47 protein-coding genes (2 of these 47 running past the window's edge) are annotated in these 57,671 nt (G+C 69.0%); 33 read left to right on the top strand and 14 right to left on the bottom strand.

Annotated features, from left to right (window positions below):
* The 11 genes from rplD to NOCYR_RS03955 all read left to right on the top strand — a co-directional run.
* Positions 1-354, top strand: the 3' portion of a protein-coding gene (gene rplD / locus NOCYR_RS03905; protein WP_014349054.1) for a 50S ribosomal protein L4. Its footprint begins 327 nt before the window's first position; only the last 354 of its 681 coding nucleotides appear in the window; the start codon falls outside the window, past its left edge; it ends in the stop codon at positions 352-354.
* Entirely contained in the window at positions 351-656 is a 306-nt protein-coding gene (gene rplW, locus NOCYR_RS03910; protein ID WP_011207266.1) for a 50S ribosomal protein L23, read from the top strand. The genes rplD and rplW overlap by 4 nt, the downstream gene beginning before the upstream one ends.
* 33 nt (positions 657-689) lie before the next feature.
* The gene (gene rplB / locus NOCYR_RS03915; protein WP_014349055.1) at positions 690-1,526 is read left to right on the top strand and encodes a 50S ribosomal protein L2; all 837 of its coding nucleotides are present in this window, start codon (positions 690-692) and stop codon (positions 1,524-1,526) included.
* A gap of 15 nt (positions 1,527-1,541) precedes the next feature.
* On the top strand, positions 1,542-1,823 hold the full coding sequence (gene rpsS, locus NOCYR_RS03920; protein ID WP_014349056.1) for a 30S ribosomal protein S19: 282 nt from the start codon (positions 1,542-1,544) through the stop codon (positions 1,821-1,823).
* Positions 1,820-2,218 (top strand): 50S ribosomal protein L22, encoded by a 399-nt coding sequence (rplV, locus tag NOCYR_RS03925; protein ID WP_014349057.1) that lies wholly within the window; start codon positions 1,820-1,822, stop codon positions 2,216-2,218. Before rpsS ends, rplV begins: the two co-directional genes overlap by 4 nt.
* On the top strand, positions 2,219-3,016 hold the full coding sequence (rpsC, locus tag NOCYR_RS03930; RefSeq protein ID WP_014349058.1) for a 30S ribosomal protein S3: 798 nt from the start codon (positions 2,219-2,221) through the stop codon (positions 3,014-3,016).
* 3 nt (positions 3,017-3,019) lie between these two features.
* Positions 3,020-3,436 (top strand): 50S ribosomal protein L16, encoded by a 417-nt coding sequence (rplP, locus tag NOCYR_RS03935; protein ID WP_014349059.1) that lies wholly within the window; start codon positions 3,020-3,022, stop codon positions 3,434-3,436.
* Positions 3,436-3,675, top strand: coding sequence for a 50S ribosomal protein L29 (gene rpmC / locus NOCYR_RS03940; RefSeq protein WP_014349060.1), 240 nt, complete (start codon positions 3,436-3,438; stop codon positions 3,673-3,675). The genes rplP and rpmC overlap by 1 nt, the downstream gene beginning before the upstream one ends.
* The gene (gene rpsQ, locus NOCYR_RS03945) at positions 3,672-3,944 is read left to right on the top strand and encodes a 30S ribosomal protein S17 (protein WP_014349061.1); all 273 of its coding nucleotides are present in this window, start codon (positions 3,672-3,674) and stop codon (positions 3,942-3,944) included. Before rpmC ends, rpsQ begins: the two co-directional genes overlap by 4 nt.
* Positions 3,945-4,098: 154 nt before the next feature.
* Complete coding sequence (locus tag NOCYR_RS03950) at positions 4,099-4,695, top strand: hypothetical protein (RefSeq protein WP_228781134.1); 597 nt, start codon at positions 4,099-4,101, stop codon at positions 4,693-4,695.
* Positions 4,696-4,789: 94 nt separating this feature from the next.
* On the top strand, positions 4,790-5,779 hold the full coding sequence (locus NOCYR_RS03955) for an LLM class F420-dependent oxidoreductase (protein ID WP_014349063.1): 990 nt from the start codon (positions 4,790-4,792) through the stop codon (positions 5,777-5,779).
* On the opposite strand, the gene NOCYR_RS03960 is transcribed toward NOCYR_RS03955, so the two are convergent.
* Genes NOCYR_RS03960 through NOCYR_RS03970 form a run of 3 tightly spaced genes read right to left on the bottom strand, consistent with a single transcriptional unit; the run spans position 5,776 to position 7,979 of the window.
* Positions 5,776-6,522 (bottom strand): CPBP family intramembrane glutamic endopeptidase, encoded by a 747-nt coding sequence (locus NOCYR_RS03960; RefSeq protein WP_014349064.1) that lies wholly within the window; start codon positions 6,520-6,522, stop codon positions 5,776-5,778. The two genes, NOCYR_RS03955 and NOCYR_RS03960, sit on opposite strands and share 4 nt — an antisense overlap.
* Before the next feature lie 52 nt (positions 6,523-6,574).
* Positions 6,575-7,510 carry an RluA family pseudouridine synthase gene (locus tag NOCYR_RS03965; protein ID WP_048832760.1) on the bottom strand — a complete coding sequence of 312 codons (936 nt, stop codon included), beginning with the start codon at positions 7,508-7,510 and terminating at the stop codon, positions 6,575-6,577.
* Positions 7,511-7,538: 28 nt separating this feature from the next.
* Positions 7,539-7,979 carry a TIGR03667 family PPOX class F420-dependent oxidoreductase gene (locus NOCYR_RS03970; protein ID WP_014349066.1) on the bottom strand — a complete coding sequence of 147 codons (441 nt, stop codon included), beginning with the start codon at positions 7,977-7,979 and terminating at the stop codon, positions 7,539-7,541.
* Between the two features lie 229 nt (positions 7,980-8,208).
* Here NOCYR_RS03970 and NOCYR_RS03975 point away from each other — a divergent pair, with 229 nt between their 5' ends.
* Both NOCYR_RS03975 and NOCYR_RS03980 read left to right on the top strand, forming a co-directional pair.
* Positions 8,209-10,053 (top strand): ABC transporter ATP-binding protein, encoded by a 1,845-nt coding sequence (locus NOCYR_RS03975; protein WP_014349067.1) that lies wholly within the window; start codon positions 8,209-8,211, stop codon positions 10,051-10,053.
* Positions 10,050-11,786 carry an ABC transporter ATP-binding protein gene (locus NOCYR_RS03980; RefSeq protein WP_014349068.1) on the top strand — a complete coding sequence of 579 codons (1,737 nt, stop codon included), beginning with the start codon at positions 10,050-10,052 and terminating at the stop codon, positions 11,784-11,786. Before NOCYR_RS03975 ends, NOCYR_RS03980 begins: the two co-directional genes overlap by 4 nt.
* Positions 11,787-11,885: 99 nt before the next feature.
* Here NOCYR_RS03980 and NOCYR_RS03985 read toward each other — a convergent pair whose 3' ends face one another.
* Positions 11,886-12,212 carry a helix-turn-helix domain-containing protein gene (locus tag NOCYR_RS03985; RefSeq protein WP_014349069.1) on the bottom strand — a complete coding sequence of 109 codons (327 nt, stop codon included), beginning with the start codon at positions 12,210-12,212 and terminating at the stop codon, positions 11,886-11,888.
* On the bottom strand, positions 12,209-12,574 hold the full coding sequence (locus NOCYR_RS03990; RefSeq protein ID WP_231856027.1) for a type II toxin-antitoxin system RelE/ParE family toxin: 366 nt from the start codon (positions 12,572-12,574) through the stop codon (positions 12,209-12,211). The genes NOCYR_RS03985 and NOCYR_RS03990 overlap by 4 nt, the downstream gene beginning before the upstream one ends.
* A 53-nt stretch (positions 12,575-12,627) precedes the next feature.
* Here NOCYR_RS03990 and NOCYR_RS03995 point away from each other — a divergent pair, with 53 nt between their 5' ends.
* Entirely contained in the window at positions 12,628-13,653 is a 1,026-nt protein-coding gene (locus tag NOCYR_RS03995) for an FAD-dependent monooxygenase (RefSeq protein WP_197538405.1), read from the top strand.
* Between the two features lie 3 nt (positions 13,654-13,656).
* Here the strand turns inward: NOCYR_RS03995 and NOCYR_RS04000 are convergent, their stop codons facing one another.
* The 3 genes from NOCYR_RS04000 to NOCYR_RS04010 form a co-directional block, all read right to left on the bottom strand.
* Positions 13,657-15,051 (bottom strand): alpha/beta hydrolase family protein, encoded by a 1,395-nt coding sequence (locus NOCYR_RS04000; protein ID WP_014349072.1) that lies wholly within the window; start codon positions 15,049-15,051, stop codon positions 13,657-13,659.
* A 115-nt stretch (positions 15,052-15,166) separates the two neighbouring features.
* The gene (locus NOCYR_RS04005; protein WP_014349073.1) at positions 15,167-15,874 is read right to left on the bottom strand and encodes a siderophore-interacting protein; all 708 of its coding nucleotides are present in this window, start codon (positions 15,872-15,874) and stop codon (positions 15,167-15,169) included.
* A 116-nt stretch (positions 15,875-15,990) separates the two neighbouring features.
* Positions 15,991-16,452 (bottom strand): hypothetical protein, encoded by a 462-nt coding sequence (locus tag NOCYR_RS04010; protein WP_014349074.1) that lies wholly within the window; start codon positions 16,450-16,452, stop codon positions 15,991-15,993.
* Positions 16,453-16,667: 215 nt separating this feature from the next.
* Between NOCYR_RS04010 and NOCYR_RS04015 the strand changes: the two genes are divergently transcribed.
* From NOCYR_RS04015 to NOCYR_RS04040, 6 genes are all read left to right on the top strand, one after another.
* The gene (locus NOCYR_RS04015) at positions 16,668-17,954 is read left to right on the top strand and encodes a SidA/IucD/PvdA family monooxygenase (RefSeq protein WP_048832764.1); all 1,287 of its coding nucleotides are present in this window, start codon (positions 16,668-16,670) and stop codon (positions 17,952-17,954) included.
* Positions 17,955-18,019: 65 nt separating this feature from the next.
* Positions 18,020-18,961 (top strand): methionyl-tRNA formyltransferase, encoded by a 942-nt coding sequence (locus NOCYR_RS04020; RefSeq protein WP_014349076.1) that lies wholly within the window; start codon positions 18,020-18,022, stop codon positions 18,959-18,961.
* A gap of 54 nt (positions 18,962-19,015) precedes the next feature.
* Positions 19,016-24,610, top strand: coding sequence for a non-ribosomal peptide synthetase (locus NOCYR_RS04025; protein ID WP_014349077.1), 5,595 nt, complete (start codon positions 19,016-19,018; stop codon positions 24,608-24,610).
* 50 nt (positions 24,611-24,660) lie between these two features.
* Positions 24,661-25,650 carry an ABC transporter substrate-binding protein gene (locus NOCYR_RS04030; RefSeq protein ID WP_014349078.1) on the top strand — a complete coding sequence of 330 codons (990 nt, stop codon included), beginning with the start codon at positions 24,661-24,663 and terminating at the stop codon, positions 25,648-25,650.
* Positions 25,651-25,904: 254 nt separating this feature from the next.
* The gene (locus NOCYR_RS04035) at positions 25,905-27,629 is read left to right on the top strand and encodes a condensation domain-containing protein (protein WP_014349079.1); all 1,725 of its coding nucleotides are present in this window, start codon (positions 25,905-25,907) and stop codon (positions 27,627-27,629) included.
* The gene (locus tag NOCYR_RS04040) at positions 27,626-32,134 is read left to right on the top strand and encodes a non-ribosomal peptide synthetase (RefSeq protein WP_014349080.1); all 4,509 of its coding nucleotides are present in this window, start codon (positions 27,626-27,628) and stop codon (positions 32,132-32,134) included. The genes NOCYR_RS04035 and NOCYR_RS04040 overlap by 4 nt, the downstream gene beginning before the upstream one ends.
* A 121-nt stretch (positions 32,135-32,255) precedes the next feature.
* Here the strand turns inward: NOCYR_RS04040 and NOCYR_RS04045 are convergent, their stop codons facing one another.
* The gene (locus NOCYR_RS04045) at positions 32,256-32,834 is read right to left on the bottom strand and encodes a DUF3558 family protein (protein ID WP_014349081.1); all 579 of its coding nucleotides are present in this window, start codon (positions 32,832-32,834) and stop codon (positions 32,256-32,258) included.
* 48 nt (positions 32,835-32,882) lie between these two features.
* The gene (locus NOCYR_RS30695) at positions 32,883-33,017 is read right to left on the bottom strand and encodes a hypothetical protein (RefSeq protein WP_256666646.1); all 135 of its coding nucleotides are present in this window, start codon (positions 33,015-33,017) and stop codon (positions 32,883-32,885) included.
* Between the two features lie 188 nt (positions 33,018-33,205).
* Here NOCYR_RS30695 and NOCYR_RS04050 point away from each other — a divergent pair, with 188 nt between their 5' ends.
* The 8 genes from NOCYR_RS04050 (at position 33,206) to NOCYR_RS04085 (ending at position 50,584) form a co-directional block, all read left to right on the top strand.
* Positions 33,206-36,637, top strand: a complete 3,432-nt coding sequence (locus NOCYR_RS04050) for a non-ribosomal peptide synthetase (RefSeq protein WP_014349082.1) — start codon at positions 33,206-33,208, stop codon at positions 36,635-36,637.
* Positions 36,638-36,683: 46 nt separating this feature from the next.
* A complete protein-coding gene (locus NOCYR_RS04055; protein WP_014349083.1) occupies positions 36,684-42,785 on the top strand; it encodes a non-ribosomal peptide synthetase in 6,102 nt (2,033 codons plus the stop codon).
* A 14-nt stretch (positions 42,786-42,799) separates the two neighbouring features.
* Positions 42,800-43,558, top strand: coding sequence for a thioesterase II family protein (locus NOCYR_RS04060; protein ID WP_014349084.1), 759 nt, complete (start codon positions 42,800-42,802; stop codon positions 43,556-43,558).
* Complete coding sequence (locus NOCYR_RS04065; RefSeq protein ID WP_014349085.1) at positions 43,555-44,871, top strand: polyketide synthase; 1,317 nt, start codon at positions 43,555-43,557, stop codon at positions 44,869-44,871. Before NOCYR_RS04060 ends, NOCYR_RS04065 begins: the two co-directional genes overlap by 4 nt.
* On the top strand, positions 44,864-47,920 hold the full coding sequence (gene nbtC, locus NOCYR_RS04070) for a nocobactin polyketide synthase NbtC (protein ID WP_014349086.1): 3,057 nt from the start codon (positions 44,864-44,866) through the stop codon (positions 47,918-47,920). Before NOCYR_RS04065 ends, nbtC begins: the two co-directional genes overlap by 8 nt.
* Positions 47,921-47,998: 78 nt before the next feature.
* On the top strand, positions 47,999-48,958 hold the full coding sequence (locus NOCYR_RS04075) for a daunorubicin/doxorubicin resistance ABC transporter ATP-binding protein DrrA (protein ID WP_014349087.1): 960 nt from the start codon (positions 47,999-48,001) through the stop codon (positions 48,956-48,958).
* 40 nt (positions 48,959-48,998) lie between these two features.
* Positions 48,999-49,823 (top strand): ABC transporter permease, encoded by an 825-nt coding sequence (locus tag NOCYR_RS04080; RefSeq protein ID WP_014349088.1) that lies wholly within the window; start codon positions 48,999-49,001, stop codon positions 49,821-49,823.
* Positions 49,820-50,584 carry an ABC transporter permease gene (locus NOCYR_RS04085; protein WP_014349089.1) on the top strand — a complete coding sequence of 255 codons (765 nt, stop codon included), beginning with the start codon at positions 49,820-49,822 and terminating at the stop codon, positions 50,582-50,584. The genes NOCYR_RS04080 and NOCYR_RS04085 overlap by 4 nt, the downstream gene beginning before the upstream one ends.
* Before the next feature lie 42 nt (positions 50,585-50,626).
* On the opposite strand, the gene NOCYR_RS04090 is transcribed toward NOCYR_RS04085, so the two are convergent.
* Positions 50,627-51,013, bottom strand: coding sequence for a cupin domain-containing protein (locus NOCYR_RS04090; protein ID WP_048832769.1), 387 nt, complete (start codon positions 51,011-51,013; stop codon positions 50,627-50,629).
* 11 nt (positions 51,014-51,024) lie between these two features.
* The gene (locus tag NOCYR_RS04095; RefSeq protein WP_197538406.1) at positions 51,025-52,458 is read right to left on the bottom strand and encodes an MFS transporter; all 1,434 of its coding nucleotides are present in this window, start codon (positions 52,456-52,458) and stop codon (positions 51,025-51,027) included.
* Between the two features lie 69 nt (positions 52,459-52,527).
* Between NOCYR_RS04095 and NOCYR_RS04100 the strand changes: the two genes are divergently transcribed.
* The 3 genes from NOCYR_RS04100 (at position 52,528) to NOCYR_RS04110 (ending at position 54,293) form a co-directional block, all read left to right on the top strand.
* Positions 52,528-53,214 (top strand): TetR/AcrR family transcriptional regulator, encoded by a 687-nt coding sequence (locus NOCYR_RS04100; protein WP_014349092.1) that lies wholly within the window; start codon positions 52,528-52,530, stop codon positions 53,212-53,214.
* 9 nt (positions 53,215-53,223) lie between these two features.
* Positions 53,224-53,805, top strand: a complete 582-nt coding sequence (locus tag NOCYR_RS04105) for a Uma2 family endonuclease (RefSeq protein WP_014349093.1) — start codon at positions 53,224-53,226, stop codon at positions 53,803-53,805.
* Positions 53,806-53,981: 176 nt separating this feature from the next.
* Complete coding sequence (locus tag NOCYR_RS04110; RefSeq protein ID WP_014349094.1) at positions 53,982-54,293, top strand: putative quinol monooxygenase; 312 nt, start codon at positions 53,982-53,984, stop codon at positions 54,291-54,293.
* A gap of 2 nt (positions 54,294-54,295) precedes the next feature.
* Here the strand turns inward: NOCYR_RS04110 and NOCYR_RS04115 are convergent, their stop codons facing one another.
* Complete coding sequence (locus NOCYR_RS04115; protein ID WP_081505303.1) at positions 54,296-55,531, bottom strand: helix-turn-helix domain-containing protein; 1,236 nt, start codon at positions 55,529-55,531, stop codon at positions 54,296-54,298.
* A 145-nt stretch (positions 55,532-55,676) separates the two neighbouring features.
* Here NOCYR_RS04115 and NOCYR_RS04120 point away from each other — a divergent pair, with 145 nt between their 5' ends.
* Both NOCYR_RS04120 and NOCYR_RS29605 read left to right on the top strand, forming a co-directional pair.
* Positions 55,677-55,949: a hypothetical protein gene (locus tag NOCYR_RS04120; protein ID WP_048832773.1), complete on the top strand. Its 273-nt coding sequence runs from the start codon at positions 55,677-55,679 to the stop codon at positions 55,947-55,949.
* Positions 55,946-56,101: a hypothetical protein gene (locus NOCYR_RS29605; protein WP_158430115.1), complete on the top strand. Its 156-nt coding sequence runs from the start codon at positions 55,946-55,948 to the stop codon at positions 56,099-56,101. Before NOCYR_RS04120 ends, NOCYR_RS29605 begins: the two co-directional genes overlap by 4 nt.
* A gap of 124 nt (positions 56,102-56,225) precedes the next feature.
* On the opposite strand, the gene NOCYR_RS04125 is transcribed toward NOCYR_RS29605, so the two are convergent.
* On the bottom strand, positions 56,226-57,671 hold the 3' portion of the coding sequence (locus tag NOCYR_RS04125) for a M13 family metallopeptidase (protein WP_014349096.1). The gene runs 576 nt beyond the window's last position; only the last 1,446 of its 2,022 coding nucleotides appear in the window; its start codon lies beyond the right edge, outside the window — the gene reads right to left on this strand; its stop codon occupies positions 56,226-56,228.

Consider the following 57,671-nt stretch of genomic DNA (forward strand, 5'->3'; position numbering starts at 1 on the left):
CGGACCCCGAAGAAGATGATCCGCGCCGCGCTGCGCGGAGCGCTGTCGGACCGCGCGCGCAACGAGCGGATCCACGTGATCAGCGAACTGGTCGCGGGCCAGACCCCGTCGACCAAGACCGCGAAGACCTTCCTGTCCGAGCTGTCGGACCGGAAGAAGTTCCTGGTCGTGCTCGGCCGTGAGGACATCGCGGCCTGGAAGAGCGTGCAGAACCTCGAGTTCGTGCACCCGATCGCGCCGGATCAGCTCAACACCTACGACGTGCTGGAAAGCGACGAAGTCGTGTTCAGCGTCGAGGCCCTCAACGCCTTCGTGCACGGGCCGGCTGAGGCGGCACAGGAGGAGAGCAAGTGACCACCATCGCCGACCCCCGCGACATCCTGCTTGCGCCGGTCATCTCGGAGAAGTCCTACGGGCTGATCGAGGAAGGTACCTACACCTTCCTGGTGCACCCGGACTCGAACAAGACGCAGATCAAGATCGCCGTCGAGAAGGTCTTCGGCGTCAAGGTCACCAGCGTCAACACCGCCAACCGTCAGGGCAAGCGCAAGCGGACCCGCTTCGGTTACGGCAAGCGCAAGAACACCAAGCGCGCGCTCGTGACCATCTCGGCCGACAGCAAGCCCATCGAGATCTTCGGAGGCCCGGTCGCGTAAGCGCCTGGGAATCCAGAAAGCAGAGAAGAACTCATGGCAATCCGTAAGTACAAGCCGACAACCCCGGGCCGCCGCGGGTCGTCTGTCTCGGACTTCGCCGAGATCACCCGGTCGACCCCCGAGAAGTCGCTGATCCGTCCGCTCACCAAGAGCGGTGGTCGTAACGCCCACGGTCGCATCACCACCCGGCATCGCGGTGGCGGTCACAAGCGGGCCTACCGCGTGATCGACTTCCGTCGCCTGGACAAGGACGGCATCCCGGCCAAGGTCGCGCACATCGAGTACGACCCCAACCGGACCGCGAACATCGCGCTGCTGCACTACCGCGACGGCGAGAAGCGCTACATCATCGCCCCCAAGGGCGTGACGCAGGGCACCCCGATCGAGTCCGGCCCCACCGCCGACATCAAGCCGGGTAACAACCTGCCGCTGCGCAACATCCCCACCGGTACCACCATCCACGCGGTGGAGCTGCGTCCCGGCGGCGGTGCCAAGCTGGCCCGTTCGGCCGGTATGAGCATCCAGCTGCTGGGTAAGGAAGGCCCCTACGCCACGCTGCGTATGCCCTCCGGTGAGATCCGCCGCGTCGACGTGCGCTGCCGCGCCACCGTCGGCGAGGTCGGCAACGCCGAGCAGTCGAACATCAACTGGGGCAAGGCCGGCCGCATGCGCTGGAAGGGACGCCGTCCCACCGTCCGTGGTGTCGTCATGAACCCGGTCGACCACCCGCACGGTGGTGGTGAGGGCAAGACCTCCGGTGGTCGCCACCCGGTCTCGCCGTGGGGTCAGCCGGAAGGCCGCACCCGCAAGCCCAACCGTCCGAGCGACAAGCTCATCGTCCGCCGCCGTAAGACCGGCAAGAAGCGCTGAAGGAGGAGGTAAGAAATGCCACGCAGCCTCAAGAAGGGCCCGTTCGTCGACGACCACCTCCAAGCGAAGGTGGACGTGCAGAACGACAAGGGCACCAAGCAGGTCATCAAGACCTGGTCGCGTCGTTCGACCATCACCCCGGATTTCATCGGTCACACCTTCGCCGTCCACGACGGCCGCAAGCACGTGCCGGTGTTCGTCTCGGAGAACATGGTCGGGCACAAGCTCGGTGAGTTCGCGCCGACCAGGACGTTCAAGAGCCACGTCAAGGAAGACCGGAAGAGCAAGCGGCGATGACGACTGAGACTCAGAACCCCACTGCCCGGGCGACCGCCAAGCACGTGCGCGTCACCCCGATGAAGGCTCGTCGCGTCGTGGACCTGGTCCGCGGCAAGCGGGTCGAAGACGCTCTGGCGATCCTGAAGTTCGCGCCGCAGGCCGCGAGCGAGCCGGTCGCCAAGGTCGTGGCGAGTGCCGCGGCGAACGCCGAGAACAACCTCGGCCTCAACCCCGACACGCTGGTCATCTCGACGGCCTACGTCGACGAGGGCGCCACCATGAAGCGTTTCCAGCCGCGGGCCCAGGGCCGCGCGTTCCGGATCCGCAAGCGCACCAGCCACATCACCATCGAGGTCGAGAGCGTGCCCACTGCCGGCGCCACTCGTAGCCGCCGGAAGGGAGGGGCAAAGTAAATGGGACAGAAGATCAACCCCCATGGCTTCCGCCTCGGTATCACCACCGATTGGAAGTCCCGTTGGTACGCCGACAAGCAGTACGCGGACTACGTCAAGGAAGACGTCGCCATCCGCAAGCTGCTGTCCACCGGCATGGAGCGGGCGGGCATCTCGAAGGTGGAGATCGAGCGCACCCGTGACCGGGTTCGCGTCGACATCCACACCGCGCGGCCGGGCATCGTCATCGGCCGCCGCGGCGCCGAGGCCGACCGCATCCGCGCCGAGCTGGAGAAGCTCACCGGCAAGCAGGTTCAGCTGAACATCCTCGAGGTCAAGAACCCCGAGTCCGATGCCCAGCTGGTTGCCCAGGGTGTGGCCGAGCAGCTGTCCAACCGTGTGGCGTTCCGTCGCGCGATGCGTAAGGCCATCCAGTCGGCCATGCGTTCGCCGAACGTCAAGGGCATCCGTGTGCAGTGCTCGGGCCGCCTCGGTGGCGCCGAGATGTCGCGCTCGGAGTTCTACCGCGAGGGTCGGGTGCCGCTGCACACGCTGCGTGCCGACATCGACTACGGCCTCTACGAGGCCAAGACCACCTTCGGTCGTATCGGTGTGAAGGTCTGGATCTACAAGGGCGACATCGTCGGTGGCAAGCGTGAGCTGGCCGCCCCGAGCGCTCCGGCCGGCGATCGCCCGCGCCGCGAGCGTCCGAGCCGTCCGCGTCGTTCCGGTTCCGCTGGCACCACTGCGACCAGCACCGAGGCCGGCCGCGCCGCCACCGCCGTGGCGGAGGCACCGGCAGAGACACAGGAGGGCTGACGCATGCTGATGCCTCGCAAGGTCAAGCACCGCAAGCAGCATCACCCGAGCCGGTCCGGTATGGCCAAGGGCGGCACCTCGGTGGCGTTCGGTGAGTTCGGCATCCAGGCTCTCGAGCCTGCCTACGTCACCAACCGGCAGATCGAGTCGGCGCGTATCGCGATGACCCGCCACATCAAGCGTGGCGGCAAGATCTGGATCAACATCTACCCGGATCGCCCGCTGACCAAGAAGCCGGCCGAAACCCGCATGGGTTCCGGTAAGGGTTCGCCGGAGTGGTGGGTCGCGAACGTCAAGCCCGGCCGCGTGATGTTCGAAATGTCTTACCCCAACGAGGAGATTGCTCGTGAGGCCCTGCGCCGCGCGATGCACAAGCTCCCCATGAAGTGCAGGATCGTGACCAGGGAGGAGCAGTTCTGATGGCTACCGGAACACCGGCCGCAGAGCTCCGTGAGCTCACCGAAGACGAGCTCGTCGCCCGCCTGCGTGAGTCGAAGGAAGAGCTGTTCAACCTGCGCTTCCAGATGGCGACGGGACAGTTGGACAACAACCGTCGTCTGCGTGTGGTGCGTCACGAGATCGCGCGTATCTACACGGTCATGCGTGAGCGTGAGCTCGGTCTGGCCACCGGACCCGCTGGTAAGGGAGATGCGGCATGAGCGACAAAGTGGAAGTCCAGCGCAACAGCCGCAAGGTTCGCACCGGCTACGTTGTCTCGGACAAGATGAACAAGACGATCGTCGTCGAGCTGGAAGACCGTACGCGGCACCCGCTCTACGGCAAGATCATTCGCACCACCTCCAAGGTGAAGGCGCATGACGAGAACGAGATCGCCGGCATCGGCGACCGCGTTCAGCTGATGGAGACCCGTCCGCTGTCGGCCACCAAGCGCTGGCGTCTGGTCGAGGTCCTGGAGAAGGCCAAGTAAGCCTTTCTCCTCGGCTCGAAAGTCACCAAGGCCCGCTTCCTTTCCGGAAGCGGGCCTTCGGCTTTTCCCGGCACGAATGTGATGAAGCCGAAACATGATTCGCCCGCGACCGGTTTGGCGTGTCGCGGGTATCGGGGGCTAACGTGGACGGGCTATGAGGGATGCTGCGACGACGACATCGGGAGCCTGGCGGATCGACGACGGCACGGGGGTGATGTTCCGGGACGCAACCGTGGCGTGGGCTCTGGCCGCGCACGAGGTGCTCGCCGAAACCGCCACCGGCTATGGGCATTTCGTGACGGTCAAGGAGTTGGCCGAGCGGGTGCAGACCATGGCGGGGGTGCGCACCGACGCACCGACGCGCACCTGGATCGACGCGATCCTGCGTAAGGTCGCGCGCCGCTGCCACAACGCCGGCGAGCCCCCGCTGACCGCCCTGTGCGTCAAGCAGAACCTCAAGGTCAGCGACAGCTACAAGTACGTCCTCGAACTCGCCGACCTCCCCATCCCCGCCGACATCGAATCGCACGCCGCCTACGCCCGCTGGGCCTGCTACGCGGCCTACGGCGCCGACGTCCCCGCCGACGGCGGCGTCCCCCCACTCATCCCGCGCGGCGGCTCCCCCCGCCGCAGCGGCAGCAGCACCCCCACCCGCACCACCGCCGCCAAGTCCGACCCGGACACCCGCGCGGTGGTCTGCTCCAGCTGCTTCATCCAGCTCCCCGCCACAGGCATCTGCGAGCACTGCTGAACCTGCCGGCCTCGGGCAGGATGGAACGCGGTCGCCACCGGCGGCCGCGTCCGCGTTTCGCGCGTGCGTCACCACGACACGGATGGGTGTGATCATGCGATTCGGAATGTTCGTTCCGCAGGGCTGGCGGCTGGATCTCGTGGGGATCGAACCGCGCCGCCAGTGGCCGCTCATCCGGGAATTCGCCCGGCGCGCCGACGCGGGCACGGAGTGGGAATCGCTGTGGGTGTACGACCATTTCCACACCGTGCCCGTGCCCACCGAGGAGGCCACTCACGAGGCGTGGTCGCTGGTCTCGGCGCTCGGCGCGGTGACCGACCGGATCCGGCTCGGTCAGATGTGCACCGCGATGAGCTACCGCAATCCGGCCTATCTGGCCAAGGTGGCCGCGACCGCCGACGTGATTTCGGGTGGCCGGATCGAGATGGGGATCGGCGGCGGCTGGTACGAGCACGAATGGCGGGCATACGGATACGGGTTTCCGTCGGCCGGGGAGCGGCTGGGACGGTTGCGGGAGGGTGTGCAGATCTTCCGCCAGGCGTGGACCCAGGGCCGCGCCACCTTGGACGGCAAGTATTACCAGGTCGATGATGCCATCGTCGCCCCGCGACCGCTCCAGGAGGGCGGCATCCCGATCTGGATCGCGGGCGGCGGTGAGAAGGTCACCCTCGCGATCGCCGCGCGATACGCCGACTACACCAACTTCGACGGGACACCCGAAGGCTTCGCGCACAAATCCGAGGTGCTGCGCAAGCATTGCGCCGAGGCGGGAACCGATTTCGAGGCCATCACCCGGACCGCCGACTTCAACATCGCCATCGGCCGCACCGAAGCCGAGGTGCAGCAGCGATTGGACAAGCTGCGCGATCATCTGGCCGAGTTCGCTCCGCCCGAGCAGGTGGAGGCCTCGATGAGCGCATTCGTCGGCATGCCCGGGGTCGGCACGGTCGACCAGGTGATCGCGAACCTGTCCGAGCTGCGCGATCTCGGCATGGAGTACGCGATCTGCTACTTCCCCGAAGCCGCGTTCGACCTGTCCGGGATCGAATTGTTCGAGCGCGAGGTGATACCGGCGCTGCGCTAGGCGATCGTGGTCTGCCAGACGATGGCCGCGGCCAGGGCGCCGGCGCCGTTGACCGACCAGTGCAGGGCGATGGGGGCGAGCAGGCTGCCGCTGCGGTGGCGTAGCCAGGTGAAGACCACGCCGGCGACCGCGGTCGCGGCTACCGCGAGGGCGATGCCGGCGATCTGGCCGGCCAGGCCGCCGCCGACTATCTCGGACAGGCCACGGTTGCCCGAGGTCAGGCCGAGCGATGAGGCGATATGCCAGAGGCCGAACAGCAGCGATCCGGCCGCGAACACCCCGCGCGCGCCGTAGACGCGGCCGAGGGTGCCGTGCAGGACGCCGCGGAAGGCCAGTTCCTCGGGGATCACGGTCTGCAGCGGAATGATGATCATCGACGCGATCAGCGCACCGGAGATGGTGGCGTAGCGGTCGGCCATGAAGAACGGGCGGGTGATCGGTAGCGCCGCACCGATGGCGACCACGGTCAGTACCACGCCGACCGCGGCGAGTGCGTAGAGCGCGCCGGTCTTCCAGTGTCGTCGCGACAACCCCAGCTCGGACCAGCCGAGGCCACGCCGGCGCATCATGGTCAGCAGCACGAGCGCCGCCACCGGAACGGTGACGATATTGGCCCAGGCGGTGGTGAAATGCGCGATCAGATTGGTACCCGCCAGCACCGCGACCACGACGGCTACATCGAGGTAAGCGTGGATCTTGTGGCGGCGGACCGGTGCCGCGGGATCGAGGTCGGTGGAGAGCATCGCCGATAGTGTACGGAGCGTTCCTGAGCGCTGCCTGGGACGGAGATACTGATCACCCTCCGGTGCGCCAGCCCTCGAGATCGGTCCAGGCCTGCAGTGTGCGGCGGGTCTCGAACCGGCGTGGTTCGCCGCTGATCGGGTCGGTGAACTCGATGGCCGAGGCCAGCAATTGCAGCGGGCGGGTGAAATCGTGCACCGGTTTGTCGGTGATCACGGGGTAGAAGTCGTCGCCGAGGATCGGGATGCCGAGCGAGTTCAGGTGCAGCCGCAGCTGATGGGTGCGCCCGGTGCGCGGGTAGAGCCGGTAGCGGCCCAGTCCGTCGCGGTGTTCGAGCAGTTCGATGAGGGTCTCGGCGTTGGGTTCGCCGGGCACCTCCTGCGCGGCGAGCACCTGCTTTTCCTTGACGATCCGGCTGCGCACGGTGCGCGGCAGTTCCAGCGCCGGATCGTACGGCGCGATCGCCTCGTATTCCTTGCGCACGGTGCGCTTGTGGAACATCGTCTGGTAGGCGCCGCGCCGGGTGGGATCGATCACGAACAGGACCAGACCGGCCGTGGCCCGGTCCAGGCGGTGTGCCGGGATCAGGTCGGGCAGATCCAGCTCGCGCCGCAACCGCACCAGCGCGGTCTGGAGAATGTGCTGACCGCGTGGAATGGTCGCCAGGAAGTGCGGTTTGTCCACCACCAGCAGGTGCTCGTCGCGGTAGACGACGGGAATGTCGAAGGGCACCTCGGTTTCGGCCGGCAGGTCCCGGTGGAACCACACCGCACCGCCCGGCACGTACGGCGCGTCGGGTGCGATCGGACCGTCGAGGTCGACGATGCCGCCCTCGCGCAGCAGCTCATCGATGCGGGCGGCGGGCACCCTGGGCAGGCGGTGCACCAGATGGTCGCGGATCGTCGCCCACTCGCCGTCCTCCGGCAACCGAAGCCGGGCCGGATCCAAGCCGTACCGCTTCGGCAGCGGCGGCTGCTGCCTTCTTCTCATCGGTAACGAGATTAGTAGACGTTCCTGGTCAGAAGCCGCGCAGCCGGTCGGGGGTGATGCGGACCGGCACCGAGTACTCCTCGAAGAACTGCTCGCGCGTCATCGAAATGCTCTTCAGGCCCTCCGTGTACTTCTCGACGTAGGCCTCGATTTCCTCCGGCCCCGGCGTGCTGTCGTCGATGCGGGCCGTTCCGGTGAGCACCACCACCTCACCGCCGCTCTCGGTGCTGTTGAGGTTGAGCGAGACCCGCGGGTTGCGCGCGATATTGCGCAGCTTCGGCCGGTCCGGCTGGCTGAAGAGCAGGATTTCGCCCGCGCGCCACAGGAACCACACCGGGTTCGGCTGCGGGGTACCGCTGGGGCCGACCGTCGTCAGCCAGACGACCTGTTCGCCGTCCAGGCGCCCGGCGACCTTGGCGCCGAATTCTGTTGTGGTGTCGATGAGTTGCGCGGATCCGGCTGCGGTCATCGTGCTCTCCTCGCTCGTAGCGGTGACTTGTCGAGCGACAACGCGGTGACCGCCGCCACCATTCCCTAGCACGTCGCGGCTCGGCGCGGGCGGGAGAAACCGCATCTGTGGACTACCGGAGAAACGCCGGTCACGCCTGTGGATAACTTAGGCTTGCCTTTCCTTGCGTTCCGGCGGTGTGTGAAGATGGGGCGATCTTCGGCGAACACCACGACAAAAGCGAGGACTCATGACGGTGGAGGTCGCGCCGCTGCCCGCGGCGGAGACGGGGAACCGGCCGCCCCGCGCGGTGCAGAAGCAGCGCAAACAAGCCGAGACGAAGGCTCGCCGGGAAATCCTGGCGCCGGTGCGCGCGACGCTCACCATCGCGAGCCTGCTCGTCGCGATCGCCTCGGTGTGCGTGGTGGTGCCGTTCATTCTCATCGTCGAGGTGTGCCGCGAACTGTTGCGCGACCCGGTCGATACCGACCGGGTCTGGCGGCTGCTGGCCATCGCGGTGATCGTGCTGGCGGTCCAGGCGGGTCTGCAGGCCGTCGCGATGACGTGGTCGCATCTGACCGACGCCGGATACCAGCTCACGGTGCGCAGGCTGCTGGCCGGGAAACTCACCCGGGTCCCGCTGGGCTGGTTCGGCGAACGCAGCTCCGGCGAGGTGAAGAAATACCTCCAGGACGACGTCGAAGCCCTGCACTATCTGGTGGCGCACGCGCGGCTGGAGTTCGTCGGTGCGCTGGTGGTCCCGCTGGTCACCCTCGGCTATCTGTTCACCGTCGACTGGCGGCTGACGCTGGTGCTGTTGTTGCCGCTGATCGCCTACTTCATCGCGCTGAGCCGGATGATGGATCAGGACCGCCGCGACAAGCTCGCCATCTACAACCGCTGGGAACGGCGGGTGCAGGAGGCGACCATCGAGTTCGTCGACGGCATCCAGGTGGTGCGGGCCTTCGGCCAGGCCGGTAAGGCGCACGGCGCGTTCCAGGAGGCGGTCGACGGGCAGACCCGCAGCCTGGACCGGTGGAAGACGCCGATGATCCGGTTGCAAGCCGTCTCCGATATCACCGTCGCGCCGGTGTTCGTGATGCTGGTGATCGTGCTGGCCGGGCTGGCCGGTGTCGGCCTCGACTGGCTCGAGCCGCTGGATCTGCTGCCGTTCCTGCTGGTGGGTCTCGGTCTCGGCAGCGCCCTGATGGGCCTCGGCTACAGCGGGCAGACGCTGCGCGCCGCCGGTGCCGCCGCCTTGCGCCTGCACGAACTCCAGCAGACTCCCGAACTGAGCACCGGTACCGGCGGCGCCGTCGACAAGGCCGAGCCCGGGTTGGTGCGCTACGAGTCGGTGAGCTTCGGCTACCGCGACGACCACCAGGTGCTGCGCGATATCAGCGTGGAGCTGGCCCCGGGCACCATCACCGCGCTGGTCGGGCCGAGCGGCTCCGGTAAGTCCACCTTCGCCAAACTGCTGCCACGCTTCTACGACGTGGGCGCCGGGCGGATCACCATCGGCGGCCGCGATATCCGCGATTTCGGTACCGAAGAGCTGTACCGCACCGTCGGATTCGTCTTCCAGGATGTGCGACTGATCCGCGGCACCGTCCGCGACAACCTGCTGCTGGCCCGGCCCGATGCCGATGCGGCGGCGGTGGAGCAGGCCGCACGCGCCGCGCAGATCCACGACCGGATCATGGCGCTGCCGCGCGGCTACGACTCCGAGATCGGCGTCGACGCCACACTGTCCGGCGGTGAGGCGCAACGGCTGTCGATCGCGCGAGCGTTGCTGGCCGATACACCCGTGCTGGTGCTCGATGAGGCCACCGCCTTCGCCGACCCGGAATCGGAAGCCGCGGTGCAGGACGCGCTCGCGGTGCTGGTGGCCGGCCGCACGGTGCTGGTGATCGCGCACCGGCTGCACACCATCACCGGCGTCGACCGGATCCTGGTGCTCGAAGACGGTGTGCTCGTCGAACAGGGTGATCACGCGAGCCTGCGCGAAGCCGGCGGCACCTACCAGCGGCTGTGGGAAATAAACGAGGCCGCACTCGGCGCGGTGGCCCTGATCGATGCGGAGGAGTCCCGGTGATCGGCAAGGTTTTCGGGCTGGTACCCGAGGAGTACGCCCGGCTCACGCCGCGGCTGATCGCGGTCATCATCGCGCAGGCGCTGTCCCAGGCGGCGGCTTATCTGCTGCTGGTCCCGGTGCTGGAGGCGGTGTTCGACAACGATCTTGGCCGCGCCTGGTTCTGGGCGGCGCTCATGGTGGTCGCCGTCGCGGCCATGGCGGGGCTGCATTACGTCCAGGCGACCATCGGCCTGCGGATCGCGGTCGGTATGCAGGGCGGTTTGCAGACCCGGCTCGGTGATCAGCTCAACGCCCTGCCGCTGGGCTGGTTCGAAACCCACAGCGCCGCGCCGTTGTCGCGGATCGTGGTGGAGAACGTGCGCGAGATCCAGGGCGCGGTCGCTTACCTGACCGCCAAGGTGCTCACCAGCATCGTGGTGCCGCTGGGTGTCGGTCTCGGCATGCTGTTCATCGACTGGCGGATCTCGCTGACGATGCTGCTGGCCGCGCCGGTGCTGTTCGCGGTCAACCGGCTCGCCAACCGCGCCTACCTGCGCTCGGACGCCCGGATGCATGCCGCGGCGGCCGAAGCCGATGCCCGGGTGGTCGAGTTCGCGCAGGCCCAGCCGGTGCTGCGGGCCTTCGGGGCGGTCGGTTCCGGTAACAAGGCGCTGGATTCGGCGCTGCGTCAGCAGAAGACGGCCACCACCCGCGCGGTGTTCTCGGCGGTTCCCGGGCTGATCCTGTTCGCCCTGTTCGTCCAGGCCGTGTTCCTGGTGCTGGCCTATGTGGTGATCAGTCAGGTCACCGATGGCGCGATCTCCGCGGCCGCCGCGATCGCGTTGATCGCGGTGAGCGCCCGGTTCATCGAACCGCTGAACCAGGCCGCGCAGCTCGGCAACGCGCTGCGCTCGGCCGCCGCCGCGGTGGATCGGGCCAGCGAACTGCTGGCCGAACCCGTGCTGCCGGAAGCGGACAAGCCGGTGACTCCCGGCGCGCCGTCCGTGGTGTTCGACAATGTTGAATTCGGTTACCGCCCGGGTGAACCGGTGATCTCCGGGGTGAGTTTCACCGTGCCCGCCGGCACCACCACCGCGATCGTCGGCCCGAGCGGTGCGGGTAAGACGACGCTGCTGCGGCTGGCGGCCCGGTTCTACGACGTGGATTCCGGCCGGGTGAGCGTCGGCGAACACGATGTGCGCGAGCAGCCGTCGGAAACGCTGCTCGGTCAGTTGTCGCTGGTGTTCCAGAACGTCTACCTGTTCAACCGCTCGGTGGCCGCCAACATCCGCATCGGCAAGCCCGACGCCACCGACGACGAGGTGCGCCGCGCGGCCGTCGCCGCCCGCGTCGACGAGATCGCCGACCGCCTGCCCGACGGTTTCGACACCTCCGTCGGTGAAGGCGGCGCCACCCTGTCCGGCGGTGAGCGCCAACGGGTCTCGATCGCCCGCGCCCTGCTCAAGGACGCGCCCATCGTCCTGCTGGACGAGGCCACCAGCGCCCTCGACCCGCACAGCGAAGCGGTGGTGGTGCGCGGCATCCACGAACTCACCCGCGACAAAACCGTCATCGTGGTGGCCCACCGCCTGGCCACCATCGCCCACGCCGACCAGATCCTGTTCGTCGACGGCGGCCGCATCATCGAACGCGGCACCCACGACGAACTCCTGGCGCTGGGCGGCCGCTACGCCGACTTCTGGAACGAGCGTTCGCGGGCGAGCGGGTGGAGGTTGGAGCCGGTCTCCGTGTAAACGGACGAGCGGGTTGTCGCAGTACGCGACAACCCGCCCGGTCGTGGTGCGATAACCATCAGGGGATCACGCGGATTGATGGCCAGGGCACCGGCTCGGTCAGCCAACGATGATCCGTTCGCCTCCGAAATCCGCGACGATTTCCATTCGCCCACCCAGAGCCTTGATGTAGGCCGCGAGTGTCCGCAGTTCGGCGGCACCTAAGGCCGCCCGCTCGATTGCGGAGATCCGCTCCTGGCGCACATGCATCCGCTCGGCGATCTCGGCCTGTGTGAATCCGAGGCGTTTGCGCATCTCGGCCAGCCGGGTGGCACGGCTCAGTTCGACCATGTGGCGAGCGCCGTTCTCGACCTCGGTGCGTTCGGAGTCCTCTGGAAAGAACTCGGACAAGAAGCTGTCACGATCGTATCCATGAGTGCTGCTCATGAGCGCTCCTTCTCCTTCAAATACATCTCGTACCGGTACTCCGCGGTCGGGATCGCCGCCCGGTACCAGGACTTCCAGTTCCCCGCTTTGTCGCCGGAAACCAAGAGCACCGCATTGCGCTCCGGGTCGAAGACGAACAGGATTCTGATCTCGCTTGTTCCAGTAGACCCTGGTCGCAGCTCCTTCAGGTTGTGCACAGTCGAACCTTTGATTCGATCCACCAACGGTCGACCCAGTGCCGGCCCCTCGTCGAGCAAGGCAGTAATCGCCTGACCGACGAGGATCGCGCTTGCACGATCGTCTCGGCGAAGCTGGTGGAGCCAATCGCGGACTTCGTTGACCATCTCCAGTCGATAGCTCACCGCGGCTATCGTAGTCGTTATAGTACCTCTGCATACTGAAAGCGGCCAGGTTCTTGCGACCCGCACATTTGACCCACGGTCACCACGGACCGGTCACTGGTCTCGCGGCCGGTCACGCATGGCCGCAATACTCGATCCATCGCGGTGAACTGCACGCGATCCTGTTGCGGGCGGTACGCGAACGGCTCGGCGCCGACGCGGTCCGCGAGGGAATGCGGTTGACGGCGGTCTTCGAGGACGCCGAGCGGGTCCGGTGCCGGGTCCGGAATGTCGCGATCGACGCCGTGCTCGACCAGGACGCCGACGTGTTGATCGGCGCCGACGGCCTGCATTCGGTGGTCCGGGCGCACCTGCATCCCACCGAGCCCGGCCCGCGGTGGAATGGGATCCGAATGTGGCGCGGCACGGCCGAATCCGAGCCCTTCCTCGATGGGCAGACGATGATCCTGGCGGGTTCCAACTCCGCGGCTCGCTTCGTGGCCTATCCGATCTCGCGGACTGCGCAGCAGCGGGGGCGCTCGCTGATCAACTGGGTTGCCGAAGTGCGGGTGCACGACGAGACGGCGCAGGACCCGGACTGGGACCGCATCGGCCGCACCGAGGATGTGCTGCCGCACTACGCGGGCTGGCGGATCGCCGGCCTGGATATCGCGGAGCTGATCTCGGCGAGCGGTGCGATTCTCGAGTACCCGATGGTGGACCGAGACCCGTTGCCGCACTGGGGTATTGGCCGCATCACCCTCGTCGGCGACGCCGCCCACCCCATGTACCCGATCGGCTCCAACGGCGGCTCCCAAGCGATTCTCGGCGCGCGCGCCCTGGCAGCCGAACTCGCCGCCACCACCGACCCGATCGCCGCCCTGGCCCGCTACCAGACGGCGCGCCGCGAACACGCCAACGCCATCGTGCTCGCCAACCGCGACATGCCGATGGACCGCATCATCCGCCTGGTCACCGAACGCGCCCCGAACGGTTTCGCCCGCATCGAGGACGTACTCACCCCCACCGAACTCGCCGAGATCACCACGTCCTACCGCCGCACCAGCAGCGCCGTGTCGCCGCCGACTCCCACGAGCTAGCTGCTAGTCGCGCACCAGCCCGCCCTCGACGCCCTGGTGGTGCCGGGCGGCAGCGGTGACGTCGGCGCGTGGGCCCCCCAATGGCTCGCTCAGGAATGCGGCGAGAATGTCGTTGACGGCGTGCTGGGTGGCAGCAGGCCGACGGGAACCGCCGATGAACTGCGCAGCCACGAAACGAGCTGGGCCGGAAAGGAACAGGGGTACGTCGGTGAAGCTGTAGTGGTTGGCTTCGCTGAGTTCGAAGCGGTAGCCGGGGGCGCGGAGGTTGGCCAGCAGTGTGGCGTTGCCGTCGATGTACCGCTGCGAGTGGCCGGTTTCGGCGCGGTCGCTTTCCACCAGCAGGAACGGCCGGGTCAGCGAGCGGGTGGGGAGGTCGCCGTAGAGGGTGCCGTCGATATTGGCCGCGGCCCGGACGCGGGGGTCGTGGGCCAGGGTGGCGGCCGCGGTGGCGCCGCCGAACGAATGGCCGATGGCGGCAATGTGTTCGGTGTCGAGGCAGGCAGCGAAGTCGGGGTCCATGGCCTCGGGGCGGGTGAGCTGATCGATGACGAATCGCAGGTCTGCCGTGCGGAGGTCGAGCTGGGCGCTCATGTAGTCGCTCGCCGCGGGTTCGTCGGCCGGCGCCTCCCGCACGGTCGTGGCGATGGTGCCGTCGGCGAGTTCGGTCACCGCCGATTCATACGGATGGTCGACGGCCAGGACGACGAAGCCGCGGCTGGCCAGATCCACCACCAGTGAGCTGTAGAACGCCCGCGGCGCACCGTATCCGGGTGAGAACAGCACCACCGGCCAGCGCTCGCGCTGCGTACTGATGGGCACATCGGCGTAGGCGTGGGTGTCGATCAGGTGGTAGCCGCGCATGATCGGCGCCGGTATCAGCGATACCCGGTCCGGGAGCCGGTCGTAGCCGTCGAGATACAGGTATTGCCGGCCACCGCCCCATTCCGCCGGATACCACGCCTGCACCACCACATTCCGGTGATCATCGACCGCGGCGGTCGCGGCTTCCGGCCGGCTCGGGTCGACCCAGCGAAAGATCGTGCTGCCCACCGTGTACGGCCCGGTCGGCTCGGGCAATGTGGGCACCGGCGGCAGCGCGGTAGCGCACACTGCCGAGACGGCCAGCACCCCCGCACCCACGCGGCCCGCGATCAACGCCACCCGGCGCCGGCCTTCGAGCCGATTCGCCGGCAGCACCAGCGCCAACGACAGCGGGATCAGCAGATAGACCGGCACGAACTGCCAGTAGAAGCCTTCCAGCAGCAGCTGCGCGCAGGCGCCGAGGAACAGCGGCGGCCACACGAACGGCGCGATGGTGCGCCCCCATCGGTGCGCCACCACCGCCAGTACCGCGAAAAGGACGGCGATTGCCGCCACCGCCATATCGATGCTGGACACATCCGCTCGCTCTCCACCCCGTCGGCACTCGCCGGCGCCGAATTCGCTGCCATCGTGCCCCGGCACGGCGGTGCCGCGCGTCAGCCGCAGGTCGCGAGCGTCTCCTCCTCGAGGACTACTTCCAGTAGGCGCGGTACTTCAGCTGCGTCTTGGGCAGGTTGTGGCTGGTCTTGAACGTCTTCACGATCGAGCGGGTGGTGTGGCCGTCGCAGGCCACCCAGGCGTAGGCGTCGCCCGGGCAGGTGAGCTCCTGGGCGGTCTCGCGCATCAGCCGTCCGTCGTCGATGCGCTGCAACCAGGTGACGTGGTGGTGCGGCTTGTTGCGCACGGGCAGCGTGACATCGGATTCGAACTGCCATTCCAGCCACACTCGAGCCGGGGTGTCGCCGATGGATTCCAGCAGCGTGTTGATAGCGGGCAGCGAGGCCGTGTCTCCGAAGATCAGGTACTCGCTCGGGGTGACCTCGGGCAGTTCGAAATCCGAGCCGAGGACCGTGGACTCGATCTCGTCGCCCACCGCGGCGCGCTCGGCCCACTGGCTGGCGGGCCCGCCGTGCAGGGCGAACTCGATGTAGAAGTGGTCGGCGGCCGGGTCCTGGTCGATCAGCGTGTAGCCGCGATGGTGCAGCTTGTCGGTGGTCGCGTCGGGAATCCACAGCCGGATCCACTGGGTGGGATGCACCGGGTGGTCGGCGAGCAGGCCATTGGCGGCGAACCCGATCCGCACGTACTTATCGGTGACGGTTTCGGTGGAGGTGACGCGCAGACGGTAGTCGTCGGCCCGCCAGATCTTCATCAGTACGCCGTTGGTGCCTTTGCCCATGATGCTGAGGTTAGCCTAAGTTGACCGGAAAGTCGTCACTCGAGCGGGCGCAAAATACGCCGACGGCGGCCGGCCCCCGACACCTCGGGGACCGGCCGCCGTATCGGAGAACCGGTTCAGAGGCTGCAGGGCACCGAGCCGTAGTAGGCCAGGCCGCACAGCGAATCGTTGGTGAGCTTCCAGGTGCCGTCGATCTGGCGCCAGGCGACCTCGACGGCCGGGAAGTCCTCGTAGCCGTCCAGGGCCAGCTTCAGCTGGGCGGTGGTCAGGTCGCCCTGGGTGCTGACCGGGCCGATGACGCTGTAGCGGAAGCTCGGGATGGCCGCCATGCGGTTGGACAGCTCGTCGACGACGGGCAGACCGGCCTCGCCCGCCTCCAGCTCGGCGGCGCGGTCACCGCGCGGGGCGCCGGTGTTCAGCGCCAGCTGCAGCTTCGACTGGAGCTCGCCCACGCCGGGGGCGTTGGTGCGGACGACGGACGGGGCCGCGGTGGCCGGGGCGACGGTGGCCACGGAACCGAAGGCGGCGGCGGTGAGGGCGAGCGCCGCGGCGGCGGCACGGGTCTTGCGGTTGAACATGTGCGTTCCAATCTTGTTCGGCTGCGTGCCAGGGTCGGGGGACTGGCACTCACCAGCAATATAAGGTAAGCCTATGCAAACACGGGAGCGGTAGTTCATCCTGTGGAGGTGGCTTACGCGTCCCGCGCCCACGTCGCCGCAGCTGGTCGCCGGTATCGGTAGCTGAACGGTGGCTGGAATCACAGTGCTGCCATGTGGAGAGAGTTGGAGAACCAGTGGACAGACTTCTCGTTGTCGGAGCCGGACCGAAGGCGATGGCCGTCGCGGCCAAAGCGCATGTGCTGCGTTCGCTCGGTCTGCCCGCGCCACAGGTCACCGTGGTGGAACCGCATGCGGTGGGCGGCAATTGGCTGGCAACGGGCGGCTGGACCGACGGTCAGCACCGGCTCGGCACCAGCCCGGAGAAGGATCTCGGCTTCCCGTACCACTCCACCTGGGCGCGCGGGCACAACCAGGCGATCAACGAGGCCATGATGGCCTTCAGCTGGACCGCCTTCCTGGTCGAGCGCGGCACCTACGCCGAATGGGTCGACCGTGGCCGGCCCAGCCCGCAGCACAACGTCTGGGCCAAGTACCTGCAATGGGTGGCCCGCAAGATCGATCTCGACCTGGTCACCGGCCGGGTCCGCAAGATCTCGGCCGCGGCCGACGGCTGGCTGGTCACCGTGGCCGACTCCGACGGCGTGACCAGCGAGATCGACGCCGACCGGCTGATGATCACCGGCCCGGGCAACAGCTCCCGCGCGCTGGCCGACCACCCCAAGGTGCTCAGCATCGCCGAGTTCTGGGATCTGGCCGGTAAGCGCAAGCTGCCGGTGTCCTCGCGCGCTGCCGTCATCGGTGGCGGTGAGACCGCGGGCTCGGCCATGGACGAGCTGGTCCGCCACGACGTGCTCACCGTCTCGGTGATCTCGCCCGGCGCCACCATCTACACCCGCGGCGAAAGCTATTTCGAGAACTCCCTGTTCAGCGATCCCGCCAAATGGCGTGCGCTCAGCATCGAGGAGCGTCGCGACGTGATGCGCCGCTGCGATCGCGGCGTGTTCTCGGTGCGGGTGCAGGAATCGCTGCTGGCCGACAATCGGGTGCACCACCTGCAGGGCCGGGTGGTCCGGGTCGCCGAGCAGGGTGACGGCGTCGCGCTCACCCTGCGCAACGAGATGCGCCCCGATCAGCAGCACAGCTTCGACCTGGTGGTCGACGCCACCGGCGGGCAGGCGCTGTGGTTCCTGGACCTGTTCGACGCCGACGCCGCCGACCTGGTGGAGCTGGCCATCGGTGGCCCGATCACCCAGGCCCGGCTGGAGGCCGCGATCGGGCACGATCTGGCCGTCGACGGACTCGACGCCAAGCTCTACCTGCCGAACCTGGCCGGCCTGGCGCAGGGCCCCGGTTTTCCGAATCTCAGCTGCCTGGGCCAGCTTTCGGATCGGGTGCTGGCGACGGCCGCGACCTGCGCGGTCCCGGCGAAGGCGGAATCGGCGCGGTCGGCTCGCCCCTGAACAGGCGGCCGACGCCGGTAGGCTAGGCTTGCCTTACTTGGCATCGAGGATGAAGGTTTCTGTTTATGCGCATCGTGTCGTTCGGCTTCCAGACCTGGGGCCGCAAGACCCTGCAGGCTCTGATCGATTCCGAGCACGAGGTGGTGCTCGCGGTCACGCATCCGGCCAGCGCCGACTCCTACAAGGGCATCTGGTCGGATTCGGTGGAGGAGCTGGCGCGTGAGCACGGCATCCCGGTACACCTGACCGAGCGCGCCGACGCCGAGACCATCGACCTGGTCAAGCGGGCCGAACCGGACGTCATCGTGGTGAACAGCTGGTACACCTGGATGCCCGCCGAGCTCTACGACATGCCCACCTACGGCACCCTGAACCTGCACGATTCGCTGCTGCCCAAGTTCACCGGTTTCTCGCCGGTGCTGTGGGCGCTGATCAGCGGGGAGAGCGAGTTCGGCCTGACCGTGCACCGGATGGACGAGCAGCTCGACACCGGCGACATCCTGGTCCAGCATTCGCTGCCGATCGGCCCCGACGCCACCGGCACCGAGCTGGTGCTGGCCGGCATGGAGCTGATTCCGGGCGCGGTGAAGGAGGCCCTGGACGCGCTGGCCAACGGCACCGCCGAATGGAAGCCGCAGAACAAGGCCGAGCGCACCTACTTCCACAAGCGCTCCGAGCGCGACAGCCGCATCGACTGGCAGTGGCCCGCGGTGGATCTGGAGCGTTTCGTGCGCGCGCTGTCGGCGCCGTACCCGCGCGCGTTCAGCCACTACCGCGGCGAGAAGGTCGAGATCCTGGCTGCGCGCGTCTCGCAGGCCCGTTACGGCGGCACGCCCGGTCGCGTCATCGTGCAGGAAGAGGGCGGCGCGGTGGTGTGCGGCCCGGACGCCTACCGCGGCGGCAACCACGCCCTGGTGATCACCCGGGTGCGCACCGCCGACGGCACTGAGCACGACGGCGCCGAATTCTTCCGCCGCGGCGGTTATCTCACCGATACGCCGGAATAGTCCGGCGGCCGTCGGGCAGCGAGCGAAGATCCAGTGCGGGGGCCGGAGGGAACCATGTCGACCATTGCCAACGACGCCGCGAGCGTGCGGGCACACCGCACCGAGCTGCTGCGCCGCCGACAGCCGGCCGCTCCGGGCCCACGACGTCCGCTGACGCCGGGGCAGTCACGGGCCTGGTTCCTGCAGATCCGCGAACCCGCCGACGCTTCGCTCAATATCGGTGTCGCCTACCGGCTTTCCGGTGCGCTCGACGTGGCGCGGTTGCGGGCCGCGGTCGCCGCGGTCACCGCCGAACACGACATCTTGCGCACCAGTTACGCGCGCGGCATCGACGGTGAGCCGTATCAGGTGGTGCGCCCGGATTTGGCGCCCGCTTGGCTCGACCACGATCTGTCCGGGCGTTCCGAGGCGGGGCTGACCCGCCGGGTGGAGGTGCTGGTCCGGCGCGAGCTGGCCCGTCCGTTCGATCTGTCCGCGGACGCACCGCTGCGGTTGACGCTGATCCGAACCGGCACCGACGAGTACGTGCTGGTGCTGGTCGCACACACCATCGCCTGGGACGACGAGTCGCTCGGCGTGTTCACCGCCGACCTGCAGGCCGCCTACAACGGTTCGGCTCCGGCGCGCCGCACAGGTAAGCGGTTCGCCGATCGTCGCGGTGACGACGCCGCCGGCCTCGCCTACTGGCGCGAGACCCTCACCCCGCTGCCCGAACCGCTGGAACTGCCCGGCGGTCCGGTGTCCGGTGGTACCCAGCAGGCCGCTCGCCGCAGCCGGACGCTGCCCGAAGCCCTGGTCCGGCGGGTGCACGATTACGCCGAAGCACGCGAATCGACTCCGACGGCCGTGCTGCTCGCCGCGTACTCGACGCTCATCCACCGATACACTGCCGCCACCGATTTCCTTGTCGCGATGCCGGTTTCACTGCGCGAACCCGAGGCGCGCGACCGCATCGGCTACTTCGGCAATACGGTCCTGCTGCGCACCACGCCGGACGCGCAGGCCACCTTCGCCGAATTCACCACCGCCATCGATGCCGTGGTCACCGCGGCCTCGGCACACAAGCACATCGGCATCGACCGGGTGGTGCACGCGATCAATCCCGACCGCACCGCTACGCGGGACGGTCTCGAACAGCTCGCCCGCATCGGTTTCGGGGTGCGCAGCGCCGGAGCGGATTTCGCTCTCGACGGCGTCAGCGCGACCATGCTCGAGCTGGGCGGGCCGCAGCTGCCGGTGCCGCTGCGATTCACCGTCACCCTGGATCCGTCGGCCCCGCGTGTCGACGCCGAATACTGGGCCGAGGCCTTCGATCCGCGCCTGGTCGACCAACTGCTCGACCACTACCTGCAACTGCTCGACACTGCCCTCACCGGCCCGCAGGTCCGCCTCGGCGAGCTGGACCTGTTCGGTGCCGAGGCCAGGCAGCTGTTGCTCGCGCAGTCGCGTGGTGAGCAGGTCGACACCGAGCCGACCACGCTGGTGGCGCTGTTCGAGCGCCGGGTTGCTGCCGCGCCGGAGTCCGTCGCGATCATCGCGCCGGGCGACCAGCCGGGTACGGACCTGGAACTGACTTACGGCGCCCTCGACCGCAGGGCGAATCGGTTGGCGCACTGGCTGATCGCGCAGGGAATCGGTGCCGAAGACCTGGTCGCGCTGCGGATGTCGAACTCGCCGGAGTTCGTCGTCGCGGTGCTGGCCGTGCTCAAGGCCGGTGCCGCCTACCTGCCGATCGACCCGGCCTACCCGGACGAGCGGATCGATTTCCTGGTCGGCGATGCGGCGCCGCGGCTGGTGCTCGGCCGGGTCGAGCTGGATGCGGCCGAGGAAGCCGCTGTCGACCGGCCCGAGCATGCCCCGACCGACGCCGATCGGGTCCGGCCGCTGCGTCCGGACAATCTGGCCTACGTCATCTACACCTCCGGCTCCACCGGCACCCCCAAGGGCGTGCCGGTCGCCCATGCCGCGATCGCCGATCATCTGATCGGGTTCTGCGCGCAGTGGGGGATGACCGCCGAGGACCGGCTGCTGCAATCGTCGTCGGTGAGTTTCGACGCGTCGCTGCTCGACATCTTCGTCACGCTGACCCTCGGTGCGCGCCTGGTGATCCCGAAGCCCGACGCCTTCCGCGATATCGGCTACGTCGCCGATCTGATCAGCCGCTACGGCGTCACCGTGCTGCACATGGTGCCGTCGCTGCTGAGCGCGCTGCTGCTGTTGCCGGAGGTCAGCGAGTGGCGGGCGCTGCGGCATGTGCCGGTGGGCGGCGAGGCGCTGCTCGGTGAGGTGGCCGACCGGTTCGCCGGGATGTTCGACGCCGAACTGCGCAACCACTACGGCCCCACCGAGGCCGTGGTCTCGGCCACGCATATGCCGGTGGAGGGGCCGCAGGGCCCGCGCATCGTGCCGGTCGGCGTGCCCAACCGCAATGTGAGCGCCTACCTGTTCGACGACCGGTTGCAGCTGGTGCCCGCCGGTGCCGTGGGTGAGATCTATCTCGGTGGTGATCAACTGGCCCGCGGCTATCTCGACCGCGCCGGGCTCACCGCCGAGCGGTTCGTCCCCGACCCCTTCCGCCCCGGCAAGCGCCTGTACCGGACCGGTGATCTGGCGCGCCGCAATGTGTCCGGTGAACTCGAATTCGTCGGCCGTGCCGATGAACAGGTGAAGGTGCGCGGCTACCGCATCGAGCTGGGTGAGGTGCAGGCCGTGATCGCCGGGCACCCGAGCGTGGCGCAGTGCGTGGTGGTCGCGAACGCCGATCCCGCGCTCGGGACCACGCTCGCCGCCTACGTCGTACCCGCCGACGGGGAGGTCGACGTCGAGCAGGTCCGCGACTACCTCGCGAAATCCCTGCCGGAGTTCATGATTCCGTCCGCCTTCGCCGTGGTCGACCGGATTCCGCTGACCGAGCACGGCAAGCTCGACAAACGCGCCCTGCCCGAGCCCCGCCGCGTCGGCACGCGCACCCGCCGGGAACCGGCCACCGCCACCGAGATCCGGCTGGCGGCGCTGTTCGGCGAGATCTTCGGCCAGACCGAGGTCGGTGCCGACGATTCGTTCTTCGAACTGGGCGGCCATTCACTGCTGGCCAACCGGCTGGTGGTACGCATCCGCGCGGAGTTCGGCGTGCAGATCGACGTGCGCGCGCCCTTCGACACGCCCACCGTCGCCGGGTTGGCGGCGCTGATCGAGGCCACGCCGGTGAGCGCTGGCGTCAACGGTCTGCCGCCGTTGACGAAACAGCCGCGCCCGGAGCTGGTTCCGCTGTCCTACCAGCAGCGCGCCGAATGGGACGCCGGGGCCACCGGTGCGGTGCAGACTGCGGTCCGGATCACCGGTCCGATCGACGAGGAAGCGCTGACGGCGGCGCTGAACGATGTGATCGCCCGGCACGCCGCGCTGCGCACCGTGTTCTCCGGCGGCAGCGAACCGCCTCGAACGGTGTTGCCCTCGGCCGGAGGCGCTATCGCCGCTGCCGAGCGCCCCGACGGCGAACCGCACCAGGTGGTCCTGCACTCAGTCGAGACAACCATCGCCTTCACCGAAATCGCCGAAGGCGAACTGCCGGTAGCGCTCGTTTCAGCCGCGGCCCACCGGTTCGATCTCACCGCCGGCCCCCTGCTGTCGGCTCGAATCTTCCTGCTGGACCAGAACACCCGCGTCCTTTCGCTCGTCGCGCATCGCCTCGTCGCCGATGAGCCGTCGCTGCGCACGGTCGTCTCCGATCTCGCCATCGCCTACCGCTGCCGTGTCGGGACCGGCGCGCCGCCGCAGTGGGGTCCGCCGGCCATCGATCACGTCGACTACACCCTGTGGCAGCACGCGGCCGCGGAGTCGGCCGGCGCCGGATTGCAGGAGCGGCAGCGGGCGCAGACGGACCTGCCCGCTCCGGTCGACCTCGCCGCCGACCGCGCGAACGCCGACGCCGACGGTGCCCACACTGTCGGTTTCGGCATTCCCACGGGCTTGCGGCATCAGCTCGAGGCGCGCGCCGAAGCCTGCGGCGCCACCGAATTCATGCTGTACCAGGCGGCCGTCGCCACCCTGCTGCACAAGCTCGGCGCGGGCCGTGAGATCGCGCTGGCCACGCCCGCCACCGGCCGCACCGATACCGTGGCTGCCGACCTGGTCGGGCCGCTGTCGAGCAGGCTGATGCTGCGCACCGATCTGTCCGGTGAGCCGACTCTCGCGCAGGTGCTCGACCGCGCCCGCGACGCCGCCCTGGATGCCTTCCGCGATCAAGACCTGCCGGTCAGCGCTACACGAAAGGCCGTGCCGCAGGCGGAGGTCCGCTGCGAGGACGACCACCGATCCGCCGGAACCTGGCTATCCGACGACCTGCACCTGGCGCCCGAACCAATCGCAGTCAGCACCCCGCGCGAGCTGACCTTCGTGTTCACCACCACGGCCGAGGGCGAGGTCGACGCGCAGGTGATCGCCGACGCCGGCCGCTACGAGGCCGCCACCGTCGCGCTGTTCGCCCGCCACCTGCTGACGGTGCTGGAAGCCTTCGCCGACGCACCCGACCGCACCGTGCCCGACCTGCGGCTCATGACCACCGGCGAGCAGGAGCGAGTGCTGGGGGAGTGGTCCACCGGCGTCGAACCCTCCGATCTGCGCAGCCTGGGCGCGCTGTTCCGGCACGGTCGAGCCGTCCCCGGTATCCGGGTCGCATTGCGCTGCGGCAGTGAGCAACTCACCTACGGCGAGCTGTATCAGCGGCTGGACCAGCTGATCGCGGGCGACGCCACGGGCGAACCCGGCGGTGAACTCGGCGTGGACGCGCTGGCCAACCTGCTCGCCGCGCTGGCCCGGCTGTTGCCGCCGGCCGCACCCGTCAACAAGTACAGCGCGCCGCCGGCTGCCACGGCCGAGGGCGAGCGCACCGATGCGGCGACAGCCGCGACACACCGTTCAGCAGAGGTCGGATCGCTCGCGCTGCCGCTCACCGCTCTCACCGCCGCCGTCGCGGACCGCCGCTGTGTCGCCGCCGATCGCCGTCGCGCCGACGCCGATCCCGCGCGCAAACCCGCCGACGTGCGGTTGTTCGCCATGGCTGCCGACGATCCCCAACTCGCAGCCGATCTGCTGGCGGCGCTGACCGACGGCGCGACCTTCGTCCTCGCGACGGACGGCCAGCGCACCGACCCGGCCGCGCTGGCCGAGGTGATCGCCCGGCACGGCGTGACTCAGGTGATCGCCACACCGTCGCTGCTCGCGGGCCTCGCGTCGGCGGGCGTCGACGCGCTGCCGACGGTGCATCGCTGGGATGTGAACGGAATCGATTGGTCCCCAGAGCTTCCCGCGCTCCTGCGGGAACTCGCACCGGATTCGGTCGCCACCTTCGCCTACCGTGCCCGCGCCTATCTGGGGGCGGCCGCACGCGGGTCGATGGGCGGCGCGGGCCGGGCGCGTCCGGTGCCCGGCGCGCGGATTCTGGTGCTCGACGAGCGGCTGCGGGCGGTGGCGCCGGGTGTGCTCGGTGCGGTGTACGTCGGCGGGATCGCGCTGGCCTCCCAGTTCACCGGGGGCGACGGGACCGACGGCTTCGTCGCCGACCCGTTCGAGCCGGGCGGGCGTTTGTTCCGCACCGGCGACACGGCCAGATGGACCACCGACGGACGACTCGCCTTCGCGCAAGCTTAGGCTTACCTACGATCATCCGAGTTCGGTCGGGGTCGAAGCAAGGAGTACGAATGAAACTGGCTCGAAGGACCGCGCGGCGAGGTGTGCTCGCGCGGCTGGGAATGGCCGCGGTGGCGACGGTGCTGGCCGTCTCGGTGGCGGCCTGTGGCGCCGACTCCGAGGGCGGCGACGGCGCGGGCGTGACCGTCAAGCACAAGCTCGGCGAGACGACGGTCGAGGGCACGCCCGAGCGCGTCGTCACCATCGGCAACCAGTGGCTCGACGCCTCGCTCGCCCTGGGCGTGACGCCGGTCGGTTACGCCGACAACGTCTCCATCCTGGCCGGCGGGCAGAAGGTGCCGTGGGCGCCCGATTCGCTCGGCGACGCCAAGGTGCTGAAGCAGGGGTCGGATATGGCCGAGCAGATCGCGGCGCTCGAGCCGGATCTGATCCTGGTGCCCGGCTTCCTGGTCGATCAGGCGATGTACGACAAGCTGTCCAAGCTCGCCCCGACCATCGGCCCGGTCTCCCTCGGCGCCGAGGTCGACCTGTGGACCGATCAGGTGACCCAGCTCGGCCGGGTGCTGCACAAGGAAGACGAAGCGACCAAGGTGATCGCCGATGTCGACACCAAGATCAAGGACGTCTCGGCGAAGTACCCGAACCTCGCCGGCAAGACCTTCCTTACGTGCATGCTGACCGGCCCGTCCCAGCTCATGGTGATGGCCGACCCCGAGGACGGTTCGGCGCAGATGTTCTACGAGCTCGGCCTGACCATCCCGCAGAACATCGCCGCGGAATCGCCCGCGGGCGGGCGGCTCGCGCTCTCCCCGGAGCGCCTGGGCGACCTGACCTCCGACATCCTCATGTGCGGTGCCATGCCGGCCTATGAGCAGAAGTTCAAGGAGCTGCCGGGCTACAACGACCTGCCCGCGGTGAAGTCGGGTGGCATGACCTTCCTCGACACCCTCACCATCAGCGCGATCAACACCCCGACCGCGCTGTCGGTGCCGTACGTGCTGGAGAAGCTCGACCCGACGTTCGCCGCCGTCGGCAAGTAGGAGTGATCGGGCTGGGCATATCCGAACGGGATATGCCCAGCCTGCCTCGGGGCCGACTCAGATTGAGGCCCGATGGCGTGGGTACCGTCCGGCCAGGCGGGCAACAGGTTTCGCCAGGCCTCACGGGAGTGCGTGATCCGGGCCGCTCGACTCGCGTCGGACAGTAAGGATAGGCTAACTTATTACCCGGGTGCGGTGGTTTCGCGACCGCCCGCGCACCCTGTTCGTTCTCGATCGGTAAGTAAAGGATCGCAATGCCGGATTCCCTTGTGCAGAACCTGACCGCGCCCAAGACTGCCGGTGGATCCGGGGCCGATCGGGGCGTCCCGCTGGCGCCCGCGCAGCAGGCGGTCCTGCTGCCCGAGCGGCTGCATCGCAAGCCCGCGGCGAATCTGTTCATCGCGCTGGAGCTCACCGGCGACGTCGATCCGAGCGCACTGGACCGGGCCGTCGTCGCGGTGCTGACCGAGCACGCGATCCTGCGCACCGTCTTCCCCGACGATCGCCGCATCCCGTATCAGCGGGCCGTCGAGGCGCCCGAATCGGTCGTCGAGATCGGCCGCAGCGTCGATGACGACTCCGCACTCGAACTCGCGCTCGCCCAGGATGCCGAGCACCGCTTCGATCTGGTGCGGGAACTGCCGATCCGGGCCCGGCTGTACCGACTGCCCAGTCGCGATGTGCTCTCCCTCGTGGTGCATTCCGTCGCCGCCGACGACCGCTCGATCGAACTGCTGGTCGCGGCCATCTTCGCCACTTACGCCGGCACCGAGCCCGCGGCGGCAGGCCAGTTCGCCGATTTCGTGCCCGCGCAGTTGAAGGCGCTCGCCGCCACCGCGGCCAACGATCCGGCGCTGGCGTACTGGACCGAGCGGCTGGCCGATCTGCCCGCCCGCGTTCCGGTGACGTTCTCGACCCCCGGCATCGGGATCGCCCGCCGCGTCGTCAGCGTGTCCGCGGAAACTCTTGCCGCGCTGCGCGCGCACACCGCCGACGATGCCGCGATCTTCGCCGCGCTGGCCGCTGTGGCCCTGCGCGATGCCGGCCTCGGCGACGACGTCCTGGTCGGGCTCACCGATCCCGCCCGCACGGCCGCCGACGCCGACACGGTGATCGGGCCGTTCGCCAATCATCTGGTGCTGCGCGTCGATCCGAGCGAGCGCACACCGGCCGCCCTGATCAGCGAGACCGCCGCGACCGTGGCCCAAGCGCGGGAGCAGGCCGGACCGCGAGTCGAGCGCATCACCCACTTGCTGCGCGGCACCGCGGCATTGGCCGATGGAGCGCTGTTCCAGGCGCTGCTGACGGTCCGCGACGGCGCGCCCATCGCGTTGTCCAGCGGGGGTATCGAGGTCCGCGAGGTGGCCCGCCGGGCCGCGCGCCCGCACGGTGTGGACCTCGTCATCGACGCGGCGGTCACCGACGACGGCGCCGAGTTGACCATCGATTTCCCGATCGAACTGGCCGGGCGGCCCGAGATCGGCGCCTTCGCCGTACGGTTCGGCCAGCGTGCGACCGCGTGGGCCGGCGCGGCCGACACGGTCATCGCCGCCGCACCCGATGAGCGTCCGCTGTTCACCCCGGCTTCCGGCGACGATCTGCTCGAGATCCCCACCGCGGGCCTCGGCGGTGAACCGCAGACCGAGGCCGAACGCGTGATCGCCGCCGCCATCCGCAAGGTGCTCGACCTCGACTCCGACGACGACCTGGGCCGCGAAGACACCTTCTTCTCCCTCGGCGGCGACAGCATCGCCGCGCTGCGCCTGGTCACCGACCTGGCCGAACAGGGCCATGTACTCGACGTGCAGACCGTGTTCGCCTACCCGGCCGTCTACGAGCTGGCCGAACAGCTGGAAAACGGTGGTGACAAGGCGGATTCGCCGGCGCAGGCCGCACCGGCGGAGGTGGCGCCGATGAGCGCGTCCGGCCTGGATGCCGCCGCGCTGAGCGCGCTCGGGCGGAAGTTCGGCGCCAAGTGAGCATCGAGATCCTCGACGTCATCGCGCTGTCGCCGCTGCAACGCGGACTGTATTCGGTCAGTGCGATGGGATCGGGTGTCGACCCGTACCTGGTGACCTTCACCGTGCGGATCGAGAACCTGACCGATCTGGGCGGGCTGCGCACCGCGTTCGACGAACTGCTGCAACGGTATCCGCATCTGGCGGGTGCCGTGCTCACCGAGGGACTGCCGCATCCGGTGCTGGTCGTCACCTCGGCCGGGCGGATCGCCTGGCACGAGATCGACCTGCGCGGCACCGCCGATCCGGATGCCGAGGCGGAGAAGATCTACTGGGCCGAGGGACGTCGCCGCCTCGATCTGGACAACGGCCCGCTGTTCCGCGTCACTGCCGCCCGCCTTGACACCACGACCTACCAGCTGATCTGCACCGCGCATCACATCGTGGTCGACGGCTGGTCGATTCCGCTGCTGTTCTCGGATCTGATCGCGCTGCATCGCGGGGAAGGCGCCGCCCTGCCGCCCGCGCCGCCGCTGCGCGACCACGCCGCCTGGATCGCGCAGAAGGACACCGAGGCGTCCATCAAAGCCTGGACCACCGCGCTCGCCGATCTCGCGCCGATGCCGATGGTCGGCCCGCCCGCACCCGCCGAACCCGATCTCGCGGTGCTCGGTGAGGCGCGGTTCAGCGTCGAGGAGACCGAGTTCGTCACCGGCTGGGCCCGCGCCAACGGGCTCACCCTCAACACGGTGCTCGAACTCGCTTGGGCTCGCATCCTTTCCGGTCTCACCGGCCGCGACGACGTGGTGTTCGGCCAGACCACCTCCGGCCGCGACGCGACCCTGCCCGGCGCCGATCGCATCGTCGGCGCGCTGATCACCACCATCCCGGTGCGCGTCCGGGTGGACGAGCGTGCACCGGCGGAACTGGCTGCTCCGCTGCAAAAGCAGGTCGCGGAACTACGCACCCACGAATACCTCGGCATCTCCGAGATCACCCGCCACGCCGGCGTCGGCCAGCTCTTCGACACCCTGCTGGTCTTCGAGAACTCCCCGATGGGCGCCGTCACCGCCGCCATGCCGATGGGCGGCGGCGCCAGCATGATTCCGCGCCGCGTCGACTCACTCAGCCACTACCCGATCACGGTGGTGCCGCTGGTGGAGCACGGTCAGCTGATCTGCCGCGTGGAGATCCGCCCGGATCTGGTGGACCGCTTCGAGCCGGAACGGATGGCTCGGCGGGTGCTCGCGGTGGTGCGCCGGTTGGTGGACGCACCGCGAGCCTGCGACGTGTCCGTGCTGCTCGAGGACGAACCGGGAGCGTTGGTCGCGCCGGAGATCGCCGGTGATGGGCGGATCGTGGCGCGGCGGGATGCGGAAAAGCTGTCCGAGGACGACCGGAGAACATCCGCCGACGTTGTCGCCCAACGCTTGTCCGAAGTGCGTACCGTGCCTGACCTGCTGCTCGGCACCTGTGCGACAGCGTCGGACACCACGGCCGTCATCGACGATGCGGGCGAGCAGTCCTTCACCGAATTCGGCGCGGCAGTAGAGACTTTGGCCCGGGCGCTGCGCGCATCCGGCGTGGCCCCCGGCGATGCCGTCGCGGTGATGCTCCCGCGCGATCGCCGGGTGCTGCACGCGCCGTTCGCCGTCGGCCTTGCCGGCGCGCTCTGCGTGCACGTCGATCCGGCGACGCCCGCCGATCGGCTCGCCTACATCCTCGAGGTGTCGGGTGCGCGGGTCGTGCTCGCCGACGACGACCTCGCGGGCGTTCTCGCCGAGGTCCGGGCTCAGGGTGTGGAGTGTGCGCACGCGGTTCCCGACCGGAACGGTGATCTGCGCGCCGGGTCTCTAGTGACCGGCGCTCCCGCCTCGCCGGACCTCGCGGCCGGTGCGGAAATCCCCGCGATGCAGACGGATCCGGAGTCCCCCTTCTACGTCGTCTTCACCTCCGGCACCACCGGCCGCCCCAAGGGCGTCGCGGTCCCGCACCGCGCCCTGCTCAACCACTGGTCCACGCACGAGCGGCGCATCTTCGCCCCGACGGCCGCCGAGGCCGGGCGGCAGCTGCGTATCGGTCACGGCTGGTCCACCGGTTTCGACGCCGCCTGGCAGCCGACGATCGCCCTGCTCAGCGGGCACACCGTGGTGCTGCTCGGCGACAAGGTGCGCACCGATGCCGAGCAGATCGTCGCGGCCATCGATACCCATCGCATCGACATCTTCGACACGTCCCCGTCCATGCTGAACCGCCTCATCGATGCGGGCCTGTTCCGCCCGGCCGAATCGGCTTCGGCAGAGTCCGAGCGCTACATGACCGAGGACCCTTCTCGGCGTTTGCCTCAGCCATGTAGCACTCGCGAGGGTGCACCAGCATCGGCGGGTGAGTATTGCCCGCTGAAGGTACTGGCGCTGGGCGGTGAGGCGATCAGCCTCGATACGTGGCGGCGGTTGCAGGGGCTGCCGACGACGCGCGTCATCAACTTCTACGGCCCGACCGAGACGACGGTCGAGGCGTTGATGGCCGATGTGCACGATCATGCCGCGCCGACGATCGGCCACACCTTCGACAATATGGCCGCCGAGGTGCTCGATCATCGGCTGCGTCCGGTGCCGCCGGGTGGGCAGGGTGAGCTGTACCTGTCGGGTCCGCAGCTGGCCATCGGCTACCTCGGCCGTCCCGCGACCACGGCGGCGGCCTTCGTCGCCGGTCCACGCGGAAGGCGTTATCGCACCGGCGATCTGGTGCGTCGGGTCGGGGACGGCACGGTCGTGTACGAGGGCCGCATCGACAGCCAGGTGAAGATCAACGGCTATCGCGTCGAGCCCGATGAAGCGACCGTCGTGATGCGCGAACTCGACGGTGTGGCTCATGCGGCCGCGCTGGCGTTCGTGGACAACGGCCGGACCCGGCTCGGCGCGCTGGTGGTCGCCGACCTGTCCGCCGCCGAGATCCGGACCGCACTGGCCCGGCGTCTGCCGCAGTTCCTGGTGCCCACCCGCATCGTGCACGTCGATCAGATTCCGTTGAACCGCAACGACAAACTCGACGTCCACGCCGCCACCGCCCTGCTCACCGCGCCGGTCGCCGGTGGGGCAGGAGCCGAACCGGCCACCGACACCGAGCGCGCGCTGCTCGAGGTGATCGCGGCGATGGGCGAGGGCGCGAGCCGGGTCGGGATCACCGACAGCCTGGTCGATCTGGGTATCGACAGCATCGGCGTCATCGACCTGGTGTCGCGACTGCGTGGTGCAGGCTATCGGGTGGCTGCGAAAGATGTTCTCGGCGCGGCCGATCTGCGTGATCTGGCGCGCGTGCTGGACGAACGCGGCTCCGGCGCGGACGAGCCCGAAGCCGACGTGGTCGCGCCGGGCACGGTCCTGCCGCTGACCCCGCTGGCCCACGAGATCATCGCCAACGGCAACTACCGTTATCTGGCGCAGAGCCAGGTGATTTCGCTGCCGGATGACGTCTCCGCCGACGAGATCATCGAACGCCTCGGCGCCCTCGCCCTCGCGCACCCGACACTGCGATCCCGGCTGACAACCGTCGACGGCGGATACGCCCTGGTGGTGGAGGAGTCCTCGAGCGCAGCCGAGCTGCTCAGCATCGTCTCCGACACCGACAGCGCCGCTCAGCTGGCCGACACCGTCGCCCGCCTCGACCCCGACGCCGGGCGCATGATCGCCGCCACCGTGCTCGACGGCCCGAATCGCCGGCTGCTGTTGTCGATTCACCACCTAGCCGTCGACGTCGTGTCGTGGTTGATCCTGGTCGACGACCTGCGCCGGATGGAGCAGGGCCAGCGCCCGCTCAACGAGACCGACTCCACCGTCCCCACCAGCAGCGCACCGCTCACCACACCGGAAATCCTGGGTGCGCCGCTGGCCGGACGGTTGACCGATCCACTCACCGACCGCGCCGTCGACGCCGTCCAGCGCGTGATCGAACTCGGCCCCGACCGCACCGAGGCCCTGCTGGCCCGCTGCACCGAATCCGGCGTCCCCGTCGACGACGCGCTGATCCTGGCCTGCGCCCTGACCTTCCCCGACACCGCCGACCCCACCGGCCGCATCGCGCTGACCCGCGAAACCCACGGCCGCCCGACCGACGACGACACCCGCCGCGTCGGCTGGTTCACCGTCGAGGAAACCGTCTCGGTCCCGCACCACAAATACCGTGACTGGACCCCCACCCAGGGCCGCCCCGACCTCGCCGACCGCACCCTCGAAGCCCGAGCCCAACTACGCCTGAACCACCTCGGCCGCTTCGACGTCCTCCAATTCGGCACCGGCCCTTGGACCCCGGCTCCTTTGTCGGATTTCACCTCCGAATTCGGCATCGCCGGTCACCCGGACCTGCCGCTGCGCTTCACCGTCGACATCACCACCGCGGTCGTCACCCGCAACGAACGCCCTTCCCTGGTAGCCCAATTCGACGTGAACTCCCGAGTCCTCGACGACTCCGAGATCGAAGCCCGCACAACGGCCTGGCTCCAAACCCTAGCCACCTTCGCTCCCTAGCAAGCCCACGAGTGGCACATGGTGCGAGCGCCTTCGGCGTGTCGCCTGCGCCATGTGCCACTCGTCGGGCGAATTAGCAGGGGGGAATGTGATGGCGATGGGCGGCGTGAGTGGCCGAACGCTACGCCCAGGGCACCGCGCCGAAGATCGAGCCGAGGGCGTCGGCGTTGCGGGAGCACGGATTATCGGTCGGGGTGACCGGAGCGGGTCCGGGTGCGGGGTTGCGGAGGATGACGGTCACCTCGCGGTCGCCGCTGTAAGGGGCGGTGATGCTGCAGTATTCGGCGTGTTCGCCGGGGTGGGGGAGGAAGACCTGGAAGGGGCGGCCGAACTGTTGCATGAGGCGGCGGGCGGTGGGGTCGTCGGGGTGCGGGAACTCCTCGACGCGCTGGCGGACCCAGAACATCACGCCGATGCGTTCCACGTCGCCGGCGAGCCAGCTGCATCCGTCCGAATTGTCCAGGTGTTCGCCGGGGGCGAGACCGGGCTGGCGGATGGGCTGGATACCGGGGACGCCGGTGATCTGGTCGGCCACCCCCTGGGGTACCAGCGAGCAGGGATCAAGGCCCTCGAACGCGGGCGGCGCGGGGACCTGGGTGCGCGCGGGCAGGGGTGCGGTGGTCGCCGGACCTGCGGTGCCGCCCAGGGCGATCGCCGCGGTGAGCGCGGCGGCAGCGGCAATGAACGCCTTGCGAAGCAACGGTATCCCTTCATCTGCGGCGCGAGTCGCCGCCCGAACGCGCCCAGACTACTGCGCAACCACTGCCGGTGATACCGAGTCGGCGGGATCGATGTCCAGGAAGTAGGCCTCCGTCCACCGCGCGATGGCGTGCCCGGCGACGCCGCCGGGCCGGGACGACGCGGGCGGTGCGACATCGAGCATCCCGAACGGCTTGGGGCGTCCCGCACCTGGAGGCCCGCGCTCTGCGGAGCGGCCTGGTCAACCACATAATTAGGTTAGCCAAACCAACTGGCTAGGGTCTCCGGGAACCCATGCGTTACGATACCTCGGTAGGTTAGGCAAGGCTTGCCTACGGCTTGGTGAGGCTGATCTTGCTGGTGAGGAGTCCGATGCTCGACAAGGCGGAAGTTCGCGAGATTGTGGCGGCGGCGATCGGCGTCCCACCGGAGTCGGTGGGTTACGACGACGACCTCGTGAGTCTCGGCATGCATTCGATGATGCTCATGCAGCTGTCGGCCAAGTGGCGCAAGCGCGGCTACGAGGTGCGCAGCTCCGAACTCGCGCTGGAACCGACCATCGAGGCGTGGACCCGCATGCTCGGCGGGGGCACCGCGCCGGCGCCCGAACCGGCCCCGCAGCCCGCCGCAACCCCCGTTGACGCCTCCGCCGAATTCGGCCTGGCCACCATGCAGCACGCCTATTGGATGGGCCGCCGCCAAGATCAGCGCCTCGGCGGTGTGGCCGCGCACCTGTACGTCGAGTTCGACGGCGCGGGTGTGCAGGCCGATCGGCTCGAGCGGGCCGTCGCCCGGTTGGTGCGCCGCCACGATCAGCTGCGGGCGCAGTTCCTCGACAGCGGCACCCAGCGGGTGCTGCCGGAACCGCCGCAGATCTTCCGCGTGGTGGATCTGAGCGCGCACGCCGATGCCGAGGTCGAGCTCGAGCGCCTGCGCCAGGACAAGAGCCATCAGCGCATGGACGTCGAACGCGGCCAGGTCATCGACATCACCGTCACCCTGCTGCCCGGCGGCAAGCACCGCCTGCACCTCGACGTCGACATGCTGGCCGCCGACGCACAGAGCTACCGCCGCATCCTCGACGATCTGGCCGCCCTCTACGAATCCGACGCCGACGATCTCGCGCCGATCGGCTTCACCTTCCGCGAATACCTCGCCGAAAAGCAACGCTCCGCGCCGGACAACTCCGAGGACGAGAAGTGGTGGGAGAACCGCATTCTCGACTTCCCGGACATCCCCTCGCTGCCGGTGGTCCCGGAAAGCGAGCGCGCCGATCCCTCGCGCAGCATCCGCCTGCACCACTGGTTCGACGCCGACGCCAAGGCCCGCCTGCATCGCAACGCCCACGGCAACGGCGTCACCCCGGCGGTCGCGCTGGCCACGGTGTTCGCCGAGGCCATCGCCCGCTGGTCGGCGCAGCAGCGGTTCCTGCTGAACGTCCCGCTGTTCGCGCGTGAGCAGCTGCACGACGACATCGACAATGTGGTCGGCGATTTCACCAACTCCGTGCTGGTCGACGTCGACGCCCGCGAACCCGAATCCATGCTGGCCCGCGCCAAGCGGCTGCAGAAGGAACTGCACACCTGCGCCGCGCACGCCGATTACGAGGGCCTGGATGTGCTGCGCGATCTGGGCCGGATGCGCGGCGGCCCGGTCACCCCGTCGGTGGTGTTCACCTCCGGCCTCGACCTGGGTGAGCTGTTCGCCGAGCGGGTCACCCGCGTCTTCGGTGAACCGGTGTGGATTCTGTCGCAGGGCCCGCAGGTGGATCTGGACGCGCAGGTGGCCGAGCTCAATGGCGGTCTGCTGGTGAACTGGGACATCCGCCGCGACGCGCTGCCCGAGGGTGTCGCCGAGGCGATGTTCGAGCGCTTCCGCAACACGCTGGACGCGCTGGTCGAGCCGGACGCCGACTGGAACGCCGAGCTGGCGATCGAGCTGCCGGAAAGCCAGCGCGCGGTACGCGATTCGGTCAACAACACCACCGCCGACCTGGGCAAACGCAATCTGCACGACGCCTTCTTCGCCCACGCCGAGCGCGCCCCGCGCCGGGAAGCGCTGCGCTGGCGCGACGGTTCGGCCACCTATGGCGAGCTGGCGGCGCAGGCGCTGTCGGTGGCGGCGGCGCTCACCGAGGCGGGTGTGCGGCCCGGCGATACCGTGGCCGTCATCGTGCCGAAGGGGCACCGGCAGATTCCGGCCGTGCTCGGTGTGCTGGCGGCGGGCGCCACGTATCTGCCGATCGGTACCGGTCAGCCGAAGGCGCGCCGGGAGCGGATCGTGGAGCGCGGCGGGGTGCGTGTCGCACTGATCGACGACGTCATCGAGCTGCCCGCCGACGTCACCGGCGTCGACCTGGGCTCGGCCCTCGCCGCCGAACCCCTCGCGGCCCCGCACAGCGCCGCCCCGGATTCGGTGGCCTACGTGCTGTTCACCTCCGGCTCCACCGGCGAACCGAAGGGTGTGGAGGTCGGCCATCGCGCGGCCACCAACACCATCGACGCCATCGCCGCCCACTTCGACCTGGGCAGCGACGATGCCACCATCGGCCTGTCGTCGCTGGAGTTCGACCTGTCGGTGTTCGACATCTTCAGCCCGCTGTCGCTGGGCGGCGCGCTGGTCTGTGTGGACACCGAAACCGAACGCGACGCCGAAGCCTGGGCGCGGCTGATCGCCGATCGTGGCGTCACCGTGCTGAACTGCGCGCCCGGCCTGATCACCATGCTGCTCGACACCGCGACCGCCGAACAGCTGCGGTCGCTGCGTGTGGTGATCACCGGCGGCGACCGGGTGAAGGCCGAACTGGGCCACCGGCTGCGCAAGCAGGTTCCCGGCCTGCGTTTCGCCGGCCTCGGCGGCACCACCGAAACCGCCATCCACTCCACCGTCTGCGAAGTAACAGACGCCTTCCCGGCCGATTGGGCGAACGTCCCGTACGGCACTCCGCTGGCGAATGTGCAGTTGCGCGTGGTCAATCAGCGTGGCGAGGACTGCCCGGACTGGGTGGTCGGTGAGCTGTGGATCGGCGGCGTCAGCGTGGCCGACGGCTACCGCGGCGACCCGGACCGCACCGCGCAGCGTTTCGTCGAACACGACGGTGTGCGCTGGTACCGCACCGGCGACCTGGCCCGCTACCTGCCCGACGGCACCGTCGACTTCCTCGGCCGCGCCGACCATCAGGTGAAGATCCGCGGCTACCGCGTCGAACTCGGTGAGGTGGAATCGGCGCTGGCCGCGCTGCCCGGTGTGCGCGAAGCGGTGGCGCTGGCTACGGATTCGGGCCGGTTGGTCGCGGCGGTGCACGCCGAGGGTGTGAGTGCCGAGTCGATCGAGCAGCAGCTGCGGGACCTGTTGCCCGCGCACATGATTCCCGAGGTCATCCGGGTGCTCGAGGACATCCCGCTCACCGCCAACGGCAAGCTCGACCGGGCCGCGATCCGGCGCCTGCTCAGCAGCGACGATCCAGGTGCCCGCGACACCTACGTGCCGCCGGCCACCGAACTGGAAGCGGCGGTGGAGTACATCACCGCGCAGGTGCTCGGTATTGAACGCATCGGCGTGGACACCGACTTCTTCGACGTCGGCGGCAATTCGATCCTGGCCACCACCCTGACCGCCAAGATCCGCGGCCTGCTCGGCGTCGAGGGCTTCGGCGTGACCGGCGTGCTCGAGGGCCGCACGGTGCGCGGCATCACCGAACACCTTCAGGCCACCGAGACCACCCCCGGCCGACTGGATCAGGTCGCGCGGATCCTGCTGGAACTGGCACAGGTGAGCGTCCCGGAACCCGCTCCGGCGCGCTGACCCGTCCCGGCCGGACTCCCCACGTACGAGAAATGGTTTGACGTAGATGCGATCGCTGGACGACCTTCAGGAAGCGATGCGGGCCCGGCTCGCGCAGGAGGGCCTGGCCGCCACCCCGGCGGTGCCCGCGCGCCGGGATCCCGAGCGGGCACCGCTGTCGTTCGGGCAGCGCTATGTGTTCGCCCATCAGCAGATCTCGCCCGACAGCACCGCCTACAACCTGTGCCTGGCGCTGACGTTCCAGGGCGAGGTGCACTACGCCGCGCTGCGCCGCGCATTCCTGGCCTTGCCGCAGCGGCATGAGGTCCTGCGCACCACGTATCACACCGATGAGCAGGGCGATCCGTACCAGCGCATCCACGCCGAACTCCCGCCGCGCGTGGCCGAATTCGACCTGAGCGAGCTCGGCCCGGAAGAGACGACGCGCCGCATCGACGAGCTGGTCGCCGCCGCCGCGCACGAGACCTTCGACCTGTCGGCGGAATCCTCACTGCGGCTGACGTTCCTGCGCGCCGACGCGCACACCGTCGTCGTCATCCTGGTCATCCAGCACATCGCCTGGGACGGCATGACGCTGCCCGCCCTGTCGCGCGATGTCGAACGCTTCTACCAGCAGGCCCTCACCGGCGAACCCCGCCCCGAACCGCTGGAGCGCCAGGTCGCCGACTTCGCCGAATGGGAACAGGACCGCTTCTCCGACGCCGACCACACCGCCGAAGCCGACTTCTGGGCCGCGCAGTTCGACGGCGAGGTGCCCGAACTCCAGTTGCCCTACGACCGCAGGCCCGCCGTCGTCACCGAGCGCGGCGACCGCATGGACCGGCTGCTGTCCGGCACGGCCGACGCCAATCTGCGCGCACTGAGCACCCAGCTGCGCGCCACCCCGTTCCAGGTGTTCCTGGCCGCCTACTACCTCGCGCTGCGCCAGATCACCGGCCAGTCCGAGGTGGTCGTGGGCACTACGGTGGCCAACCGGGAGGAGTCGGGCAGCGATCTGCTGATCGGCAACCTCAGCAATATGCTGCCGCTGCGCTTCACCGGAGCGGGCACTCGGACCTTCGCCGATCTGGTCGATCACGTGCGCGGAGTGACCACGGAAGCGTTCCGACACAAGACCTTCCCGCAGGAGGCGATCGTCCGGGCGGTCAACCGCGCCACCGGCAATGTCGGCTCCAAGCTGTTCGACACCATGGTGCTGTTCTTGCAGCAGAAGATCGACGGCCCGCAGTTGCCCGGCACCACCACCAGCTGGCATCTGGCCGATCACGGCGCCTCGCTGCTGCCGGTGGCGGTGGAGGCGTTCATGCACGCCGACCGCGTCGACGTGCAGATCACCTACCGCACCGACCTGTTCGATCCGGCTACCATCGAGCGGCTGCACGAGTACATCGATCAGATGCTCGCGCAGGCCGGCGCCGAGGTGGAGCTGAATCGCCTGCTGGTGCTCTCGGAATCCGACCGCGCCAAGCTGGCGTCCTGGACGCCGGGCCCGCGGGTGCCGATCGTCCCGGAAACCGCCGACGCGATGATCCGCGACTCCGCGCGCACCTATCCGGAACGGGTGGCGGTCGTCTTCGAGGACATCAGCCTCACCTACGCCGAATTCGATTCCCGCGTCAACCGGCTGGCCCGGCTGCTGCGCGCGCAGGGCGTCGGGGCGGGGGACCGGGTCGGTGTTTTCGCCGAACGGTCCGAACAGCTGCCCGTCGCCTTCGCCGCGATCCTGCGCACCGGCGCGGTCTATGTCCCGTTCGATCCGAGTTATCCGGCCGACCGCATCGAGTACATGCTCGGCGACGCCGATCCGGCGCTGATGATCCGCTCGGTGCCCGGTGAGCGCGTGCTGCCGGTCGACAACACTGTTCCGGTGGTCGATCTGCGCGACCCGGCCGTGCAGGCCCGGCTCGCCGAACTCGACGACGCCCCGCTCGAGCCCGCCGAACTGGATCGCCCGATCCACCCGCTCGACGCCGCCTACCTGCTCTACACCTCCGGCACCACCGGCCGCCCCAAGGGCGTGATCATCCATCACCGCGGTGTGGCCAACCATGTGCAGTGGATGCGCGACGCCCTCGGTTTCGGCGAAGAGCGCATCTTGCAGAAGGCGCCGATCGGCTTCGACGTCTCGGTGTTCGAACTGGTCAACGCCCTGTGCACGGGTTCGGCGACGGTTCTGCCGCATCCGGACTGGTGGCAGGCCGATGTGGAGGCCCTGGCCGGCATTATCGACCGGCACAAGATCACCCAGATCTCGCTGGTGCCCAGCGTGGTCCGCGCCTTCCTGGACGCCGGCCCTGATCCGGCGCGGTTGCAGTCGATGCGGTTCGTCTACCTCGGCGGCGAGGCGGTGCCGCCCGCGCTGGTGGAGGAATCGAGCAAGGTGTTCGGCGGCAGGGTGCTCGGCCTGTACGGGCCCACCGAGGCGTCGATGGACATCACGCACGAGGACTTCGAGGGCGCGCCTGAGCAGGGTCCGGCGCTCATCGGTGTGCCGGAATCGAATTCGACGGTGTACGTGCTCGACGAGCAGCTGCGGCAGGTGCCGACCGGCGTCATCGGTGAGCTGTACCTGGGCGGCGTGCAGCTGGCCCGCGGCTATCACCGCAGGCCGGGCCTGAGCGCCGGAACCTTCGTGGCCTGCCCGTTCGCCGGCGAACCCGGCGCCCGCATGTACCGCACCGGCGACATCGTCCGGTGGAACGCGCGCGGCCGGCTGGAATACCTGGGCCGGGTGGACGATCAGGTCAAGATCCGCGGCCACCGCATCGAGCTCGGTGAGGTCGGGGCGGTGCTGCGGCAGGTGCCCGGCATCGTCTCCGCCGCCGCGATCGCCGTCGCCAAGGGCGCAGACGCCGCGCTGGCCGGCTATTACGTGCCCGAACCCGGTTCGACGTTCGAGACCGATTCCGAGGCCGAGAACGCGGGCGTCATCCGCGCCTTCCTCGCCGAACGCCTGCCGGACTACATGATTCCCGCCGCGCTGGTGCGGCTGCCCGCGTTGCCGCTGACCGCCAACGGCAAACTCGACCGCAAGGCGTTGCCGGTGCCGGATCTGGGCGGTTCGACCGGCCGCGGCCGGGCACTGCGCGATGACGCGGAAATCGCTGTCGCCGATGTGGTTCGGCAGGTGCTCGGCATCCCGGAGAGCACCGAGCTGGCCGCCGATGACGATTTCCTCGCCCTCGGCGGCGATTCGATCAGCGCCATCCGGATGGCCTCGGCGTTGAAGAAGCGCGGGCTGGCCATCACCACCAGCGCCCTCTTCGACGCCCGCACCATCGCCGCCATCGCCGCGGCCGCCGAACCGATCGCCGAATCCGGCGCACCCGAGCTGGTGGACGCCGGCGCCGACACCGGCTGGATCCCGCTGGGCCCCATCGCCGCCCTGCTGACCGAGCGCCCGGCCGACACCTACCGCGCCTACAGCCAGGTCACCACCGTCGTCACTCCCGCCGACGCGACCGCCGGCAAGCTGGCGCAGATGCTGCGCGGCCTAGTCGGCCGGCATCCGCTGCTGCGCGCCCGGATCGGCACCGACCCGGCGGGCAACACCGCCTACTACGTGCCCGGCCCGGGTGAACCGTTCGACTACCCGGCGCTCACCGAGGTCGAACTCGATCCGGCCGCTTGGGCACGGACCGCCGCCGACACCCTCGCCGAGCAGCTGCGCACCACCGCCGAGGCCATGGACCCGGCTGCGGGCCGCATGTTCGGCGCCGTCTGGGTCCGCACCCCCGACCGCGCGACGGGCCGGCTGCTGCTGGTCATCCACCACTTGGTGGTCGACGGCGTCTCCTGGCGCATCTTGCACGATGACCTGCGCCAGCTGTGGGCCGGTGAGGAACTCGACGCCACCGGGACCTCGGTGCGCACCTGGAACACCAACCTGGTGCAGCTGGCCGGCAGCGAGACCGTCGCCGGGGAGCTGCCGTACTGGCAGACCGTCGCCGCCGCCGACGACCCGCTGCTGGGCACCAGCGCCTTCGACCCGGCCCGCGACACCGTCGCTACCGTGCGCGAGGTGTCCACCGAACTCGACGCCGACGACACCACCTTCCTGATGACGACCGCCGCCCAGGCCTTCGGCTGCGATTTCCTCGACATCCAGGTGGCGGCGCTGGCCGTGGCCACCCACCGCTTCCGCCGCGCGCACGACCGCGACACCGCGACCGTCGCGCTCACCATGGAACGGCACGGCCGCGCCGAGACGCTGTTCGCCGGAGCCGATCTGGGCAATACCGTCGGCTGGTTCACCAGCGCCTACCCGGTCGCGCTCGAGGTGCTCGGGTCGGGTGAACCGGACATGGTCGCCGCGGTCAAGGCCGTCAAGGAACAGTTGCTCGCGGTGCCGGAGTCCGGTATCGGCTACGGCCTGCTGCGCTGGCTGAACCCGGAGACTAAGGCGGCGTTGGCGCCGCACCCGGCTCCGCAGCTGAGCTTCAACTACATGGGCCGTTTCGCCCTCGCCGAGGACGCCGCAGCCTGGGACGCCGCGCCCGAATTCGGCTATCTCGGCGGCCACGCCGGGGATACTCAGCCCGCCGCCGCATTGCTCGACATCAATACCGTGGCCCTGGTCGAAGGCGACGCCCCCGCTCTGCACGCCTCCTTCCGCTACCCCTCCGGCCCGCTGGCCGAGGAGCAGGTGCGTGAGTTCGCCGAGCTATGGGCGGGTGCGTTGCGGGAGTTGGCGAAGGCGGTGCGTGACGATTCCGCGCGCCGGCTCACGCCCAGCGATGTGCTCGCCGACGACGTCACCCAGCTCGACTTGGACCGCTGGCACAACCTCTACGGCGACTACGCCGACGTCTACCCGCTGGCACCACTGCAGGCCGGTCTCTACTTCACCGCGATCAGCAGTGCCGGCCGCGACGCCTACACGGTGCAGACCACCATCTCGGTCACCGGCGCGCTCGACGTCCCACGGCTGGGCCGGGCCCTGGACACGGTGCTCAACAGGTACCCGAATCTGCGGGTGGCGGTGTCGGTCTCGCATGCAGGCATGCCCTACGCCATCGTCGCCGACCGGATGACGTTCGTGACCAGCGAAGTCGACTACCGCGACCTTCCCGACGCCCAGCAGAAGTTGCAGGAATTCCTCGACACCGACCAGGCCGGCCAATTCGACCTGTCGCGTGGCCCGCTCATGCGCGCCACCGTCGTGCACCTGCCCGAGGACGAACACATGCTGGTGCTCACCTCGCACCACATCCTCACCGACGGCTGGTCCGGGCAGCTGCTGCCGCGCGAGATCTTCGCCGCCTACGCCACCGAGGGCGCCGCCGCGCCGCTGGGCAATCCGGGAACCTTCGCCGAATTCCTGAAGCTGACGCAGGCGCGGGAGGCCGAGACCGAGGCCGTGTGGTCGAAGTACCTCGACCAGGTGCAGCCGTGCATCGTGGCGCCCGGCCGCGAGCCCGGCGGCGACGCGGTGCCCGCCGCGCACAGCTTCATGATCGACACCGAGGTCGGCGACAAGCTGACCGCGCTGGCTTCCGAGACGGGCACCACCTTCAGCGCGATCTGCCAGCTGGCCTGGGCCAATGTGCTGCGCTACGTGACCGGCGAGGACGCGACGGTCTTCGGTGAGGTGGTCTCCGGACGCCCCGCCGAGATCGATGAGATCGACACCGCCATCGGCTGTTTCGTCAACACCGTGCCGGTCGCCATCGCGCTCGACGCCGGCCGCAGCTGGCGCGAGCACCTGGACGAGATGCAGAGCCGCCGCCGTGAGCTCATGGAGTTCCACCAGTACCGGCTCACCTCGGCCAACCGCACCGCCGGCGCCCGCAAGCTCTTCGACAGCATGTTCGTCTACCAGTCCTACCCGTCGGGTCGCGACGAGCTCGAACAGCTGCTCGGCCAAGAGAATCTGGAGCTGGTGTCGTTCTCCGGACGCGGTGCCACCGACAACGCGCTGCTGGTGATGATCTTCCCGCCGGACCTGCTGTTCCCCGGGGACGCGCTGCGCGTGGTCGTCTTCTACGCCGAGGACTCCTTCGAGGCCGGCGACGCCCAGATCATCGAAACCGCATACAGCAACACATTGCGCGCCATCGCCGAACATCCCGACGGCCTGGTGGGCGCGACCGAGGCAATCGACGACGCGGACCAGGGCATGTTGGTCATGCGGCGGATGTGGCAGTGAGGCAGGAGAAAGTTATGGCAAGCACCCCCGGATGGATCCGCAAATTCCACAAGCCCCGCATCGCGGACGCCCCACCGCTGCTCATCTGCCCGCATGCGGGCGGCGGCGCGTCCACCTACCGGCCGTTCTCCAAGGCGTTGAGCGCGAACTTCGACGTGGTGCTGTTCCAGTACCCCGGCCGCCAGGACCGCGCCGCCGAAACCCCCAAGGAGACCCTGCCGGAGACCGCCGCCGCGGCCTTCGACGAGTTCTCCCGCTCCACGCTCAACCGCGGTGAACCCATCACCGTGTTCGGCCACAGCATGGGCTCGGTGGTGGCGTTCGAATTCACCCGGCTGGCCGAGGCCGCGGGCATCCCGGTGCGCATGCTCGGGGTGTCGGGCGCGGTGGCGCCGTGGATGTGCGCCGATATGCCGCCGCATCCCACCGACGACGAACAGCTGCTCGACCACGTTTCCGGGCTCGAGGGCACCGGCGCCGAGGTCATGGGCAACCGGGAACTGATGCGCATGGCGCTGCCCGCGCTCAAGGCCGACTACGCCGCCTTCGACCGCTACACCTGCGACAAGGACGTGGTGCTCGACACCCGCGTCCACGCGATGGGTGGCAGCGACGACGAATACGTCGGCATGGGCGATCTGTACGCCTGGCAGGAGCACACCAGGCAGCCGCTCGAGGTCACCATGTTCGACGGCGGGCACTTCTACCTGCACAACCAGGTCGCGGGCATTGCCGAGGTGCTGTCCGCCGAACCGGTCGCGGTGTCGCGGTGAGTGCCGCCGAGGACCACATCGTCATCGCCGGGATGGCGGTGGAGGCGCCCGGCGGCGTGGACACGTTGTCGCGCTACTGGTCGGCGCTGGCCGATGGCGAGGATCTGATCGGGCCGTTCCCGCGCGATCGCGGCTGGCCGATCGCCGAACTGCTGGCGCTGTCGCAGGCGAACGAGGGCTGGAGCCCGGTTCGCGACGCGGGTGGATTCCTCACCGGCGCCGCTGAATTCGACGCTCCGTTCTTCGGTATCTCGCCGCGCGAGGCCGTCGCGATGGATCCGCAGCAGCGGGTCGGCATGCGCGTGGCGTGGCGGGCGCTGGAGAACGCGGGCATCAACCCGGCGAGCCTGGCGGGGACGGAGGTCGGCGTGTTCATGGGTGCCTCGTTCACCGAATACGGCCCGCACGCCGCCCAGGTCAACGAGCACACCGGATACCGCGCCACCGGCGCCGCGCTCGGTGCGGTCGCGGGCCGGATCTCGCACGGACTCGGCCTGGTCGGTCCGTCGATGACGGTGGACACCGCCTGTGCGTCCTCCCTGTCGGCGCTGCACCTGGCGGCCGCAGCCATCCGCGACGACGACTGCGAATGGGCACTGGCCGGCGGAGTGTGCGTGCTCGGCTCGCCCGCCGGCTTCTTCGAATTCTCCAAGGCCAACGCCTTATCCACCGACGGTCAGTGCAAGCCGTACTCCGCCGACGCCTCCGGCACGCTGTGGGGTGAGGGCGCCGGGGTGGTCGTGGTGGAACGTGAATCGCGGGCCAGGGAACTCGGCCACCGCGTGTACGCCCGCGTGCTCGGCACGGCTGTCAACCACAACGGCAAGGGCGCGCCCATCGCCGTGCCCAGTACCGACGCGCAGGAGCAGTTGATCCGTAAAGCGGTGGCGCGCTCCGGGATTCCCGCCGACGCCGTCGGCCTGGTGGAAGGCCACGGCACCGGGACCGCAGTCGGCGACCCGAAGGAACTCGTTGCGCTGCAACGGGTCTACGGCGCCGGCGATCCGGCCGCGCCCGGCCCGCTGCTCGGCTCGGTGAAATCGAACCTCGGTCACGCCCAGGCCGCGGCAGGCATGCTCGGCCTGATCAAGGTGCTGCTGGCCGGTCTGCACGGGCAGATCCCGCCGTCGCGATTCGCCGACAACCCCACCACCGAGGTGGACTGGGCGGCATCGACGCTGCGGCTGGCCGACAAATTGCAGGACTGGCAGCCGCGCGACGGCGTGCGGTACGGGGCGGTGTCGTCGTTCGGGGTCGCGGGCACCAACGCGCACGCGGTGCTCGCCATGCCGGAACAGGAGAACCATGTCTAGCCATCGTCTTCCGGACGGAACCATCCCGGTCCTGCTGTCCTCGGACACCGACGACTCGCTGCGCCGCGAGGCCGCCGCGATCGGCGACTACGTCGACGCCCGGCCCGCCATCACTCCCGCCGAAGTCGCCGCCCAGCTGCTGCGCACCCGCGTCCCGCGGCGGCGTCGCGCGCTGGCCATGGTGACCGACCGCGGTCAGCTGCTCGCGGCCCTGCGCGCGATCGCCGCCGGCGAACCGCATCCCTTGGTCGTCACCTCGGCCGCATCGGCCAGGCCGCGCAAGATCGCCTACGTCTTCCCCGGGCAGGGCAGTCAGCGCCCGGGCATGGGCCGGATGTTCTACGAGCATTCGCCGGTGTTCCGCGCCGCGGTCGACGAATGCGAGGCGGTGTTCCAGGAGCTGTTCAGCATCTCGCCGCTGGCCTACCTGCTCGACGACGGTGACGCCGTCGACGAGGTGACCATCGTCCAGCCCGCGCTGTTCATGCAGATGATCGGCCTGGCCGCGATCTGGCGGGCCGTCGGTGTGGAGCCGGCGGCGACGGTCGGGCACAGCCAGGGCGAGATCGCGGCCGCGGTGGTGTCGGGGGTCATGTCGCTGGCCGACGGCGTCCGCGTGGTCACCCTGCGCGCCCAGCTGGTCGAGGAACTGTGCCCGGAGGGCGGCACCGACGGGCAGTATTCGATGGCCGTGCTCGGCCTCGACCGCGACGAATGCGAGGCGCTGATCGCGCGCAGTTCCGCGTGGGCGGAGCTGTCGGTGGTGAACTCCGCGCATGTGCTGGCCATCTCCGGTGAGCGCGAGGCCGTGGTGAACATGGTGCAGACGCTCAACGACCAGGGCACCTTCGCCAAGGAGATCCGGGTGGCGTACCCGGCGCACACCTCCTACGTCAGCAAGTTCCGGTCCGAATTCTGTCACGGTATGGCCGGCAAACTGGATCGCCCGGAATTCCTGCCGACCGAGATCGACTGCATCGGCGCCACCCTCGGCGGACCCATCACCCCCGACCTGCCGATCGGCGACTACTGGTTCTGGAACCTGCGCAACCGGGTGCGCTTCGACCTGGCCATCATCGACGCCGCCGAACGTGGGGTCGACACCTTCATCGAGATCGCCGACCATCCCGCGCTGATGATCGCGATCATGGAGAACCTGAGCCAGGTGCCCGGCGACCGGGAGTTCCAGCCCATCGGCACCTCCCGCCGTTCGGCCGAGGACCTCGGCGAATTCACCCGCAACCTCGCCACCATCGCCGTCGGTGATCTCGACTTCGATTGGGACGGTCTGCGGGGCGCGGACACGAACGTGCGTCCGCCGCTGCCGCTGCTGGATTTCCCGAACACCGAGATGAACTCCAAGCCCATGTGGGCGCCGTTCGCCTACCCCGAGCCGGAAGCCGAGCCGGCCGCGGTCCCCGCCCGGCTGGTGGAGCAGTGGGTGCGGCTGGAGAAGCGCACGCTGGTGCCGCCGCGCACGCTCACCCTGATCGACCCCACCGGACGCTGCGGTGAGCTGGCCGACGCGGTGCGCGCGGGCGCGGCCCGGCAGGGCGCCAAGATCGTCGACGCACCAGCCGCTTTCGATACCGCCGTGGTGCTGCTGCCGCAGGCCTCCGATGACACGACCGAATCCGCCGTCGCCGAACTGGCCGCCTTCGCCGACCAGAGCTGGCTGCCCGACCTCGCCGGCGTGGACGATATCTGGCTGGTCACCACCGGAGGCGAAGCCGTCACCGGCGAGGAACAGCCCGACCTGTTCCAGGCCGCGGCACAGGCCGGATTCCGTTGTCTGGCACCCGAACACCTCGGCGTGCGCTTCCGCCACGTCGACCTGGCACCAGGTGCGGACGCCGCGGCCTCGGCCAAGGCGCTGCTCGGCGCGGTGCATACCGCGGGTGAGCCGGAATTGGCCATCCGCGCGGGCGGCACCTACGGTAAACGGCTCACCGTCGACGAAGCCGCGGCCCTCGATCCCGGCACGCCGCGCGAGATCGTGATCGCCGGTGGCACCGGCAAACTCGGCCTCGACATCTGCGAGCGCTTCGCCCGCGCGGGAGCCGGCCGCATCACGTTGATCAGCCGTTCCGGCGGCAATGCCGACGCCCTCGCGCGCATCGCCGAACTGCGCGACCTCGGGAGCACCGAGATCGTGGTGCGCACCGGCGACGTCACCGACGCCGAATCCGTGCGGGCGCTGGCCGCCGATCACGGCGCCGCCCCGGTCGACCTGCTGGTACACGCGACCGTCGACTACGCCGCCGCCGCAGCCGAACTCACCCCCGAGACGGTGCGCGCGGCCGCCGCCGCCAAGCTCGGCGCCCTCGACAACCTGCTGCGCGAGCTGCCGCTGGCCGAAGACGGCCGGGTGCTGCTGTGCTCGTCGCTGTCGGCCACCATCGGCGGGCGCGGGCATCTGCTCTACGCCGCCGTCAACCGGATGCTCGACGCCGCCGCCGCCCGGCTGCGCGCGCAGGGCATCGCCTGCTCGTCGGTGCAGTGGGGCCTGTGGCGCGAGGTCGGCGCCGATCAGGCCGACGCACTGGCCCAGATCAGCGGCACCGGGCTGTACCCGATGGACGTCGACGCGTCGATCGCGGCCGGTTTCACCGGCACCGCCGCGAACGCTCTCGTGGTGGCGGCGGATTGGGGCCGGGTCGCGACGCTGTTCGAGATGTTCGGCTTCGGGCCGCTGTTCGATCAGGTGCGGGAGCTGGAGCCGCCCGCGCTGCCCGAACCTCGGCACACCGCCCGCCCGACGGCTGAACCGGTGGCCGAGACTCCGGCGGCCGCACCCCAACCCGAAGCAGCGGCGCCCTCGCCAGGCGGCGACACCGCCGAACGCGTCCGCTACGCCCTGCGTTCGGTGATGGGCATGGACGCCACCGAAACCATCGACGGCTCGACGCCGTTGGTCGCGCTCGGCCTGGATTCGTTGCAGGCGCTCGACCTGCGCAAACGGATCGAGTCTGATTTGAAACGCGATGTGCCCGTCACCGCGATCCTCGGCGGGGCGTCCTTGGACGAGGTGGTGTCGCTGCTCGGCTGAGCGGCGCGGGATGAGGTTTCGCCGGCCATCAGCACCGGAAAGCAAAGCAGGGGAGTGAACTCCAGGATGGAGCAGCAAGTGTCAGGATCGGATGCGGCGATCGTCGTCGAATCGGTCGAAAAGTCCTTCGGCGAGGTCAAAGCCTTGCGCGGCATCAGCTTCGGCGTGCCCGCGGGCAGTGTGCTCGGCGTACTCGGGCCCAACGGCGCCGGCAAGACCACTACCGTCTCGGTGCTGTCGACTCTGGTCAAGCCCGATGCCGGGCGGGCGACGGTGGCCGGGTTCGACGTGGTCACCCAGGCCGAGCGGGTGCGGGAGTCGATCATGCTCACCGGCCAGTACGCGGCGCTGGACGAAATGCTCACCGGCCGGGAGAACCTGGTGCTGTTCGGGCGGCTGATGGGCCTGCGCCGCAAGGCGGCCCGGCAGCGCGCCGACGAACTCCTGGAACGCTTCACCCTCACCGAGGCCGCCGACCGCCGCGTCGGCCAGTACTCCGGCGGAATGCGCCGCCGCATCGACATCGCCTGCGGACTGGTGCGCTCCCCGCGCGTGGTGTTCCTGGACGAGCCCACCACCGGCCTCGACCCCGTCAGCAGGCAGAACCTGTGGACGCTGGTGCGTGAACTCAAGCAGCAGGGCGTCACCATCCTGCTCACCACCCAGTACCTCGAAGAGGCCGACGCGCTCAGCGACAACATCATCGTCGTCGACAAGGGCACCGTCATCGCCGAAGGCACCGCCGACGAGCTCAAGGCGCGCTCGGGTTCCAGCTACTGCGAGGTCGTCCCGGTCGATGCCGGCGATGTGCCCGCCGTGGTCGCCGCGCTCAGCGAGCTGGGCGCTTGCACCGTCGCCGAATCCGCCGACCGGGTCTCGCTGCCCGCGCCCGACGGTGCCGTCACGCTGTCGGAGGCGCTGAACCGGATCACCGCCGCCGACATCGAACTCATCGATATCGCGCTGCGCCGCCCGTCGCTGGACGAGGTGTTCATCCAGCTCACCAAGCCCGCCGAGGCCGTCGAGGTGTCGGCATGAGCGCGTCCGCAATCGGTTCCGGTGGCCGGCGGGTCGTGGCATGACCAGCACCGACGTCATGACAGACCACGTGAAGTCCGGCGCGGGGGACGCGGCGGCGGAGCCGTCGGCATTGCGAGTCCCGCCTGGCTTGCAGTGGAGCGCGCTGAGCGAGCGCGGCATCCGGGCCGCGATTCGCGAAGGCGATCTCGTCCTCGGATTCGCCTCCCCGCTCGTCTTCTTCGTCTGTTTCTATGTGCCGTTGCGCAAGTCGATGGAGGCCGTCGGCATCGACTACGCGCAGTATCTGCTGCTGCTGATCGTGGTGCAGTCGATGTTCTTCACCTCGATGTTCGCCGGCGACCGGGCCGCGCGTGAGGTCGCGGGCGGAATGGGCACCCGGCTGCGGGCCATGCCGGTGCGGGCGTGGGTGCCGCCGGCCGCGCGGATGGCATCGAACCTGGTCCGGGCGCTGTCGGCGCTGATCGGTGCGCTGGTCATCGGCACGATCTTCGGATTCCGGTTCCACGGCATCGGACCGGCACTGGTATTCGTCGCGGTGGCACTGGCGTTCGGCGCGGCGCTGGTGGTGGCCGCCGACGCACTCGGCACCTACACCGCCAATCCCGAACTCGGCGCCACGGTGCTGTTCGCGCCGCAGCTGCTGCTGGTCATGATGTCCACCGGCTTCGTTCCGGCCGAAGGGTTCCCGGGCTGGATCCAGCCGTTCGTCCGCAACCAGCCGGTCTCCCAGGTGACCGACGCTCTGCGCGGGCTGGCCGACGGCCGGTTCACCGCCGAGCTGACGGTGGCGGGCGTGTGGATCGCGGGGATGCTGGTCTTCGCCGCGGTGGTGTCGGTGTGGGTGGAAAGGAAGCGCCGGTGAACGCGCTGGTCGATCAGAGCCTGGTGGAGACCGGGCGGCTGCTGCGCCGCTGGAGCCGTCAGCAGGAGGTGCTGACCAGCACGCTGGTACTGCCGATCCTGTTGCTGCTCATGTACAAACTCGTGCTCGGCAAAACCCTCGGCGCGGTGGGCGGCGTGGAACCGATTTACGGTTTCGTGCCGATGATCGCCGTCGCCGGCGCCATGTACGGCGCGATGGGCACCGGCATGTCGCTGTTCGGGGAACGCGAAAGCGGTCTGCTGCGCCGCTTCTGGGTGCTGCCGGTGCATCGCGGTGCCGGACTCATCGGCCGCCTGCTCGCCGAATGTGTGCGCGCCTTCGCCGCCACCGTCGTCGTGATCGTGGTGGGCATGCTGCTGGGCCTGCGCTTCCAGAATGGCTGGCTCGGTGTCTTCGGTGTGCTCGCGGTGCCGGTGATCGTGATCGCCGGATTCACCCCGCTGGTCGTCATGGTCGGTGTGAGCCGCATCGGTGGCCAGGTCACCCAGATCTTCGCCATCGTGGTGCTGGTCGGCATGTTCTTCAACTCCGGCTTCGTCGCCGTCGACAACTACCCCGGCTGGCTCCAGCCCATTGTCGCCGGCCAGCCCATGAGCTGCGCCATCGAAGCCATGCGCGGTTTCCTCCTCGGCGGCCCCATCGCCACCCCGCTACTGCAGACCATCGCCTGGTCGGCCGGGCTGATCGTGGTGTTCGGCGGACTGGCGGTGCGCGGCTACCGCAGAGCCGCCGAGAGCTGAGCGATCAGGCGGCGGGGCCTGGACCGCGCCGCCTCGGCCGCACTATTTCGCGACGGGCTCGAGCTCGCTGCCCTCGCGGACGCCGATCGACATGATGTCGCTCGGTTCGTCCAGCGTCAGCCGGTGCCAGCGGCCGCGCGGGACGATGGTCGCGGTGCCCGCGGTGAGGTGGACGGTGGTTTCTGGATCGCCGTCGGGTTCGGCGCGCAGGTACAGGCGCAGCGAGCCGGACAGGCAGCAGACGGCTTCTTCGGAGTCGGGGTGCATTTCCCAGTGGTCGGCGTGCACGTCGGCGTCGGTCTCGACGTGGAAAACGCCGAGATGCCAGCCGTCCGAGCCGCCGGCCATGCGGCGCTCGCCGTCGCTGACCTTGCCGTCGGGCTGGAAGTACAGTGCGCGGGCGAACAAGTCGATGGGTGCGATGGTCATGGGGATTCCTTTCATCGGGTAGCCGGCGCGAGCTCGTCGCCGGAGTCGGTGGGTGGGATCGATTCGGTGCGTTCGGCCGGGAGCACCAGAGCGGCCACCGCGGCGGCCGCGAGAAACAGCAGCGCGGCGGCGCCGAGCGCGACGGCATAGCCGCTGTTGAGGGTGGCCGGATCGGACGGGTCGGTGGTGCGGCTCGCCGCCAGCGTCGCCAGGGCGGCGACACCGATGCTGCCGCCGAGCTGGCGCGAACTGTTGAACACCCCCGACGCCATGCCCGCCTCGTCTGCGGTGACGCCGATCGTCGCCGCGGTGGCCACCGGCGCCAGGCACAGCCCCATCCCGAAGCCGGAGACGATCGAGGGTCCGAGCACATCGGCAACCACGCTGCCGTCCGGGCTGATCTGTGCGAACCAGAGGAAGCCCACCGCGGTGACCAGCCCGCCGACGATCAGCCAGAACCGCGGCGAACGCCCCGATTTGGTGACCAGCACCGTCCCCGCGATGACGGTCACCGAGAACGGCACGAACGCGAGACCCGTCATGCCCGCGCTCAGGCCCAGCACCTGCTGCATGTACAGCGACATCAGATAGAACGCCGCGAATTGCCCTGCCGCGGCGAGGAATACGAAGATGTTCGCGCCGCTCACCCAGCGGTTGCCGAACAGATCCAGCCGCACCAGCGGCGCCACCGCGCGACGCTCCACCAGCAGGAATCCGCCGAACAGCACCGCACCCGCCGCGAGCGTGAGCCCGGTGACGGGGGACAGCCACCCGTAATGTTCGGTGCGCACCACACCGACGACCAGCAAGCCGATACCCGCGGTCGCCGTCACCGCGCCGAGATAATCCAGCGGTTCCCGCTCGCCCCGCCGTGCATCCCGCGTCACCCCCGCCGCCACGGCCACCAGCGCGACCGCCACGATCGGCACATTGATCAGCATCACCCAGCGCCAATCGGCGTACTCGGTGAGCAGTCCGCCGAACAGCACACCACTCGCCCCGCCCGCGGCATTGACCGCGCTCCACACCCCGAGCGCCCGCAATCGGGCACGGCCCTCCGGAAACGTGGTGGTCAGGGTGGCGAGCGCGGCCGGCGCCACCGCAGCGGCCGCGACCCCCTGCACCGCCCGCGCCGCCACCAACTGCCACGGCCCCTGCGCCAATCCGCCTGCCGCCGAAGCGATCCCGAACACGATCAACCCGCCGGTGAAGATCCGCCGCCGCCCGAACACATCGCACGACTTGCCACCGAGCAGCAGGAATCCGCCGAAGGCGAGCGCGTAGATGTGCACCACCCAGGACAGATCCAGCGGCGCGAAACCGAGATCGGTGCGGATCGAGGGCAGCGCGACATTCATCACCGCCATGTCCAGGGCAACCATGAACTGGGCGACCGCGACCGCGGTCAAGGCGGCACCGGGCCGCCCGCGACTGTTTTTATACACGTATAAAAACTAACCGCACGGAGCGGTGCCTGTCCACACCAACGCCGGGGGATAGGTCAGGATGGGGTCATGCCGAAGCCGTCGTCACCGCCCGCCCGCACCGGCCGTCCGCCCAAGATCTCCCGGGACGACATCGTCGCGGCCGCCACCGCGATCATCGACACCGACGGCGTCGAGAAGCTGACGATGCGCAGGCTCGCCACCGAACTCGGCTGCACCGCCATGGCGCTCTACCACCACGTACGCGACAAGGAAGACCTGCTCCGGCTGCTGCTCAACGACTACGCCGACCAGGTGCGATGGCCACCACTGCCCGACGATCCCCGCGAACGGATCATCGTCGCCGCCGAAGCCATGCGCGCCGTCCTCGCCGCCCGGCCCTGGATCGTCGAAATCCTCGCCGCCGACGACCTACTCGGCGTCTCCGCGCTCTGGGTGGCCGAAACCATCGTCGCCGGCGCCATGGACTGCGGCCTACCCGCCGACTACGCCGTGCGCGCCTACCGGGCGATCTGGCACTACACCGCAGGCGAAATCATCATCCGCACCCGCTCAGCCGCCCGCGCCGCCGAAGACCGCCCGACATACCGCGAACAGATCTTCGCCGACCTCGACCCCCAGGCGCTCCCGCGTTTGGCTGCCCTCGGCCCCCGCTTCCTGACGGTCGCCGCCGAAGACACCTACACCGACGGCCTCAACGCCCTCGTCGACGGGCTGCTGAACCGGCGGCTCGGTCAGGGCGCGACCGGACAGTAGGCTTCGAGCATGACGATCAATCCGTCGTACGACCTGCCGCATGAGATGACCGAGGAGCAGTACCGGCTGCTGCCCGCGGATATCGCCCGCGAAATCGAGGTCGTCCACGGCCACGTGATCATCTGCGAATCGCCGGTGCCCGAGCACAACCGTGTGGCGCGGCGGCTGGCCGGCGCGATGGAACAGCTCCCGAGCACGGAGCCGTGTGTCCGGGTCGAAACCGATATCGACATGGTCCTGTGGCGGGTCCCGAAGTTCACCTTCCGGCGCCCGGACGTGATCGTGTACCGGTGCCTGCCCGAACGCGGTGCGAAACCGGAAGCCGGCGATGCGCTGATCGTGGTCGAGGTGTCCTCTCCGTCCACGGCCGCGGAAGATCTGCTGGACAAGAAGGTGCAGTACGCCAGGGCGGGCATCCCGCTGTACCTGGTGATCAGCCTGGACCCGAAGTTCGAGATCGAGGAAGTGCGTGAGTTCCGGCTCGACGCCCATGCGGCCGAATACCGCTTGCACAGCCTGCACCGCGACGGCTTCCTTCGCCTGGAGCACGTGATTCTCGGTGAGATCGGGTTCGAGGACCTCACCCGTTAGGCGCGCAGCGGTGCGGTCGTGACCGCACCAGGAAAACGCCGAGGGCACGGACTCGGAAGCGTCGTGCCCTCGTCCGACTCCGGCACCAGGAGACTGCAAACGAGTCCGGATGGCGACCACGAACAGCATTCGTGGTTCGAATCTCGGGCGAGCCCGTCGATCACTACTGTGGGTACATGTTCGCACTCGTCGTGAAATTCGAGCTCCAGGACTCGGACAAGGCCGCCGCGTTCGATCAGCTGGTCACAGAGACCGTGCAGGCAATTACGGAGCACGAGCCCGGGACTTTGGTCTACGCCACGCACGCCGTCCAGGGTGAGCCGCTGTCCCGGATCTTCTACGAGGTGTACCGCGATCGCGAAGCGTTCGACGAGCATGAGCGGCAACCGCACACGCGGCGGTTCCTCGATCGGCGTGGTGAGTTCGTTGCCGATTTCCGGGTGGAGTTTTTGACCCCGGGCGTCGTGAAGGGGCTGGCCGGGATGTGACGCTATAGCCTGTCGGCGATACCGCACCATACGGCGAACCCGTGCACGGTGTCAGCTGTGCGTGCCTCGGCGCGGGCGAGGGCTCGGACGGTTTCGTGCACCATCGGGTTGTACCGGGTCTGTGATGGTGCGGTGTTCTTGGCCATCTGTAGTGCCGTGAATGCGCGCCGCCGATCCCCGTGCAGAAGGTAGGCGCGGGACAGGTCGATGTAGTGGTGGCCGGTGCGCTCCTTCGGCGCATCTGCTGGGAGGGTCATGGAGCGGGCCCGGTTGAGGGCTTCGGTGCCGTCCATTGCTTCGACGGCCAGGGCAACCGACCAGATGGCGACGTTGGTCGGCCCGAACGAAAGAATCGGATCGAGGTCGTCGCCGAGACGGAGTGCGGCCTTGCGTGCTTCGGTCAGGTGGGCATCCGATAGATCCCGCTTGCCTGAGCGTGACGCAGCCAGACCCGATTGCAGGTGCAGTCCGCCCCAGGCGATCAGGTCGTTGCGACGGCCCATCCCGAGGCGGGGTTCGATATCTGAGCGGCAACGTTCCAGGTAGGTGAGCGCCGTTGTCCAGTCGCCGCCTGCGGTCAGCAACGAGGCTCGCTGAAATTGTGCGGTCGCGATCCACAGCCGATTGCCGGATTCCTTCGCTGCCCATGCCATCCGTTCGACCGCCAGAGCGGCGAGATCGGTGTAGCCGAGTTTGTGCGCCAGGCTGTGTGACGAGTAGTACAGCTCGCAGAGCATATTCAGCGCGAGCTCGCGGTTTCGTCCGGACGACCGGTGCACCGCTGCACGTACTTCGCCGAGTAACTGCGGCAACATCTCGCCGAGCCGATGAAACGAGGCAGCGCGTCGTGATCGGCACACTTTGGCAACAGATGCCGTCACCTCCGCTAGAGGGCGCACCTCGACAATGCCGACGTTATCCATGTCGAAGGCCGCGAGTTCGGCGCGGAGGACCGGTATCGCCGCGTGGACTTCCGTGTCCGGACCGGGTGCCGGCGGATACGGCTGTCCCGTCAGGTCAGCAACGCTGACCCGTAGCGCCTTCGACACAGCGCCGAGGAACGCCGGTGTTGCCGAAACCCGCTTCTGCTCGACCGAGCGGATCAAACCGATCGAGACATTCGCCTTGTCAGCAAGCTGTTTCTGGGTCAAACCCGCTAGCTTGCGGGCCTCCGCTACGCGCACCGCCACACTGGCGCGAGACTCCCTCATTGTCACCGCTCCATTCAACGTTGGCATGTAGTGCCAAGGGTACGAAGAATCTTCGTACTTCGCGGCCCGAATCTCCGGCAACGTCGTGGTCAGCCCCCGACGCCGGGTGCGTGCCCCCTCTTGAACCCCGGCGCCGGGTGGTTCCCACCCACCAACTACCGCAGGGGATCAGATGTCGGACTACATCGCCGCATTCAGCGTGGCCGGTTCGATCGCGGCTCTACTGCTCGTCCTTATCTACGTCCTTCCCTACACCTTCGGCGAGGATGAACCGCCGATCACCGAGCGGGCCCCGCGGATGTCGGCGCGGACTGCGCATGGGCTCATGCAGGCGCATCGCAGGTGCAGTATCGAAGACTGTCCGCATAAGCGGGATGCGTATCGCACGCTTGTCGCGGTCGGTGCGATTACTCCGGATCAGCGGGTCGAGCGGTACATGCGGTGACCGAACCGGAAGACGAACCGCGCGGCTGGGTGCAGTGGGACGACGGCACATGGTCGACGCTCGACGAGTACGGAATGCCCAGTGAGCGACAGACTCTCGACGAGTTACTGGACGCGGCGCAACAGCGGGCCCGCAAAGAACCCGACGACTAGCTCCGGCAACTGCCAAGCCCCGCACTTCGGCACCGGCGCCCGGACCCCGCCGCTATCGGCCGAGACGTTGCTGTTGTGTGTGGCCGGAGAACTCCGAACGCGGATAGATCGACGGCCACCGCACTCACAAACTGACGCGCTGCTCCTTCGGCAGGAACAGCTCGTCGCCCTCCTTGACCCCGAACGTCGTGTAGAACTCCTCGAGATTGCGCACCACCTGGTTGCAGCGGAACTCGTTCGGGGAGTGGGTGTCGGTGGCCAGGAGGCGCTCGGTGACCTCGCGGGTCTGCTTGTCGCGCCAGCCGCGCGCCCAGGACAGGAACATCGAGCGGTAGTCGGGATTGTCTACGCCGCGGCGCTTTTCGGCGATGCGGTAGGCCGCCAGCGCGATCAGCAGACCGCGTAGATCGGCCAGGTTCTCGCCGACGGTGAGCTCACCGTTGACGTGTTGTTCGGGATCGAGGCCCTCGGGCACGAGCACGTTGTACTGCTCGATCAGCTGCTGGGTCTTGGCGTCGAAGGCGGCGCGGTCGGCCTCGGTCCACCAGTCGCGGCGGTTGCCGTCACCGTCGAACTTCGACCCCTGATCGTCGAAGCCATGGCCGATCTCGTGGCCGATGGTCGCGCCGACCGCACCGTAGTTCACCGCGGCCTCGGCGTCCTTGTCGAAGAACGGCGGCTGCAGATACGCGGCGGGGAAGGCGATTTCGTTGGTGGAGGCCATGTAGTAGGCGTTCACCGTCTGCGGCGACATCGCCCATTCGGAATCGTCGACCTTGGTGCCGAGCCGGTCGAGCGCGCGCTCGACCTCGAAATCGTTGACTGCGCGCAGGGATTCGATGAGTTTGCCGCGGGTGATCTTCAGCTCGGAGTAGTCCACCCACTTGTCCGGGTAGCCGATCTTGGGCTTGATCTTGTCCAGCTTCTCGATCGAGGCCTTCCTGGTCTCCGGCGACATCCATGAGGAGTTGGTGAAGTTCTCCCGGTAGGCGGCGAACAGATCCTCGACCATCTCCATGGCGCGCTCTTTGGCCTCGGGCGGGAAATGCTTGTCCACGTACAGCTTGCCCAGCTGCTCGCCCAGATTGGAGTCCACGGTGCCGACCGCGGACTTCCACAGCTCGGGCCGCTCCTGGAGCCCGGCCATCAGCCGGCCGTTGAAGTCGAAATTGGCGTCGGCGAACGCCTTCGGCAGGAACCGCGCGTACTGGCGCAGCAGGGTGAGCTTGAGGTAGTCGCGCCACAGCGCGATATCGGTCTCGGCCCAGATCTTGCCCGCCTCGGTGACGAAGGACGGCTGGTTCACCACGATCTCGGCGAAGTGCTCCTTCGGCCGCCCCAGGGTGGACGCCTCCAGCCACGGGTCCCAGTCGAATTCCGGGGCCAGGGCCTTGGTGGCGTCCCAGCTCATCCGGTTGTAAGTGGCGTCGGTGTCGCGGTTGCGCACGTTGTCCCAGTGGCCGGCGGCGATCTTGGTCTCCAGGTCGAGTTCGCGCTGGGCCAGCCCCGCGGGGTCGGGCAGGCCGGCCGCGGCGGCCAGGCGTTCGTTGAAGGTCCGGTATCCGGCTAG

Source organism: Nocardia cyriacigeorgica GUH-2, from assembly GCF_000284035.1.
Lineage (GTDB): Bacteria > Actinomycetota > Actinomycetes > Mycobacteriales > Mycobacteriaceae > Nocardia > Nocardia cyriacigeorgica_B.

Excerpts from the sequence above, each read along its gene's own strand:
- NOCYR_RS04035 (WP_014349079.1), top strand. The coding sequence starts at position 25,905 with ATGCCGGATTCCCTTGTGCAGAACCTGACCGCGCCCAAGACTGCCGGT.
- rpsS (WP_014349056.1), top strand. The coding sequence starts at position 1,542 with ATGCCACGCAGCCTCAAGAAGGGCCCGTTCGTCGACGACCACCTCCAA.
- NOCYR_RS03985 (WP_014349069.1), bottom strand. The coding sequence starts at position 12,212 with ATGAGCAGCACTCATGGATACGATCGTGACAGCTTCTTGTCCGAGTTC.
- NOCYR_RS03950 (WP_228781134.1), top strand. The coding sequence starts at position 4,099 with ATGAGGGATGCTGCGACGACGACATCGGGAGCCTGGCGGATCGACGAC.
- NOCYR_RS03975 (WP_014349067.1), top strand. The coding sequence starts at position 8,209 with ATGACGGTGGAGGTCGCGCCGCTGCCCGCGGCGGAGACGGGGAACCGG.
- NOCYR_RS04080 (WP_014349088.1), top strand. The coding sequence starts at position 48,999 with ATGACCAGCACCGACGTCATGACAGACCACGTGAAGTCCGGCGCGGGG.
- rpmC (WP_014349060.1), top strand. The coding sequence starts at position 3,436 with ATGGCTACCGGAACACCGGCCGCAGAGCTCCGTGAGCTCACCGAAGAC.
- NOCYR_RS30695 (WP_256666646.1), bottom strand. The coding sequence starts at position 33,017 with ATGCTCGATGTCGCACCGCCCGCGTCGTCCCGGCCCGGCGGCGTCGCC.
- NOCYR_RS04010 (WP_014349074.1), bottom strand. The coding sequence starts at position 16,452 with ATGTTCAACCGCAAGACCCGTGCCGCCGCCGCGGCGCTCGCCCTCACC.
- NOCYR_RS04030 (WP_014349078.1), top strand. The coding sequence starts at position 24,661 with ATGAAACTGGCTCGAAGGACCGCGCGGCGAGGTGTGCTCGCGCGGCTG.
- NOCYR_RS04100 (WP_014349092.1), top strand. The coding sequence starts at position 52,528 with ATGCCGAAGCCGTCGTCACCGCCCGCCCGCACCGGCCGTCCGCCCAAG.
- NOCYR_RS03965 (WP_048832760.1), bottom strand. The coding sequence starts at position 7,510 with ATGAGAAGAAGGCAGCAGCCGCCGCTGCCGAAGCGGTACGGCTTGGAT.
- NOCYR_RS03955 (WP_014349063.1), top strand. The coding sequence starts at position 4,790 with ATGCGATTCGGAATGTTCGTTCCGCAGGGCTGGCGGCTGGATCTCGTG.
- NOCYR_RS04020 (WP_014349076.1), top strand. The coding sequence starts at position 18,020 with ATGCGCATCGTGTCGTTCGGCTTCCAGACCTGGGGCCGCAAGACCCTG.
- NOCYR_RS03970 (WP_014349066.1), bottom strand. The coding sequence starts at position 7,979 with ATGACCGCAGCCGGATCCGCGCAACTCATCGACACCACAACAGAATTC.
- rpsC (WP_014349058.1), top strand. The coding sequence starts at position 2,219 with ATGGGACAGAAGATCAACCCCCATGGCTTCCGCCTCGGTATCACCACC.
- rplB (WP_014349055.1), top strand. The coding sequence starts at position 690 with ATGGCAATCCGTAAGTACAAGCCGACAACCCCGGGCCGCCGCGGGTCG.
- rplV (WP_014349057.1), top strand. The coding sequence starts at position 1,820 with ATGACGACTGAGACTCAGAACCCCACTGCCCGGGCGACCGCCAAGCAC.
- rpsQ (WP_014349061.1), top strand. The coding sequence starts at position 3,672 with ATGAGCGACAAAGTGGAAGTCCAGCGCAACAGCCGCAAGGTTCGCACC.
- NOCYR_RS04110 (WP_014349094.1), top strand. The coding sequence starts at position 53,982 with ATGTTCGCACTCGTCGTGAAATTCGAGCTCCAGGACTCGGACAAGGCC.
- NOCYR_RS04090 (WP_048832769.1), bottom strand. The coding sequence starts at position 51,013 with ATGACCATCGCACCCATCGACTTGTTCGCCCGCGCACTGTACTTCCAG.
- rplP (WP_014349059.1), top strand. The coding sequence starts at position 3,020 with ATGCTGATGCCTCGCAAGGTCAAGCACCGCAAGCAGCATCACCCGAGC.
- NOCYR_RS04005 (WP_014349073.1), bottom strand. The coding sequence starts at position 15,874 with ATGGGCAAAGGCACCAACGGCGTACTGATGAAGATCTGGCGGGCCGAC.
- nbtC (WP_014349086.1), top strand. The coding sequence starts at position 44,864 with ATGTCTAGCCATCGTCTTCCGGACGGAACCATCCCGGTCCTGCTGTCC.
- NOCYR_RS04060 (WP_014349084.1), top strand. The coding sequence starts at position 42,800 with ATGGCAAGCACCCCCGGATGGATCCGCAAATTCCACAAGCCCCGCATC.
- NOCYR_RS04025 (WP_014349077.1), top strand. The coding sequence starts at position 19,016 with ATGTCGACCATTGCCAACGACGCCGCGAGCGTGCGGGCACACCGCACC.
- NOCYR_RS04050 (WP_014349082.1), top strand. The coding sequence starts at position 33,206 with ATGCTCGACAAGGCGGAAGTTCGCGAGATTGTGGCGGCGGCGATCGGC.
- NOCYR_RS04055 (WP_014349083.1), top strand. The coding sequence starts at position 36,684 with ATGCGATCGCTGGACGACCTTCAGGAAGCGATGCGGGCCCGGCTCGCG.
- NOCYR_RS03960 (WP_014349064.1), bottom strand. The coding sequence starts at position 6,522 with ATGCTCTCCACCGACCTCGATCCCGCGGCACCGGTCCGCCGCCACAAG.
- NOCYR_RS04115 (WP_081505303.1), bottom strand. The coding sequence starts at position 55,531 with ATGCCAACGTTGAATGGAGCGGTGACAATGAGGGAGTCTCGCGCCAGT.
- NOCYR_RS04120 (WP_048832773.1), top strand. The coding sequence starts at position 55,677 with ATGTCGGACTACATCGCCGCATTCAGCGTGGCCGGTTCGATCGCGGCT.
- NOCYR_RS04105 (WP_014349093.1), top strand. The coding sequence starts at position 53,224 with ATGACGATCAATCCGTCGTACGACCTGCCGCATGAGATGACCGAGGAG.